The organism is Pedobacter sp. GR22-6, assembly GCF_037402555.1.
In the GTDB taxonomy this organism is placed as follows: Bacteria; Bacteroidota; Bacteroidia; order Sphingobacteriales; family Sphingobacteriaceae; genus Pedobacter.
In genome coordinates this window covers 1-57,671 of the sequence record NZ_JBBEUC010000002.1, presented here as the reverse complement: position 1 = coordinate 57,671, position 57,671 = coordinate 1, and the positions used below count along the sequence as shown (strand labels likewise).

42 protein-coding genes and 1 tRNA gene (1 of these 43 running past the window's edge) are annotated in these 57,671 nt (G+C 44.8%); 17 read left to right on the top strand and 26 right to left on the bottom strand.

What is annotated here, in order from left to right:
* Together leuS and WAE59_RS07845 are read right to left on the bottom strand one after the other, a co-directional pair.
* Positions 1-1,201, bottom strand: the start of a protein-coding gene (gene leuS, locus WAE59_RS07850; protein ID WP_337855402.1) for a leucine--tRNA ligase. Its footprint begins 1,607 nt before the window's first position; 1,201 of the gene's 2,808 nt are visible here — the first part of the coding sequence; it begins with the start codon at positions 1,199-1,201; its stop codon lies off the left edge, out of view.
* 91 nt (positions 1,202-1,292) lie between these two features.
* Positions 1,293-2,552, bottom strand: a complete 1,260-nt coding sequence (locus tag WAE59_RS07845; protein ID WP_337855401.1) for a chloride channel protein — start codon at positions 2,550-2,552, stop codon at positions 1,293-1,295.
* Positions 2,553-2,596: 44 nt separating this feature from the next.
* Here WAE59_RS07845 and WAE59_RS07840 point away from each other — a divergent pair, with 44 nt between their 5' ends.
* Positions 2,597-2,884: a hypothetical protein gene (locus tag WAE59_RS07840; protein WP_337855400.1), complete on the top strand. Its 288-nt coding sequence runs from the start codon at positions 2,597-2,599 to the stop codon at positions 2,882-2,884.
* Positions 2,885-2,925: 41 nt separating this feature from the next.
* Here WAE59_RS07840 and WAE59_RS07835 read toward each other — a convergent pair whose 3' ends face one another.
* Complete coding sequence (locus tag WAE59_RS07835; protein ID WP_337855399.1) at positions 2,926-3,234, bottom strand: winged helix-turn-helix transcriptional regulator; 309 nt, start codon at positions 3,232-3,234, stop codon at positions 2,926-2,928.
* Positions 3,235-3,376: 142 nt separating this feature from the next.
* On the opposite strand from WAE59_RS07835, the gene WAE59_RS07830 reads away from it, so the two are divergent.
* Both WAE59_RS07830 and WAE59_RS07825 read left to right on the top strand, forming a co-directional pair.
* A complete protein-coding gene (locus WAE59_RS07830) occupies positions 3,377-4,120 on the top strand; it encodes an SDR family oxidoreductase (RefSeq protein ID WP_337855398.1) in 744 nt (247 codons plus the stop codon).
* 233 nt (positions 4,121-4,353) lie between these two features.
* Positions 4,354-4,758: a hypothetical protein gene (locus WAE59_RS07825; protein ID WP_337855397.1), complete on the top strand. Its 405-nt coding sequence runs from the start codon at positions 4,354-4,356 to the stop codon at positions 4,756-4,758.
* Between the two features lie 142 nt (positions 4,759-4,900).
* Here the strand turns inward: WAE59_RS07825 and WAE59_RS07820 are convergent, their stop codons facing one another.
* From WAE59_RS07820 to WAE59_RS07795, 6 genes are all read right to left on the bottom strand, one after another.
* Complete coding sequence (locus WAE59_RS07820) at positions 4,901-6,814, bottom strand: TlpA family protein disulfide reductase (protein ID WP_337855396.1); 1,914 nt, start codon at positions 6,812-6,814, stop codon at positions 4,901-4,903.
* Between the two features lies 1 nt (position 6,815).
* On the bottom strand, positions 6,816-8,267 hold the full coding sequence (locus WAE59_RS07815; RefSeq protein WP_337855395.1) for a RagB/SusD family nutrient uptake outer membrane protein: 1,452 nt from the start codon (positions 8,265-8,267) through the stop codon (positions 6,816-6,818).
* A gap of 16 nt (positions 8,268-8,283) precedes the next feature.
* Entirely contained in the window at positions 8,284-11,514 is a 3,231-nt protein-coding gene (locus tag WAE59_RS07810; RefSeq protein ID WP_337855394.1) for a SusC/RagA family TonB-linked outer membrane protein, read from the bottom strand.
* A gap of 231 nt (positions 11,515-11,745) precedes the next feature.
* The gene (locus tag WAE59_RS07805) at positions 11,746-12,774 is read right to left on the bottom strand and encodes a FecR family protein (protein WP_337855393.1); all 1,029 of its coding nucleotides are present in this window, start codon (positions 12,772-12,774) and stop codon (positions 11,746-11,748) included.
* A 66-nt stretch (positions 12,775-12,840) separates the two neighbouring features.
* Entirely contained in the window at positions 12,841-13,422 is a 582-nt protein-coding gene (locus tag WAE59_RS07800; RefSeq protein ID WP_337855392.1) for an RNA polymerase sigma factor, read from the bottom strand.
* Positions 13,423-13,677: 255 nt separating this feature from the next.
* The gene (locus WAE59_RS07795; protein ID WP_337855391.1) at positions 13,678-14,076 is read right to left on the bottom strand and encodes a hypothetical protein; all 399 of its coding nucleotides are present in this window, start codon (positions 14,074-14,076) and stop codon (positions 13,678-13,680) included.
* A gap of 209 nt (positions 14,077-14,285) precedes the next feature.
* Here WAE59_RS07795 and WAE59_RS07790 point away from each other — a divergent pair, with 209 nt between their 5' ends.
* The 8 genes from WAE59_RS07790 (at position 14,286) to WAE59_RS07755 (ending at position 22,099) form a co-directional block, all read left to right on the top strand.
* Positions 14,286-15,164, top strand: coding sequence for a cell division protein FtsX (locus WAE59_RS07790; protein ID WP_337855390.1), 879 nt, complete (start codon positions 14,286-14,288; stop codon positions 15,162-15,164).
* Positions 15,164-15,364 (top strand): DUF3098 domain-containing protein, encoded by a 201-nt coding sequence (locus WAE59_RS07785; protein WP_337855389.1) that lies wholly within the window; start codon positions 15,164-15,166, stop codon positions 15,362-15,364. Before WAE59_RS07790 ends, WAE59_RS07785 begins: the two co-directional genes overlap by 1 nt.
* A 4-nt stretch (positions 15,365-15,368) precedes the next feature.
* Complete coding sequence (locus WAE59_RS07780; RefSeq protein ID WP_337855388.1) at positions 15,369-16,163, top strand: undecaprenyl-diphosphate phosphatase; 795 nt, start codon at positions 15,369-15,371, stop codon at positions 16,161-16,163.
* A gap of 12 nt (positions 16,164-16,175) precedes the next feature.
* On the top strand, positions 16,176-16,910 hold the full coding sequence (gene truB, locus WAE59_RS07775) for a tRNA pseudouridine(55) synthase TruB (protein WP_337855387.1): 735 nt from the start codon (positions 16,176-16,178) through the stop codon (positions 16,908-16,910).
* A 6-nt stretch (positions 16,911-16,916) separates the two neighbouring features.
* Positions 16,917-17,780: a YitT family protein gene (locus WAE59_RS07770; protein ID WP_337855386.1), complete on the top strand. Its 864-nt coding sequence runs from the start codon at positions 16,917-16,919 to the stop codon at positions 17,778-17,780.
* A gap of 12 nt (positions 17,781-17,792) precedes the next feature.
* Positions 17,793-18,728: a bifunctional riboflavin kinase/FAD synthetase gene (locus WAE59_RS07765; RefSeq protein WP_337855385.1), complete on the top strand. Its 936-nt coding sequence runs from the start codon at positions 17,793-17,795 to the stop codon at positions 18,726-18,728.
* A 71-nt stretch (positions 18,729-18,799) separates the two neighbouring features.
* Entirely contained in the window at positions 18,800-21,022 is a 2,223-nt protein-coding gene (locus tag WAE59_RS07760) for a cation:proton antiporter domain-containing protein (RefSeq protein ID WP_337855384.1), read from the top strand.
* A 39-nt stretch (positions 21,023-21,061) separates the two neighbouring features.
* Positions 21,062-22,099: a DUF2157 domain-containing protein gene (locus WAE59_RS07755; RefSeq protein ID WP_337855383.1), complete on the top strand. Its 1,038-nt coding sequence runs from the start codon at positions 21,062-21,064 to the stop codon at positions 22,097-22,099.
* A gap of 2 nt (positions 22,100-22,101) precedes the next feature.
* Here WAE59_RS07755 and WAE59_RS07750 read toward each other — a convergent pair whose 3' ends face one another.
* Together WAE59_RS07750 and uvrA are read right to left on the bottom strand one after the other, a co-directional pair.
* Positions 22,102-22,713, bottom strand: coding sequence for a LysE family transporter (locus WAE59_RS07750; protein ID WP_337855382.1), 612 nt, complete (start codon positions 22,711-22,713; stop codon positions 22,102-22,104).
* Positions 22,714-22,769: 56 nt separating this feature from the next.
* On the bottom strand, positions 22,770-25,571 hold the full coding sequence (gene uvrA / locus WAE59_RS07745) for an excinuclease ABC subunit UvrA (RefSeq protein ID WP_337855381.1): 2,802 nt from the start codon (positions 25,569-25,571) through the stop codon (positions 22,770-22,772).
* A 230-nt stretch (positions 25,572-25,801) separates the two neighbouring features.
* On the opposite strand from uvrA, the gene WAE59_RS07740 reads away from it, so the two are divergent.
* From WAE59_RS07740 to recA, 4 genes are all read left to right on the top strand, one after another.
* On the top strand, positions 25,802-26,377 hold the full coding sequence (locus tag WAE59_RS07740) for an RNA polymerase sigma factor (RefSeq protein WP_337855380.1): 576 nt from the start codon (positions 25,802-25,804) through the stop codon (positions 26,375-26,377).
* Between the two features lie 100 nt (positions 26,378-26,477).
* Positions 26,478-26,669, top strand: coding sequence for a hypothetical protein (locus WAE59_RS07735; RefSeq protein ID WP_337855379.1), 192 nt, complete (start codon positions 26,478-26,480; stop codon positions 26,667-26,669).
* 75 nt (positions 26,670-26,744) lie between these two features.
* Entirely contained in the window at positions 26,745-27,419 is a 675-nt protein-coding gene (gene nth, locus WAE59_RS07730; protein ID WP_337855378.1) for an endonuclease III, read from the top strand.
* Between the two features lie 95 nt (positions 27,420-27,514).
* The gene (gene recA / locus WAE59_RS07725) at positions 27,515-28,525 is read left to right on the top strand and encodes a recombinase RecA (RefSeq protein WP_337855377.1); all 1,011 of its coding nucleotides are present in this window, start codon (positions 27,515-27,517) and stop codon (positions 28,523-28,525) included.
* 73 nt (positions 28,526-28,598) lie between these two features.
* Here the strand turns inward: recA and WAE59_RS07720 are convergent, their stop codons facing one another.
* Entirely contained in the window at positions 28,599-28,820 is a 222-nt protein-coding gene (locus WAE59_RS07720; RefSeq protein ID WP_337855376.1) for a hypothetical protein, read from the bottom strand.
* 19 nt (positions 28,821-28,839) lie between these two features.
* Positions 28,840-29,841, bottom strand: coding sequence for a tRNA (adenosine(37)-N6)-threonylcarbamoyltransferase complex transferase subunit TsaD (gene tsaD / locus WAE59_RS07715; protein ID WP_337855375.1), 1,002 nt, complete (start codon positions 29,839-29,841; stop codon positions 28,840-28,842).
* A gap of 240 nt (positions 29,842-30,081) precedes the next feature.
* Here tsaD and WAE59_RS07710 point away from each other — a divergent pair, with 240 nt between their 5' ends.
* Positions 30,082-34,329, top strand: coding sequence for a translocation/assembly module TamB domain-containing protein (locus WAE59_RS07710; RefSeq protein ID WP_337855374.1), 4,248 nt, complete (start codon positions 30,082-30,084; stop codon positions 34,327-34,329).
* 7 nt (positions 34,330-34,336) lie between these two features.
* Here the strand turns inward: WAE59_RS07710 and WAE59_RS07705 are convergent, their stop codons facing one another.
* From WAE59_RS07705 to WAE59_RS07695, 3 genes are all read right to left on the bottom strand, one after another.
* Positions 34,337-35,548: a bifunctional 3,4-dihydroxy-2-butanone-4-phosphate synthase/GTP cyclohydrolase II gene (locus WAE59_RS07705; protein WP_337855373.1), complete on the bottom strand. Its 1,212-nt coding sequence runs from the start codon at positions 35,546-35,548 to the stop codon at positions 34,337-34,339.
* A gap of 107 nt (positions 35,549-35,655) precedes the next feature.
* On the bottom strand, positions 35,656-37,095 hold the full coding sequence (locus tag WAE59_RS07700) for an LptF/LptG family permease (protein WP_337855372.1): 1,440 nt from the start codon (positions 37,093-37,095) through the stop codon (positions 35,656-35,658).
* Positions 37,096-37,125: 30 nt separating this feature from the next.
* On the bottom strand, positions 37,126-37,506 hold the full coding sequence (locus WAE59_RS07695; protein ID WP_337855371.1) for an START-like domain-containing protein: 381 nt from the start codon (positions 37,504-37,506) through the stop codon (positions 37,126-37,128).
* Between the two features lie 104 nt (positions 37,507-37,610).
* Here WAE59_RS07695 and WAE59_RS07690 point away from each other — a divergent pair.
* A tRNA-Met gene (locus tag WAE59_RS07690) sits at positions 37,611-37,684 on the top strand.
* A gap of 112 nt (positions 37,685-37,796) precedes the next feature.
* Here WAE59_RS07690 and WAE59_RS07685 read toward each other — a convergent pair.
* The 10 genes from WAE59_RS07685 to WAE59_RS07640 all read right to left on the bottom strand — a co-directional run bounded on the left by WAE59_RS07685 (position 37,797) and on the right by WAE59_RS07640 (position 57,377).
* Positions 37,797-41,813, bottom strand: coding sequence for a hybrid sensor histidine kinase/response regulator transcription factor (locus tag WAE59_RS07685; RefSeq protein WP_337855370.1), 4,017 nt, complete (start codon positions 41,811-41,813; stop codon positions 37,797-37,799).
* 82 nt (positions 41,814-41,895) lie between these two features.
* The gene (locus WAE59_RS07680; protein ID WP_337855369.1) at positions 41,896-43,119 is read right to left on the bottom strand and encodes an alpha/beta hydrolase family protein; all 1,224 of its coding nucleotides are present in this window, start codon (positions 43,117-43,119) and stop codon (positions 41,896-41,898) included.
* Entirely contained in the window at positions 43,119-44,678 is a 1,560-nt protein-coding gene (locus WAE59_RS07675; protein ID WP_337855368.1) for a DUF4832 domain-containing protein, read from the bottom strand. The genes WAE59_RS07680 and WAE59_RS07675 overlap by 1 nt, the downstream gene beginning before the upstream one ends.
* A gap of 41 nt (positions 44,679-44,719) precedes the next feature.
* Positions 44,720-45,940 carry a SusE domain-containing protein gene (locus WAE59_RS07670; RefSeq protein WP_337855367.1) on the bottom strand — a complete coding sequence of 407 codons (1,221 nt, stop codon included), beginning with the start codon at positions 45,938-45,940 and terminating at the stop codon, positions 44,720-44,722.
* 24 nt (positions 45,941-45,964) lie between these two features.
* Entirely contained in the window at positions 45,965-47,611 is a 1,647-nt protein-coding gene (locus tag WAE59_RS07665; protein ID WP_337855366.1) for a RagB/SusD family nutrient uptake outer membrane protein, read from the bottom strand.
* A gap of 16 nt (positions 47,612-47,627) precedes the next feature.
* Complete coding sequence (locus tag WAE59_RS07660; RefSeq protein ID WP_337855365.1) at positions 47,628-50,654, bottom strand: SusC/RagA family TonB-linked outer membrane protein; 3,027 nt, start codon at positions 50,652-50,654, stop codon at positions 47,628-47,630.
* 106 nt (positions 50,655-50,760) lie between these two features.
* Positions 50,761-53,883 (bottom strand): glycoside hydrolase family 97 catalytic domain-containing protein, encoded by a 3,123-nt coding sequence (locus WAE59_RS07655; RefSeq protein ID WP_337855364.1) that lies wholly within the window; start codon positions 53,881-53,883, stop codon positions 50,761-50,763.
* Between the two features lie 208 nt (positions 53,884-54,091).
* Positions 54,092-54,673, bottom strand: coding sequence for a TetR/AcrR family transcriptional regulator (locus WAE59_RS07650; RefSeq protein ID WP_337855363.1), 582 nt, complete (start codon positions 54,671-54,673; stop codon positions 54,092-54,094).
* Positions 54,674-54,745: 72 nt separating this feature from the next.
* Entirely contained in the window at positions 54,746-55,495 is a 750-nt protein-coding gene (locus tag WAE59_RS07645; RefSeq protein WP_337855362.1) for an SDR family NAD(P)-dependent oxidoreductase, read from the bottom strand.
* A gap of 109 nt (positions 55,496-55,604) precedes the next feature.
* On the bottom strand, positions 55,605-57,377 hold the full coding sequence (locus WAE59_RS07640; RefSeq protein WP_337855361.1) for a S8 family peptidase: 1,773 nt from the start codon (positions 57,375-57,377) through the stop codon (positions 55,605-55,607).
* Positions 57,378-57,671: the final 294 nt, after the last annotated feature.

Here is a 57,671-nt window from a genome sequence, read left to right as displayed (position 1 = left end):
TTACAGCGCCGGTACCATAACCCGCCAGCACGTAATCTGCTATCCAAAGCTGTACACGCTCGCCACTCACCGGATTGATCACATAGCTTCCGGTAAAAGCACCAGAAACTGTTTTGGTGTCTGCCATACGGTCCAGTTCCGATTTCTTTTTAGTCTGGGCGATATATCCATTTACCGCATCCAGCTGATCAGCAGTGGTTAAAGCCGTCACGAGTTCGTGTTCAGGAGCCAAAACCAGATAAGACACCCCAAAGATCGTATCTACGCGGGTGGTAAATACTTCAATGAAATCGGTGTTCAATCCTGTGATGGCCTCAGCACCTTCAATCTTAAACCTCACGGAGGCACCGACACTCTTGCCAATCCAGTTGCGCTGCATTTCCTTCACTGGTTCAGGCCAGTCTATGGTATTTAAACCTTGTAGCAAACGCTCTGCATAAGCAGAGATGCGCATGCTCCATTGCATCATTTTCTTTTGCTCTACCGGATGACCACCGCGTTCAGAATACCCGTCTTTCACTTCATCATTGGCCAGCACTGTACCCAAAGCCGGGCACCAGTTTACCGTACTTTCCCTTAGATAAGTCAGTCGGTATTTCAAGAGCTCTTCTTGTTTTTCCTCATCGGTCATGGTTGCCCAGTCACTTGGAAGAAATGTCTTTACTTCCTCATCACAGACCGCTTTCACATCGGCGCTGCCTGCAGCATTAAATTTTTCGATCAACGTGCTGATGTCTTCCGCCTTATCGCTTTCCAGGTTGTACCAGGAATTGAACAACTGCATGAAGATCCACTGCGTCCACTTGTAATACGCAGGATCGCTGGTGCGTACCTCCCTGCTCCAGTCGAAAGAGAAACCGATCTGATCCAGTTGCTTGCGGTAAGTATTGATGTTGGTTTCTGTTGTCAGTGCCGGATGCTGCCCGGTTTGTATGGCATATTGCTCCGCAGGCAGACCAAAAGAGTCATACCCCATTGGGTGCAACACATTGAACCCCTTTAGCCTTTTGTATCTTGAAAATATATCGGAAGCAATGTAACCCAGCGGATGCCCTACATGCAATCCTGCACCTGAAGGATATGGAAACATATCCAGTACATAAAATTTAGGCTTTTCGCTATTCTGATCTGCTTTAAAAGTCTGGTGCTGTGCCCAGTGCTTTTGCCACTTTTGTTCTATTTCTTTAAATTGATAGTCCATTGCTAGTATTTTGATTGACGTCTCCGGCGACGTTTGGTAATTGCATTTTGAGAACGCGAAATTAAGGAATTAAAGACTGGTTTGGAAGGGATTAGTAAAAGTGTTTATTCCTAAACAGAAAATGTCGCGGTGCTTTATTCTCCGGGGCATTATAAATACTGTGTTTCCCGGATATCAAATAAGCCACAATGCAAGCGACAGCGACGTAGAGACAGCCAGAAAATCCAAACAACTCTGCAGCCATGATGATACAGGCCAGCGGCGTTTTCGCGGCAGCAGCAAAAACAGCCACAAAGCCCATCCCTGCAAGTAAACCCACCGGCAGAGGCAAGATAAAAGCAAGGGCACTTCCACATGTCGCACCAATGAAGAACAAAGGAGTGACTTCACCACCTTTAAAGCCCATACCTAATGTAATGGCAGTAAACAGAATCTTTAGCATGAAATCTTGTGGGGCAGATACGTCTTGAAAAGCCGCCAGGATGGTCGGTATCCCCAGTCCAATGTATTTGTGCGTATCTAGTAAGAGGATCAGACCGAGAACTGCAAAACCACCGACCAGTGGACGGAGTGGCGGATAGCCGATGCGTTTAGAGAGTTTGGAGATCTGCCCGCTGAGCCTGACAAACAAAATTGCTGCAACACCAAACACACAACCAGCCAGGCCGCTGTAGAAAAGCAGTGTTAAATTTATAACAGGAACCATACCTATAGGATAGTGGGTATGCCCCACTCCCCATAGTGCTGTTACATAGGCCCCAATGTACGCGCTCAGCACTGCAGGCACTAGCGCTTTAAAGGGAAATTTAGCAAGCAGCAAAACTTCTATTCCAAACAAAGCCCCTGCCAGAGGTGTACCAAAAACAGCTGCAAATCCTGCACTTAGCGCGGCAATGAGCAGGATTTTCCTTTCCTCCGCATCAAGCTTAAAAGGTTTGGATAATTGATCGGCCGCAGCAGCCGACATTTGCAAAGCCGTACCTTCCCGCCCTGCAGATCCGCCAAACAAATGCGTCACTACCGTACCGACTAAAACCAATGGAGCCATCCGAAAGGGGATCACATCGTTAGGATTATGGATCGTATCAAAAACCAGGTTATTTCCCCTCAGCACGCTTGCCCCCATGTAATGATAGCTCAGTCCAATTAGCAGTCCGGCAAGTGGCAACAGGTAGATCAGCCAATTGTGCAGCTCCCTGAAATTTGTTGCCCAGTTCAATGCAGTTAAAAATACAGCAGAGAGCGTTCCCGCAGCTATCCCGGTGATCATCAGGAGCAACAGCCACTTACCTGCCGAAAGAAAATAGGGTTTTAGTCCTTGCACAAGGTCAAATATAGAAATAGCTAACATTAAAAATATATGTATATTGCATTATAGATCTAATAACTATCGCTATGAAAAACCCTAAAACGCTGCTATACATCACCATATTCATCGCTGCTTATTTTTTATTCCTTGCGCTCAACGCTTACATTTTCTTGTTCCAAAATACTTTTTTGACTGTCGTTCAGGAGCTGATCACATTGCCTCTGCTCCTTTTGCAATTGGTCATTTGTATCAACGCTGCCTTAAAACTCAATCGGTCGGGATCAGGGTTCGGGTACCATATCGGTATTTTCAGTGTCTCCCTTGCCAATAGCAGTGTGGCACTTGGAAGCATATTTTTAAGTTTTTTTCACTGACGGAAAATTTAGGAGTACTGGTATTTACCTATATCGACTCTTCATTTCCCAATAATTACCTTACGATGTGCTATTCCCCATTCTGCCAGGTTGTTGATGATGGTTTTTAATGTCATGCCGTATTCTGTCAATTGATATTGAACAGATATCGGCTGAGTATCCAAAACAGTTCGCTTTACGAGTTTGTTGATTTCCAGCTCCTTTAGTTCTTTACTCAACATTTTGTTTGAAATTCCTTCTACATCATTCAGAATGTCAGAAAACCTTCTTTTGTTGTAATAGCAAATGGAAGAAATAATGGAGATTTTCCATTTCCCGTTCAAAACATCCATGGCATCGTGGACGGCCATAATCTCTTTTTTGTGCCCTAATTGGCATTCATTTCCAGTCATAAGTTACTTGGTTACCCTAAAGTTACTGTTACTTTTCGTTACAAAGTAACCTAAATAACTTTAGCTACCATAACTTTGTAGCATAAAAATTTAATAAATCATGGACTTTACAAATAAAAACGTTGTCATTACCGGTGGAACTACCGGAATAGGTTTTGCGACAGCAAAAGCATTTATCAGCGCAGGCGCAAACGTATGGATTACAGGGAGAACTGCTGCCAACCTGCAAAAGGCAGCAGCAGAAATAAACAGCCCGAAATTGTTTACAGTAGTATCAGACACTTCAAAATTTGAAGACATTTCGATCCTCGAAAAAGCAATTGCAGAAACTGGAAATAAATTAGACGTGCTGTTCCTGAATGCGGGAATTGCGACATTTGAGCCTATAGAAAAAGTAACTGAAGCAAATTTCGATGCACAATTCAATACCAATGTTAAGGGCCATTTCTTCACATTGCAAAAATTACTTCCATATCTGACAGATGGAGCAGCGGTAATTTTCACTTCTTCGACGGTTGCTACAGCTACTAATTTAGGTGCAAGTGTGTATTCTGCAACCAAAGGAGCACTGAATAAGATCGCTCAAATTGCGGCAAATGAGCTGGCGGGAAGAAGAATACGTGTAAACATTGTTAGTCCAGGCCCTATATTAACTCCGGGCTTGGAAGGTGCAGTAACCGAAGAAGCTAAAGCGTATCTGGCTAGCGCTACAGCACTGCAACGCATTGGTGATCCTGATGAAATTGCCAGGACAGTATTGTTTCTCTCTTCAGGAGATGCAAGTTTTATTACAGGAACAGAGATTGTTGTGGACGGCGGCTACCTTAACTATGCATTGAAATAGACATAGCCATTCCCACAGCATCTTCGCTACATTCCCACTCCATCCGCGCTAAAAGGACTTCTTAGCGAAGATCCTATGCAGATGGAATGGGAATGCAACGCAAATCCGATCTAAAGAATTTGTGAATGGGTAGCAAACAATTTTGCGGTACATTGGTTAGCCAGACATAATGAATCAGAAAAAGCCAAGGCAAGTGTAAATGCTCAGCAGCAGATCAACTCAAAAGAAAGCAAATGAAGACCTGTATCAATTCCCTGATTTGCTTCGCAATTCTGATGACAGCAAATGTAAACATCCGAGCACAGTCCAAAAGGAAGCAAACAGAAAATCGATTTGCAGGAACATGGCTGGATAAAAAAACGAGCAGATGCCTGGAAATATCTTTCCAGGATGGGTACGCGACAATTATAGACTGGACCAGCAAGGTTCAAAAACAGGAAAGCGGTGATGTTTACAAGGCTTATCTGAAAAACGGCAAACTGATAATGCCCGAAGATAAGGAGCATCATGCACCTTACAGCGAAATCATCGCCAATAAAAATACGCTGATTTACCTCACTAAACCTATGACAATCGCAAAAAACCCCCGTTGGGATAAGCAGGTATTTACCCGGTCTCCAAATACCCCACACAATTAAAACAATAACAAGCCTGCTTATTAACTGCTCAATACCTCGCTCGCAGCTTGTTCGTAAAAAGTACCCCTTTTAGGCATCAGGTAATACGGAGGTACGAGCGAGGTATGTCTCAGGACGAAACTTGTCAATAAAAAACTGCCAATTATTTCAACAGCAGATCAATCTCTACCCCCAGTTTTTTCTCCAAAACTGGCCCTTCGAATCCTATGGTGCGGAACTGCATTTTACCCGACTTATCAATCACCGCTATGGTCGGTATCAATGTAAAACCTACTTTTTCCCCTATTTGCTTATCATTGTTATAATAAATAGGAAAACTGTATTGGGGATTCTGCTTAGCCCATTTTCTGGCATCGTCAATGGTGTTATTAGATCCGCTGTTCACCACCATAAACAGCACCTCGGGATGATCTTTATATTTGTCATATACCTTTTGAAAATAAGGCATTTCCTGAATACAAGGCACACACCACGTTGCCCAAAAGTCAAGGACCACCACTTTGTTTTTCATCATTTCAGCAGTAACCGGATTGCCTGCCAGATCTGTCAATCCAGTTAACTCCGGCCCGGCGACATTTAGCATCTTTTTTTTCAAATCAGTCTTCATACGGCCGAGTTCGAGTTGCTCCAGCTCCTTAACTTTCACAGTAAAACCTGAGGGATCATTATTGAACTTCCCATAGGCTTGCTTTGCTGCTGCAAGTGCTACGCGATCTGTAGGGTCAGCGAGTAGCAACTTCCAAAGCACATCGTATGCTGGCTCAGCAAGCCCCAATTGCTGGTATACTTGCGCAATGTTTAAAATCGCCTCCCTGCTCTTTCCAAAGCTGGAAGCTCCGGCTGCTAGTCCCGCTGCTGTACTTTTTTTCCCAAGCTTCAAATAATTCAATGCCTGTAAGGCCAATAGCTCCGACTTGGCATCCGCTACTGCAGCAGCTCTCACTGTATCGGCAACAAATGAAGGAATATGTCCGAATTCAGGGAAATAACGGATAATACCTACCGGCCACTTCGCCACCAGCGCATAAGACTGGTCGGCATAGGCAATTGCTGCAGTGGGCGCTATGCCGTAGTCAGTCAATGTCGCAGCGATGTCTTTCAAGGTCTTCGGTAGCTGCGGACTCTGTTCATCAATTAGTTTTGAGGCATGCCACAATGCTTTTACAGAATCCCGCTTCGCCGCGTAACGCCTGAAAAGCATCGAATGGATATTTGCTGAGCCTTCTTCGCCTTTTGCATCGCCGCTTGCTAGTAATGTCTCCAGCTGGGGAATGATCTGCGTGCTGTCTTTACCTCTGGCAATCCTGTCGGCAAGCAAATCTTTGGCAATGTCAGTGTTTGGATACCGTTCCATAATCACTTGCCTTACTGAATCCAAACGGCTTTTTTCTCCGATCATCAGATAGCCCATAGTTACCTTGTTTACATTCCCGGTAACTGTAGGAGCAGATTCAAATTTCTGCGCGATAATTTTTCTCGCTTCCTGCCGGTACTTCATGCGCGCCGCTTCCGAAGGTGCAGCAGCCATCAGTACACTCAGTCTGGATACTTTTGCTTCATAATTATCAGGATAATTGGCCAGCTCTTTTTTCAGCAACGCAAGTTTCAGCTTGGGCAAGTCAGTAGATTTAGGCTTCTGCGCCGACAAACTATAGGATTCATGAAGATAACTACCTAATACCCTATTCTTACCCTCAAAAACCGGAATCTGGTAATGTCGATCTGCTGCGGGTTGGTCTATGAGAGTTCCACTTTGCAAATAGAAAGTAGCAAAAGTGGCGTAACGCTGGGCGACAAATGAAGCGACCCAATGCTTACCGGACTTCTTCATTGGCAGTTTCCAGGGCAGATCGTAGAAAGTAGAATAGGTAAACACCATAGTTACCTCTTGTGCATTTGCTCCGATCTTCGCTCCCGCAACATCAGTACGGTAGGTAACGGTAACTTCTTGTCCCCGCTGTGGCTGAACTGGACTTACAGACAGTACTTGTCCTTGCACCCACGTAGTGGCGGGTGCAAGGAGGCAGCATATCAATAGAGATTTGATGAATTGCATATTAGTTATATCCAGGGTTGGGAATCAGGTTTGGATTGGTACGGATAGCGGATGTAGGGATCGGAAACAATACTGCAGTGGACTTCCAGGCAGGTTTCGTTAAAGGGAGGATGTCATCTGCCCTGGTCTTACCCAGAGTACCTGTCAGGCTTTTCCAGCGTTTAAGGTCGAACCACCTGTGCCCCCACTCTGCAAACAATTCGATACGCCGCTCCTGTTCTACCTGAACCATCCCCGCTGCTACAGTGGCAGGGTCAGTCAGTTCAGCCAATCCTGCGCGGGAGCGGATTACATTCAGGTCATCCGCAGCGATTGCAAACTTACTTTGCATCATCCTGGCTTCAGCGCGGATCAGGTAGGCCTCGGCAAAACGTAGCACCATGCTGTATTCAGTAGGCGCTACACCCACAGTACCTACCCGCACCTTATACTTAAAGGGATAATAATGTAAAACGGTTGTACTTCCCGCTGCGGAATATTTGCCTACCCAATAGGTAAAACGGGCATCATTAGGCTCGAATGCGGTCACCAATCCCGTATTCGCTTCTTTCGTCATCCTGTATAAGGGTACGCTTACCGGAACAATCGTATTCCCTTCCCAGGTGTTTCTGCCCAGTGCCACATTCACGACCTGAAGTTGCCAGACGCTTTCTTCGCTATTCTTAAGAAAAGTTTTGCTGAGATGCGAGGCGTTAGTGGGATCGGCACTGTCCAGCAATTTATATCCTGGAGTAGCAATTACTGCAGTTGCTTCCTGCTCAGCTAAAGCATATTGCTCAGTATATAAATATGCACGTGCAAGCATTAAGGTCGCCGCGGCTTTATTGGCTCGTGTGCGTTCTTTATTTCCAGGATAATCATTAATCAGCATGGTTTTGGCCTGTATCAGATCGGCAATGATCGCCACATAAACCTCCGCTTTTGGAGTTCTGGCCTTATCACTATTTTGAACCACTCTGGTATCCGTGATCAACGGTACATCACCAAACATATTCACCAGGTAGAAGTGACAGAAAGCCCTGATGAAATAGGCTTCTCCCAGAACCTGGTTTTTTGTAGCCTGACTTAGTGTTGTCGAGGCCGAGGCTCCTTCAATGATCGCATTGGAACGGTAAATAAAATCGTAGGGCTGCGTCCAAAATATAGACACATATTGGTTTCCCGGAGTGATAGCGTTGTTTTTAAACTCGTCGAAATTGGCCAGTGTAGCTCCATAAATGAACTCATCAGCACTCATGGCACCAAGAAAGGTAGTGAGCACATTTGCAAACTGGTAATTGAAGGCATTCATATCACTATAAATCCCCACCACGGCTGAATTTGCGGTAGCGTCATTCAGGAACACACTACCACTGGCCAGCTGATCTTTCGGATCTCCTATTTCAACAAATTTTTTGCATGAAGTAACCGTGCTCAGCAGGGCTACAAATATGATGTAATGAAGTCTTTTCATTGTTCTTCGTATTAAATTAAAATGAAACCTGTAGTCCCACAGTATAAACTGCAAGTGGTGGAAGGGAATAAGCCCTTGTTTCAGGGTCAAAGCCATCGTAGTTGCTGATCGTGAACAAGTTTTGTCCCTGTAAGTAAACGCTGAGGTTTTTCAGCTTAATCTGTTCCAGTGCATTACCGAAATCATAACGCAGGGATATGTTCTTCAACCTAATGAATGAGGCATCAACCCAGTTTGCAGATGACAGCCTGTACTGGTTCTGGTAAGCGTTGTAAATTGGTTTACCAGATGTAGTACTTGCTCCGGGAATGTTTGCCGGGTCGCCGGGACTTCGCCACCTGTCGAGTGCACTCACATCCTTGTTCTTCAAAATCCCGTTAGAATACGACAGGTAGCCATAGTTTAATCCTTGTCCTTCCTGTTTCACAAATTGAATGAAGAAATCGAGACTAAGTTTTTTGTAGGATAGGCTGTTTTTCATACCTGCAAAGAACGTAGGCATGGTATGGCCGAGGGTCACCAGATCAGCAGGATCCGACACGGCATTGTCACCGTTTAAATCCTGGAAGAGCGGCACTCCGGTGTTGGAATCAATCCCAGTGAAACCGAAACCTCTCACAATAGATAAAGGCTGCCCGATCACATAAGTGCTCGCGTATGAGCTATTTTCAAGCCCAGGATATTTTAGCAATTTATTCCTGGAAAAGGTCATGTTCATTGAGGTACTCCATTTGAGGTTTCCTGAATTGACATTGTTCATAAAAAGCTCGAACTCCAGCCCTGTGTTTTGTACCAATGCCGGCAAATTGGCCGTGTAGCCATCGAAACCGGATTGTGGTGATAGGGCGTAATCAATCAATTGGTTGTCGGACCGGTTGCGGTATACATTGGTAGTCAGCAAAAACCTGTCGTCTAAAAAGCCAAGCTCTAAAGCTGCTTCCAATTTCCGGGTAACCTCCCAGCTATAGGATCGGTTTGCAAAACGTGTCGGAGCCAAACCGCTGATCCCACCATACGGATAGGAAGTAGAACTCCAGGTATCCAGATAGTTGTAATTACCGATCTGGTCATTACCCACACTACCAAAACTACCGCGTAGTTTACCAAAACTCAGAAAGCTGAGCTTGTCTTTAATAAAGTCTTCATTACTGAATACCCAGGCTGCACCTATGGCACCAAAATTACCAAATTGCTTATCCGGACCAAACCTGGAGGAACCATCCCGTCTGAATGTACCATTGATGATGTACTTTTCATCCAGGTTGTAAGTAAGACGCCCGAAAACCGAGGTATAGCGATACTTGACATAATTATACGATCTGGCCCTGAAAGTAGTGGCCGCACGGATATTTTCCAGTTGCTCATCACTCGAATAACCGGTTCCTTCCGTAGACTGGCCCTCCCGCAGGCTGTGCTGAAAAGAGGTACCTGCAAGGGCAATCAATTTCCCCCTACCCAATTTTAAATTGTATTCAGCCTGAGGCTCTACGATGAATGAATTCAGATAGGAATCTCCATAAATGCCCATGCTACCCGTATACGTCAGCGGATTGAAACTGGCTTTTGGTAAAGTTTGTACCTGATCCATGGTCATGCGGTTGAACCCTCCGGTCACCCTTAGTTCCAGACCATTGGCTACCTGATAACTGATATTGGCATCACCAATCAGATTCTGAGTTTTGGAACTGCTCTTCCTTTCCAGATAAGCAATTGGATTCTGTTCATTGCTATACCAGTAGTAGGCACCGGTAGCGTCATATACGGGCATGTTAGGCGCCAGATTAAAAAAACTGCTCAGGTCTGTAGGAATCGTATTATTTTCATCTGCAGTATATTTTATCGATCCTGAAATGCGGAATTTCCGGTCCAAAGAATTATGGTTTATCGACATGTTCATAGATCCACGCAAATAATTCAGATCTCCCGGAAGTGTAACCTGCTCATCACGGAAAGTGCCACTCAATAGAAAATTGGTTTGCTCTGATCCACCCCTGATCGATGCATAGATCTCCTTAAGGGGCGCAGAACTGCCTGTTAGCTTTTTTTGCCAGTTTTGATCCAGGTTTTGATCCCATTCCAAAAGATCGGCTGCATTGGTCAGGGTAGGTGTGACTCCATCATTCTGGAAAGCCTCCCTCCGCAATGCGAGGTAATCCTGGGTAGCCAGCATCTTTACGGGATTGTTGACCTTCGAAAAGCCCGTATAGGCTCTGATTGAAACTTCAGGTGCGCCGGGACGCCCTTTCTTTGTGGTGATCAGGATTACCCCATTTGCTCCGCGTGATCCGTAGATGGCAGTAGCATCTGCATCTTTAAGAATATCAATTTGCTCAATATCAGCCGGATTGATGCTACTCAAGGGACTTTGGTTTCCATTAGCGCCGGGAATCTGACTAAGTGACTCAGAGATAAAAGGCACACCATCTACAATATATAAAGGCTCAGTACCTGCACCGATAGAGTTATCACCCCGCAGACGAACATTGTAACCACTACCGGGGTATCCGTTAATGGCGGAGATCTCAAGTCCGGCAACCCGGCCCTGCAAAGCAGCCAAGGGGTCGGTCACTGGCTGCATGCTGATGTCTTTTGAACTGAAAGTAGTTACTGAACCTGTATTGGTACGTTTGGTGGTTGTGCCGTAGCCGACGACAACTACCGCGTCAAGTGTACTTACGTCAGGCGATAATCTAATGGCCAGCGATTTACCCTCCTCTACAGAACGTTCTGAAACTGCATAACCGATATAGGTGAAAACAAGAATATCTTTTGGAACTGCGTTGATTGTAAAGGCTCCTGAGGCATCGGTAACAGCGACCACATCAGTGCCTTTTACCCTGACAGATACTCCGGGCATAGGTAGTCCATTCTCATCCTTAACCGTTCCGCTGATGCCATCGGCTTTGTCAGCCATATGGAGCACATTGCTTTTCTTCCGGATGATGATACTGTTGTTTACCTGGCGGTACTCCAGGGAGGTGCCTTCAAGCAATTTTTTTAACACTTCTTCCATGCTCAGTCCTGAAGCATTGATGGCCTGATGTGTGATCCCGGCAATCATTTCTTTACGGTAAGCAAACCTGAAATCTGTCTGCTGTTCAATCCTGCTAAAACTGGCCTGAAGGGATGCAGCCGGAAAACTTGTTTTTAGCACAACTTCAGAAAGAGATTGGGCATTTCCCGTGGAAGCACTCATCGTGGAGGCAGCGGTGAGGAAAATAACCAAAATGAGCATGTTCACCTTCATAAAAAAACTTATTTTTTTGAGAAAATTTGGGTAATAAACCGGAATGACCCGGTTTGCAAATCGAGTAGAATTGTAATACATTGCATTGGTTTTAGTTGTTCAATCAATTAATAAGACCGTATGGTAAGCCCCGGTTGCCGCCGGGAGCTTACTTTTTTCGTCAGTGCTATCGTGGTGGTGGTTTGAAAATTCTCATGTATTTTATTGGGTTTAGGTTTGTGATATTTGATGTTAAAGCGGCGTACATCCCGGACCGTCTATATAAAGAACGTGCTGTTCTATGTGAAAAATGGCCCCTGTAATGTCTCCCACCACACTAAGCACCTGGCTTAACTCATTCCTGTTGAGGAAAGCTGCAGTAAAACGACAACGCTTAACTGCGTCATTTTTAAACTTTACTTCCAGGTTATAGCGTTGGGCAATCATTGCCGCTGCGGCCTCAAGCGTGATGTCGTCCATAATCAGCTCATCTGCTTTCCAGGATAGGACTTCATCAACATTAACTTTCGCTCTGGATACATTTCCTTTTCCAGGTTCCACCCACCGCAATTGCTGAGCGGGCGTTAAAACCGCCAAAGTCTGCATGGCATCCTGAACCATCACTTTACCCCGCGCCACCGTCACAGTCACCGAATCTGAATTGGGCCACGCCTTAATGTTGAATGCCGTGCCGAGCACAGTGGTGGTCAGTTTACCGGTATGAATGATAAATGCTCTTGAAGCGTCGTGGTTAACGTCGAAAAAGGCTTCTCCGGTCAGTGTCACTTCCCGCTTGCCATTCTTGCCAAAATCTTCCGCATAGTCCAGTAAGCTACCCGAATTCAGTATCACCGAAGTCCCGTCTGGCAATTTTAACCATTTGTGTGCTGTGTCATTTCCGGGAGGCCTATGAACCATAGACTGTTCCATTGTTACTGCTTCTTTCGGAAGGGGGGCCTGGAACCAGAAAAAATAACCTGCAATAATTAACAAAACTGCAGCAGCTGGAAAGGCAAACCACATTTTCTTAGCTGCTGGCTTCGCCAAGCCGGATTCCCTTTTGATCTGTTGCCAGAGTTCGGGCTTATTCAGTGGCGACTGGAGCCTGTAAATGTCTTTTATGCTTTGTTCATCAAGATGCGATTCTGCAGCTTTCATTGCCGCGACCCATTCCTCCTCATAACCACCGTCACGCAACTTTTGCAAAACGGTCTCCACTTGCGCTGCTGTACAACGGTTTAAAATATAATCAGTAAAAAGCTGCCTGGTTACCTGTTCCAAAATATCAGTATTTATAGCAATACACCTGGACCCGGGGGGTACATTGACTCCAGGAGAAAAAAAAGATTAAAATTTTGTAAACAGTAAGAGTAGCAGCGCACCATTTCTGACCATGAACTCTCTAATGGTCCGGATGGCTTTTACCATCTGGCTATTCACCGTGGCATAACTTAGTCCTAGTTTCTCTGCGGCCTGTTTGTAGGAATACCCATCCTGATGGCAAAGTTCATAGATTTCTTTGCGTTTATTAGGCAGGTGTTGCACTGCCTTGTCAAGAAGCTGCTCCGTCTGACGACGCTCCGTATATTCCATACCTGTTTCAGCTGAATCGAGCGCAAACTTCGAAATCTGCTCCGTAATGTGTTCTTCTTTCGAAGCACGCCGGATTACGTTGAGGGCTTTATTCCTGACAATCGTCAATAGGTACGGAGCGGCAGGCCGATTGCTGTCGAGCAGTTCCGCCTGTTCCCAAAGCTTCACAAAGCTATCCTGCACAACATCTTGGGCCAATTCAGGCGACTTAAGGATCATCAAAGCATACGCATAGGTACGGTCGACATGATTGGCATAAAACTGAGCAAAGGCCTGCGCATCCTTAGCTTTCAGTTTTTCCAATAATTCCTGTTCCCCCTTGTAAATTATATGCATATCCTTACAAATGTCATGACTTTTTATCCCTGGAGCATAATAAGCTTAAATCTAGCAATATTTTTAGCTTAAAAACACCTTTCCCCAAAAAACGCCCGATGATTTTCAGCGTAGCGCCATTAATCAAACCGATCTGGGGACAAAGATAGTTAAATGTTAAAGACTACAAAATCAGTAGTCTTTAACATCCCATCAATGACAGCAAAAAATTGCTTATGTAAAAGTGGGTATAAGAATCTATCCGAAGCCGAAACTTTAACGCTTTAAAAACACTTTCGTCGTGGTATTTCCTTCTTTTGCAGTAAACTCAAATTTACTGGCATCTAAGGCGGTGGGACTACAGCTGTAGAGCTTCCCATCGATCGTAATATTGAACTGGTCGCCAACGACAAACACATAGTTGCCATATTGGGTATTACCGTTCATCTTACGCTCAAGAATATCCTCTTCACCAGCTTTAAAATCGTAATAATCGGCAGAAGTGTAGTTGACCACGACAGGAACCGTACCTGCCAGCGTGGTCTCGGTCTTCACAAGTTCCCACCTTCCCAGGGCCTTTTCCCTTAGTGGCTTGTTTGCTTCAGTTTCTTTCTTACAACTGCTGATTCCGATGGTGAAAAATAAGGCGAGCGCAAAGAATAGTTGTTTTTTCATAGGGTTTAATTTCATTGGCCTGATGAGGGCCTTTATAGGTTTATGATTATTTAACATTAATTAACGTAAAAAATAGCCGGTTATTTTTGAACCAAACTAAATACGAACTAAATTCGTTATTAGATTTTTGTATATTAAATGGGTTTAGAACCAGATAATTTAAATTAGTTGCTTATATTTTTTAATTTCGCAGAACATAAATAAGAAACATGGAAGAATTTGAAGTGAGCGATGCTTCTAAGAAGACAAAAACCATTTACATTTCTACAATATTCAGTATTGCCCTGGTTTTACTCATGCTGGGTATGCTGGGACTCATCCTGGTCCATGCAAAGAACCTGTCCAATTACGTCAAGGAAAATATTGTGCTGAACATCATTGTAGATGAGGGCGCAAAGGAAACGGATGTACTGGCTTTTCAAAAAGAACTGAATGCCAATCCTGCGGTAAAAAACACCCAATACGTCAATAAGGAAATGGCAGCAAGAAACCTGACCAATGATCTCGGTGAGGACTTTGTTAATTTCCTGGGCTATAACCCCCTGCTGTCAACCGTAGATGTTTACCTGAAGGCTGATTATGCCAACAACAAAAGTATCGATGCACTGAAAGCGAGCATCGGCAAAAATCCAGTGGTCAAAGAAGTGATCTATCAAAGCTCGTTGATCGATATGGTCAACAAGAACATCAATACCATCGGGCTCATCATCCTGGGTTTTGCCGTTATTCTTTTAGTGATTTCTATTGCGCTGATCAACAACACCATTCGCCTGGCCATTTATTCTCAGCGTTTCCTGATCAAAAGTATGCAACTGGTGGGTGCTACCAGAAACTTCATCCGCAAGCCATTCATTTTACTGGCGGCATTGCATGGATTGATTGCAGCCTTTATTGCGATACTCATTCTGCTGGGCATTTTATACTACGTGCAAAGGGAAATCCCTGAAGTCGTGCTGCTCAGAAATTATACAGAATTTGGAATCGTGCTGCTTGGGCTGGTTGGCATCGGCATTTTCATCACCGGCATCAGTACCTCCTTTGCGGTCAGCAAATATTTACGTTTAAAAATTTACGATCTTTATAGATAATGACAGAAAAAAAGAAAGAAGAACTCGTCTTCACCAAAAAGAATTACCAATTGCTGCTGATCAGCATCGCAATCGTTGTGGTAGGTTTTGTACTGATGATCGGGACTACCGACATCTATGATTTCAGGAAAACACTGCTAGCCCCTATGGTGGTATTGACTGGCTTTGGTTTTGGAGTTTATGCCATCCTAAAGAAATAAATTCATGGATTACCTACAAGCCATAATCCTTGCTGTAATAGAAGGGTTAACGGAGTTTTTGCCTATATCTTCTACCGGCCACATGATTATCGCCAGCTCATTTATGGGCATCGCTAGCGATCCTTTCGTGAAATTATTTACCATCATCATCCAGCTGGGCGCTATCCTTTCAGTCATTGTGCTGTATTTCAAACGCTTTTTTCAAAGCATCAATTTCTACATAAAACTGATCATCGCATTCATCCCCGCAGCAGTTTTCGGTTTTTTGCTGAGTGACCGCATTGATCAGATGCTGGAAAGCCCACTTACTGTAGCAATTTCATTGGTTATTGGCGGTGTGATCCTCCTCTTTGTAGACAAATGGTTCAGCAACCCTACCATCCATGAAGAGAAAGACATCAATTACCTGACTGCTTTAAAAATCGGCTTTTTTCAATGTCTGGCGATGATACCCGGTACATCCAGGTCCGGAGCGAGCATCGTAGGCGGCATGTCTCTGAACCTGAGCAGGAAAGTAGCTGCAGAGTTTTCATTCTTCCTGGCAGTGCCGACTATGTTCGCTGCAACGGCAAAGAAACTCCTTGATTTCTATAAGGAAGGGCATACCATCAGCACAGAACAGGTACAAATACTTGCTGTAGGCAATGTGGTGGCTTTTATTGTGGCACTGCTTGCCATCAAAAGCTTTATCGGATTCCTGAATAAAAACGGGTTTAAATTATTTGGCTGGTACCGCATTATTGCAGGGATCATCATCATTATATTGCTGCAAAGCGGGCATAACCTGCAAATTATATAACCATACTACATTTTGAGTAAAGAGAAATTAGAGGAAAGAACGTTCAACTTTGCTGATGGTGAGCTGCTGCTGATCAACAAGCCTTATAAATGGACAAGCTTCGATGTTGTGGGTAAGATCAGAAATTCTCTGAAACCTCAAAAGCTGAAGGTGGGCCATGCCGGCACTTTAGATCCTCTGGCAACCGGTCTGCTGATCATCTGTACAGGAAAATTGACCAAACAGATCGATACATTCCAGGCAGAGGAAAAAGAATATACCGGCACAATGGTCCTGGGCGCCACGACTCCCTCCTTCGACATGGAAACGGTTGTAGATCAGGAATTTCCTATTACAGGTATCACCGGAGAACAAATCTATGCCGCGACGGCTCCATTTAAAGGAAATATCCAACAATATCCACCCGCACATTCTGCAGTAAAAGTGAATGGCGAACGTTTATATGTGAAAGCCAGACGGGGTGAAGAAACAGAACTGCGCCTGCGCGATGTGACTGTATCTGAATTTGAGATTACCCGCATCGATTTACCGGAAGTCGATTTCCGGATCGTCTGCAGTAAAGGGACCTACATCCGCTCCCTGGTCTCTGATTTTGGCAAACAACTGAATAATGGAGCTTACCTATCCAAGCTGACACGTACCCGCAGCGGTAGTTTTTTACTGGAAAATGCATTTGAGGTAGCCGATCTGGTTAGCTATCTTAGGCAAAAAAGAGAAGAACCACCAATTCCGGAGCCCTCAATTTAACCTACTATGCAGAGCCACTTTAAAAGCAAAAACACTCGGTTCATCAAGGACCTCCTGCTCATCACCTGTGGTATTGTATCTGCTTGTTTCGGACTGAAGAGTTTCCTCATGCCAAATGAATTTATTGACGGGGGTGTAACGGGAATTTCCCTTATCATCAGGACCCTTACTGGCTACAATTTGTCTTACCTGATCATCCTGATCAATATCCCTTTCGTGATCCTGGGTTTCAAACAGATTGGAAAGGGTTTTGCCATAAAGACTTCTGTGGCCATCGTGGCCCTGGCCTTGTTGCTGAGCATTCTGCCATTTGAACCCATCACCCATGAAAAACTACTGATCGCCGTATTCGGTGGTCTCTTCCTGGGTGGCGGTATCGGCCTGGCGATGCGCGGGGGCTGCGTGATCGACGGGACAGAAGTACTGGCTTTGTACATCAGCCGAAACAGCATGCTTACGGTCGGTAACACCATTTTGATCCTCAACATCATCATTTTCGCATTCGCTGCAATATTCCTTGGCATAGAAACAGCGATGTATTCTATCCTCACTTATTTGTCGGCCTCCAAAACGGTAGACTTTGTGGTGAACGGACTGGAACAATATACCGGAGTAACGATCATATCAGATAAGAATGAGGAGATTAAAGCGTTTATCATTGACAAAATGAAGCGTGGCGTTACCATCTACAAAGGCGAAGGGGGCTATGGGATTAAAAAAGAAATCGATATTTTATATACTGTAGTAACCAAACTGGAAATGAGCAAGCTACAGGGAGAGATCAGGCAGATTGATCAGGATGCCTTTGTGGTGCAGCAGCAGATTGCGGACATCAAAGGTGGTGTAGTGAAACGCCAGACTTTACATTAATTTGAATTGACCTTGAAGATATACCATCATTTTTCAGAATTTAAAAAACTCGATAAGGCCGTAGCTACTATAGGAACTTTCGACGGTGTACATTTTGGCCACCAGAAGATCATCAGACGCTTATGCGAACGGGCCAGCGCCACCGGTGGCGAAAGCGTGATCCTTACTTTTTTCCCTCATCCCAGGCTGATCATAGATCCGGAGAACCAGGACCTGAAAATGATCAATACCATCACCGAAAAAGCGAAAATACTGGAAGAACTGGGTGTAGATCACCTCATTATTACTCCTTTCACGCGGGACTTTTCCAATCTAAGTGCAGAGGAATACATCAGGGATATCCTGGTTGGCACCATCGGGATCAAACACCTGATCGTAGGCTATGACCACCGTTTTGGTAAAGACCGGAAAGGTGGGCTCAAGGAACTGGAGGAACTCTCAGCAGTATACGATTACAGGATCGAAGAAATTCCTGAACAGGACATCAACGATGTGGCGGTAAGTTCTACGAAGATCAGGACAGCCCTGCTCAACGGAGAAGTTGCACTGGCAGCAGAATACCTTGGCTACCACTTCTCCATTTCGGGAAGGGTGATCAAAGGCGACAAAATCGGCCGCACAATCGGCTATCCTACGGCTAATCTTTTCGTAGAAGAAACTTATAAACTGATCCCATCTGATGGCATCTATGCAGTCAGGGTAGCGATGCAGGAAGGGGAATTTAAAGGAATGGCTTACATTGGTCAGCGCCCTACCATCAATGGCATGACCAGAAACATTGAAGTGAACATTTTTGACTTCAATAAAGAAATTTACGGTCAGGACATCACCATGACTTTCCTTGAATTCCTGAGGCATGATGTGAAATTTACTGGCCTGGAAGCTCTGAAAGAACAACTGAAAATAGATAAGGAAAATACGCTAAATTACTTTAAAAATAGCTTGTAACTAAAATATAGCGCCCAGTTTTGGGCAAAAAAGGGCATTTTTATGTATCTTACGGCAAACCCGTTTTTTATATGATACATCTGCCAGTCTTAATCACTGATCTGGGCCTGATTCTTGCCGCTGCCGGGGTAACTACACTCCTTTTTAAAAGAATAAAACAACCGCTGGTACTTGGCTATATTCTTGCCGGCCTTTTGGTTGGCCCGCACATCAAATTTATCCCTACAGTAACCGATAATGAGAGTATCCACATCTGGGCTGAAATTGGGGTGATCTTCCTGCTCTTCAGTCTTGGACTGGAGTTCAGTTTCAAGAAACTGGTCAAAGTCGGGGGCTCTGCATCCATCACCGCCATCGTAGAGGTGGCATTTATGCTCATTACAGGTTTTGTTGCCGGTATGGCCATGGGATGGTCTACCATGGACAGCATATTTCTGGGCGGAATCCTCTCTGTATCTTCCACAACAATCATCATACGGGCCTTCGAGGAACTCGGGGTAAAGCATAAGAAATTCGCCGGACTCGTATTTGGTGTCCTCATAGTAGAAGATCTGGTAGCCATTTTACTCCTGGTTCTGTTATCGACCCTGGCCGTAAGTCAGCAATTTGCTGGTTCTGAAATGCTGATCTCCATACTGAAACTTTGTTTCTTCCTGGTACTCTGGTTTATTGGCGGAATTTTCCTGGTTCCTACTTTCTTAAAGGCCACACGCAAACTCATGAACGACGAAACCATGCTGGTGGTTTCTATTGCACTTTGCCTGATCATGGTACTGCTTGCGGTAAAAGTAGGCTTCTCCCCAGCGCTAGGCGCATTCATCATGGGTTCTATATTGGCGGAGACCACGCAGGCGGAACGTATTGAACACCTGACTAAATCTGTAAAAGACCTTTTTGCTGCGATTTTCTTCGTTTCAGTGGGAATGCTGATCGATCCAAGCATCCTGATCGATTATGCCGTTCCGATCCTCATCATCACACTGGCAACCGTGCTGGGTAAATTCCTGAGTTCCGGGATGGGTGCATTGGTGTCGGGCCAGCCGCTCAAAACATCCGTACAAACCGGAATGAGCCTGGCACAGATCGGGGAGTTCTCCTTCATCATCGCCACATTGGGCCTGACCCTTAAAGTAACGAGCGATTTCCTCTACCCTATTGCTGTAGCAGTATCGGCCATCACCACCTTCACTACCCCCTACCTGATCAAATTTTCGGAACCTTTCTACCGCTTCCTGGAACGTAAACTGCCTCAGAAATGGGTAGAAGGCATCAACAGGTACAGTTCAAGTACTGCCGGTATCACTACGCTGAGCGACTGGAAAATATTGCTCAAATCCTATAGCTTCAATACAATCATTCACGCTGTAATCCTGATCGCACTGGTCTTTTTGGGCTCCAGATACCTGCAGCCCTTCATCACCAAAAACATCATCAATGGCAACAATGGCATCATCATTAGTCTGGTGCTCAGCTTGGTGATCATGACCCCATTTCTCTGGGCGCTGGCCATCCGCAGGATCGAACGAAAAGCCTATACCAACCTATGGCTCAATAAAAAATACACCAGGGGGCCACTCGTCGCCCTGGAGGTACTCCGGATTGCACTGGCTATCTTTTTCGTCGGCTTTCTAATCTACCAGTTCTACAGTACCATATTGGCACTGGGTATTGCACTGGTGCTGATCATATCGGGGATGATCATTTTTTCCCGAAAGCTACAAGGCTTTTACAACCGATTGGAAAGCCGGTTCCTGCTCAATCTCAACGCGAGAGAGGCACAAAAGGCACAACCGGAAATTCTGCCCTGGGATACCCACCTGGCCGAACTGACCGTAGCTCCGGAATCACGTCTGGTGGGCCAGACGCTGGTAGACCTGTCTGTAAGGGAAAAATACGGGATCAACATTGCCCTGATCGAAAGGGGCAAGATCATGATCCCTACGCCTGGCAGGGACGAACGTTTGTACCCTAACGACAAAGTACTGGTCATCGGAACTGATGATCAACTGGCATCGGTAAAGGAACTTTTTGAGGGCAGTATAGAAGAAAATAACGAATCCAGCTTCCCTAAGAAAGACATGACCCTGCAAAAGATCGTGATCAACAGCAGTTCACCAGTCTATGGACAAAGTATCCGTAATTCCGGGATCCGGGAAACCACGCAGGGTCTGGTGGTAGGTATCGAACGAAAAGGCGAGCGGATTCTGAACCCTGATTCCAATATGGTATTTGAGAATGAAGACATCGTCTGGATTGTGGGCAACAACAAAAAGGTTCCCGATTTGTTAAAATAGAAATTGTTCAGTTGACCAATAGACTGTACCTAGCAGCCAATGAAAATAGACCAGGAAAAGAGTGATTTTTTAGATGAGATGCTCAACCATTGGCGGGAGGAGCAATTGCTGTCCGAGGCCGATGTACAAAGGTTACGCGCAAGTTACGAGGCCAAAAGTTTCGACTGGCGCCGCCTGGCCCAATACTCTTTTTGGATTGCCATGGCCTGCGGAGTGATTTCCCTGGGTGCTTTGCTGATTGATAAAAAGGTACTTGATTACATGGAGCGGTTCTTCGATGCTTCCGACCTCATGATCAGCTTACTTTCAGCCCTCGCTGCCGGATTTCTATATTATTTTGCCTTTAAGAGGAAAACCACCAAATCACATAAGGTATTCAGCAATGAAGCCATGGTATTTTCAGGAGTAATGCTCACAGCCAATGCCATCGCTTACCTGGGAAAGGCTATTGATAAAGGAAGCGGACATTTTTCCCTGCTGATCCTCGCCTCTGTATTTATCTATGGGGTACTGGCCTATATCTTCAAGTCCCGACTAATCTGGGCATTTGTACTAATCTCCCTCGGCGCCTGGTTCGGAACCGAAACCGGCTACCTCTCGCGCTGGAACTGGTATTTCCTGGGTATGAATTACCCGCTGCGGTTCGTATTTTTCGGTCTCCTGATCACAGGCAGCTCTTTCTTCATCTCAAGGCACAAACAGCTGGGCATCTTCTTCCAGACCAATTATATCTGCGGAATGATCTATTTATTTGTCTCGCTTTGGCTCCTCTCTATTTTCGGAAATTTTGCTTCACTTGAGGAATGGTATAATGTCCGGCAGTTGAACCTCTTTTACTGGGCTTTACTTTCGGCGGGCATTTGTATCCTAAGCATTTACATCGGGCTGAAGAGGCGCGACGATATCGCAAGGGAGTTTGGCCTAACCTTCTTGTTCATCAACCTCTACACACGGTATTTTGAATACTTCTGGGACAGTTGGCATAAAGCAGTCTTCTTTTGCGTGCTGGCCGCCTCTTTCTGGCTCATTGGCCGCAGGGCAGAAAAGATCTGGAACCTGGAGTTTCTGAAGAAATAAAATTATTTGAGGAAGATCACGATCTGTTTAATGACCAGATATGAGGCCAGGCTCCAAAGAAATATAGCAATGGACTTATTGATCAAATAGCTGCTTAAGGCAAATTTTTCCTGGATATAACGCGCAAAGTGCGCATAGCCATAAAGTGCCAGGGCTGAACCGATACCTGAGCCCAGACTGAAAATCACCAGGGACAGATAATCTGTCTCAATCCATTCATGAAGGATCACATAATTGCCAAAAAACAGCCAAAATGGAATTTGTACCGGGTTTAAAATTCCCAATAACATCCCGTAAAATACACTGCCTTTTTTACTTTTATTGTCGTCCTTGGCTTTGGGTATTTTATTCCGGTGCTTCCAGGTAATGGTACCCATGACGATAAACAGTACCACCATAAAAGCATCAATATAGGTACTGATCCTTACTTCGTTGATATTGGCATCGAGGTTTACGTCACTGGATAACCAACGGGCAAAGCGCATCATCCCGAAGGTAAAACAAACCTCTACGCAGGAAAAAGAAAGAATAAAGGACCAGGCCTGGCGCATACCTTTATTAATGGTCAGCTGCGCAACTGTCAGGTTGATATTTCCAGGGGGTATATATCCCATGGCATTTAAAACGATCCCAAGAAAGAGTGTTAAAAAAAGCATTCGCGAAGATACAATTATTTCATATGTGCCTGTAAATACTTACCGGTATAGGACGATTTTACCTTAACCAAATCTTCAGGGATTCCTTCAAACACCACATTACCCCCTTTATCACCACCTTCAGGGCCAATATCGATCAACCAGTCAGCCGACTTGATCATATCCATATTGTGCTCAATCACCAGGATCGTATTGCCTTGCTCTATTAATGTATTTAAAGCAATCAACAACTTCTTAATGTCATGAAAGTGCAGACCTGTAGTAGGTTCATCAAAGATAAAGAGCGTTTTATTGGCATTATTTCCCTTAATCAGAAAGGAAGCGAGTTTGATCCGTTGCGCTTCTCCTCCGGACAAGGTATTGGAAGACTGCCCCAGATGTACATAGCCCAACCCTACATCTACCAAAGGCTGAAGTTTATTCAGGATTTTTGGTTCGTCCTTAAAGAAAGCTACTGCCTCATCTATCGTCAGATCCAGGATATCTGCCACATTTTTATCCTGATAGGTCACGTCAAGCACCTGCTGCTTGAATCTGCGCCCACCGCATGCCTCACAAGGCAGGTAAATATCTGCCATAAACTGCATCTCGATCTTCACTTCACCTTCGCCCTGACAAACATCACAACGGCCTCCCTCTACATTGAAAGAAAAGGCAGCTGGTTTTAATCCTCCTGCTCTGGAAGCCGGCAATGCCGCAAACAGCGCACGGACATCGTCCCAGGCTTTTACATAGGTTACCGGATTGGACCTCGAGGAACGGCCAATAGGGTTCTGGTCTACCATCTCCACCTGGCTCACCAGCTCATAATTGCCGAATATGCCATCATAAGATCCGGTCTGCTCGCCCGCATAATTGCCAATGGCTTTTTGCAGGGCCGGGTACAGGATCTTCTTGACCAGACTGGTTTTACCGGAACCGGAAACACCACTGACCACCGTAAATACGCCCAAAGGGAACTTCACGTCGATATTTTTCAGGTTATTTTCTCTTGCGCCCTTGATCAGGATGTGATCTTTCCAGGCCCTCCGTTTTCCGGGCACAGCGATTTGCTCTTTACCCGATAGGTATTTCCCCGTAAGGCTTTTTTTATCTTTAATGATCTGATCGTAAGTACCGCTGAAGACCAGGTTTCCACCATGTGTACCGGCTTCAGGACCAATGTCTATGATGTGATCTGCAGCACGCATCATTTCTTCTTCATGCTCCACTACCAGCACCGTATTCCCTACGTTCCGGAGCGACACCAATACTTCAATGAGTTTATTGGTATCCCTCGGATGCAAACCAATACTTGGCTCATCCAACACATAAACAGAGCCCACTAGACTGCTGCCCAGCGAGGTAGCCAGGTTGATCCGCTGGGACTCCCCGCCGGAAAGGGTGTTGGAAAGTCGGTTCAAAGTCAGATAGCCCAGACCGACATTATTTAAATACAGAACCCTGCTCGAAACTTCCGCGAGCAGACGTTTTGCGATCTTTTCATCATTGGCAGACAAGCTCAGGTTATCGAAGAAATCGAGGATGGTCGACAAGGGCATCAATACAATGTCGATGATCGACTTATCGTTGATCCTGACATAAGATGCATCCTTACGAAGCCTGGAACCTTTGCAGTCCGGGCAATTGGTTTTACCGCGATAACGGGAAAGCATGACGCGGTACTGGATTTTATAGGTTTGCTCCTCCAGCTCTTTGAAAAATGCATCAAGCCCGGCGAAGTATTTATTACCGGTCCAAAGCAGCTGTTGCTGCGCTGTGCTCAGTTCACTGAAAGGGCGGTGAATCGGAAAATCAAATTTACCGGCAGTAGCGATCAGCTTATCCAGCCAAACCCGCATTTTCTCTCCGCGCCAGGGTGCAATCGCATTGTCATACACGCTTTTACTTTTATCAGGGATGACCAGGTCTTCGTCAATACCGATCACATTTCCGTAACCTTCACAGCGTTTACAAGCACCGTATGGATTGTTGAAACTGAAGAAATTGGGAGTCGGCTCTTCAAAACGGATACCATCCAGTTCGAAACGGTCGCAGAAATGCTGCTGCCCAGCCTCATGCTCTACATAGCAGTCGCCCTTACCTTCAAAAAAAGCAGTCTGCACAGAATCTGCGATGCGGCTCAGTGTCTCTTCATCGTCGTTTACCACGATACGGTCGATCAGGATCCGGATGGTATGTTCATCGCTCAGTTCGAAATCTTTAAAAGATCCATCTTCCAGGATATTTTCGATCTTTTCTACTTTACCCAAATAGGATACCCTTAAAAAACCCTTTTGCAAAAGCACTGCAAGCTCTTCTTTTACAGAACGGTTGTTGTGCGGAAAAAGGGGGCAAAAGATCGTCACCACACTTTCATTTCCCAATCCCGAAATAAAATCCACGACCGTACTTACCGTATCTTTTTTAACCATTTCACCGGAAACAGGAGAATAGGTTTTACCGATCCTGGAGAACAGCAGTTTCAGGTAATCGTAGATTTCCGTAGAGGTGCCCACAGTAGAGCGTGGATTGGAAGTGATCACCTTTTGCTCTATGGCAATTGCGGGTGCAATACCCTTTATATAGTCTACATCAGGCTTATTCATCCTTCCCATAAACTGTCGGGCATAGGATGACAAACTCTCGACATAACGTCGCTGACCTTCAGCATACAAGGTATCAAATGCCAGTGACGACTTACCCGAGCCGGACATTCCGGTGATGACCACCAGTTTGTTTTTAGGGATCGCAACATCAATGTTCTTCAGATTGTGAACTCTGGCACCTTTTATGATTATATGTTTGTGTGGATCTTTGTCGATTTCCTTATTCATTGATTTCTGGATAGAATGTGCAAATATAACGCAAAAATAAGCCTGAAGATTTAATTGATTTTTTTTAACACTTTTTATATTGATTTGTAATAAAAAAATGCTTCTTTTGAATTGTTAACTAACGGATTATACCACCACATCAAAACGAATAGGAGAAAAGATATCGAAACAAACATCTACTAAGTATTTTTTAGCAAACGCAGAAAAGGGAATTTAGTAAGGATACTCCTATGAAATTACAACAGAACAGTGATCAGGAATTGGTAAAATTATACCTGGCGGGCGACGAGTCCGTCCTGGAGGAACTTTTACGTAGACATAAGTCAAAGATTTACACCTCCATTTATTTATTGGTGAAAGACCAGTACCTGGCAGAAGACATCTTTCAGGATGCCTTTATCAAAGTGATCAATACTTTAAGGTCTGGCAGGTACAATGAAGAAGGAAAATTCTTACCATGGGTAATGCGCATTGCCCACAACCTCGTGATTGATTATTTCAGGCGCGAAAAGCGCGGTCCTGTAATCACCAGTGCCGATGGTACAGATGTATTCAACCTCCTGCAGTTCCAGGAAGAAAGCGCGGAAGACAGAATGTTGCGGGAGCAGACCCACTATGATCTCCGTACGATGATCAGACTTCTGCCCGATGACCAGAAAGAAGTATTGATCATGAGGCACTATGCCGACCTCAGTTTTAAAGAGATCGCAGAACTCACCGATGTGAGCATCAATACGGCTCTGGGAAGGATGAGGTATGCCCTCAGCAACCTTCGTAAGATGATGAAGGTGAAGGAAATATCTTAATTTAGCTTGTAAAAAAGAAATTACAAATAATTATAGTAAGGGTTAAAATAAATTAAGAACTAAGTCGTTTATTAGTAAAACAAATACGCGACAATTGCTTATGATAAAAACCTCTACTTCAGTTAACAAATTAAATTACCCACAGCAAAAGCAGGAAATATTACCTGCTCAGGACCTGGAAGCGAATGACCTGGTGTTTTATGAAAGCATCAGAGCTCAATTGGATAGTTTAACCAAAAGCCCTTCAGATGAAATCATCTCGAAGATTTTGGCCCACTCCAAAGCTTTGTAATTTAATTCCGGAATTTAAGCCGCCAAAAATTTGGCGGCTTTTTTTATTTTCCTGCTTTTATCTCTAAGTTTGTCCATGCTGAAAAAAGAACGTTACCAGCTTTTTGTATCCCATTTTTCTGTCAAGCAACCCGATGCAGAAACAGAATTGCATTACAACAATCCCTTCCAGCTTCTGGTCGCAGTTATTCTATCTGCTCAATGCACAGATAAGCGCATCAACCAGGTGACGCCTGCCCTCTTCCAACGTTTTCCGGATGCCAAAGCTTTGGCAGAGGTGACTCCGGATATCGTATTCGACTACATTAGGAGCGTAAGCTATCCAAACAATAAAGCAAAGCACCTGGTCGGAATGGCCAATATGCTGCTGAACGATTTCAATAATGAAGTGCCCTCAGATATAGATCAATTGCAGAAAATGCCGGGTGTAGGCAGAAAAACGGCAAATGTGATCGCATCTGTCATCTATAACGCACCCGCCATGGCTGTCGACACCCACGTCTTTAGGGTAGCCAATAGAATTGGCCTGTCGTCAGGAAAAACACCGCTCGCCGTTGAGAAAGACCTGGTAAAGCACCTGCCGCAAGAAGTGATTCACGTAGCCCACCATTGGCTGATCCTGCATGGACGCTATGTGTGCGTAGCCAGATCACCAAAATGCAGCATCTGTGAGATTACAGATTTTTGTAAATATTTTCAAACTTCTAAGAAAACAACTAAAAAATTTAGTGAAATCCCGCAGGAAAAATAAAATATTTTGATAAAAATTTGTTTTTTAGGATTAAATATCAATACATTTGCTAACATAATTAGCACAAACAATACGATTTCAATATAGCACAACATATGAGTACAAGCGCAGATAAATTAAAAGCACTACAACTTACACTGGATAAGTTAGAAAAATCATACGGTAAAGGTACGGTAATGAAACTGGGCGATAATGCTGTAGAGCCTATTGAATCCATTTCTACGGGATCCATCAGTTTGGATATTGCCCTCGGCATTGGCGGCGTTCCAAAGGGAAGGATCATCGAGATCTACGGTCCTGAATCTTCCGGTAAAACAACACTGGCCACACACATCATTGCAGAAGCTCAGAAAAAGGGTGGTATTGCTGCAATTGTGGATGCGGAGCATGCTTTCGACAAGGGTTATGCAAAGAAATTAGGTGTTGATGTAGACAATCTCCTGATCTCTCAACCGGATAACGGTGAGCAGGCACTGGAGATTGCAGACAACCTGATCAGATCGGGTGCAATTGATGTCATTGTAATTGACTCTGTTGCAGCACTGGTTCCTAAAGCAGAGATCGAAGGTGAGATGGGAGACTCTAAGATGGGTCTTCATGCACGTTTAATGTCTCAGGCATTGCGTAAACTTACAGGTACCATTTCCAAGACCGGATGCTGCTGTATCTTCATCAACCAGTTGCGTGAAAAGATCGGCGTTATGTTTGGAAATCCTGAAACTACCACCGGTGGTAATGCCTTAAAATTCTATGCTTCTGTGCGTTTAGATATCCGCAGAACTTCCCAGATCAAAGATTCTGATGAAGTTTCAGGTAACAGGGTTAAAGTAAAGATCGTAAAAAATAAAGTGGCACCTCCTTTCCGTATTGCGGAATTTGACATCATGTTCGGAGAAGGTATTTCCAAGATCGGTGAAATCATCGACCTTGGCGTAGATTTCAACGTCATTAAAAAAGCAGGTTCATGGTTCTCTTATGGAGATACCAAACTTGGACAGGGAAGAGATGCAGTAAAACAACTGCTTTTAGACAATCCAGAACTTGCTGATGAAATGGAAGCAAAGATCCGTGCCGAAGTAACCGGTGAGAAACTGGAAGAAGCATAAGCAATCGGTTTACACCATAAAAAAAGGGCTTGTCCGGCAAATGCTGAACAAGCCCTTTTTTTTAAAGCTCAGCTTATCTGTAACTCGGTGCAGCCGCGTTATTCGGCACACCTGTCTGCGACTGCAAAAACTTCGCATCAAACTTCACGATGGTCACAAGGGCGACAATAGCCATGACCACCAGGATAACCAGGCCCAGATAATTCTTATTCTTATCCTTTCTGATGATCCAAACCAGAAAAATGACCAAAGGGATCAACATCAAACCAAAAAACACAAAACTCATCGTTGTCATAATTACTTATTTTATCTGATTAAAATTCCATTCTTGATAAAGGAGCTACGTCCTGACCGACAAAATCTCCCTTTAAATATTTATGGTAGCCTGCTATAGCAATCATGGCCGCATTGTCCGTGCAGTATTCGAATGCCGGAATATAAACTGACCAACCCTGCTCAAGGGCCATCGTTTGCAAAGCCAAACGGAGTCCGCTGTTTGCCGACACCCCTCCCGCTATGGCAATTTGTTTGACGCTGAATTGCTTCGCTGCTTTCTTTACCTTGTTAAGTAAGATCGTCACAATGCTGTGCTGCACCGAGGCACAGATGTCGTTCAGGTGTGTGGCTATAAAATCCGGATTTTGCTTTTCCTTATCCCGGATGAAATACAATATAGAAGTCTTTAAACCACTAAAGCTGTAGTTCAGGTCCTTGATCTGCGGCTCTCCAAATTTATAGGCTAAAGGATTTCCTTCTTTAGCATGTTTGTCAATGAGCGGTCCACCCGGATAAGGCAGATTCAATAGCTTTGCTGTCTTATCAAAAGCCTCACCCGCAGCATCATCCAGTGTTTCTCCCACAATCTCCATATCAAAATAATCTTTCACCAACACAATCTGCGTATGTCCGCCTGAAACCGTAAGACAAAGAAAAGGAAATTCCGGTCGGGGCTCATCAATAAAATGGGCAAGGATATGTGCATGCATATGGTTTACCGCGATCAAGGGCAAGTCCAAGGCAAGCGCAAAAGATTTTGCGAATGAAACACCTACCAGTAAAGAACCTAAAAGACCAGGTCCCCGGGTAAAAGCCACAGCATTCAATTCCTTTTTCGTAACTTTAGCATCATTAAGCGCCTGCTGAATTACTGGAACTATATTTTGTTGGTGCACCCTCGAAGCCAATTCGGGAATAACACCCCCATAATTTTGATGAATTGTTTGGTTTGCAATAACATTGGCAGTAATTTTGCCGTTGTTACATATGGCAACAGAGGTTTCATCACAAGAAGATTCTATAGCAAGTATTACTGACACGTTGATAATTATTTAAGCTACAAAACTATTAAAAAACTATTAAAAATACTTCTTTGGACTGTTGCATCGATTTTATTACTCTTTGCTGTCATTCTGTTTTCAATCCAGTTCAAACCAGTACAAACATTTGTAGCAAAAAAAGCCGCGGCTTACTTATCAAAGGAACTCAACACCACCATTTCCCTGACCGGCTTATACATCAAACCTTTTAAATCTGTAGTACTGGAAAACCTGCTGGTTTTGGACCTCCAAAAAGATACCCTGCTCAACACGCCAAAATTCATTGTAGACATCAACCTGCTCTCCCTGGACCAGCGGATCGTAGACATCAATACCGTACAGATCAATAACGGCTCCTTTTACCTGAAATCCTATAAAGACGAATCAACGAACATCGACTTCATCATTGATTATTTCGATTCCGGTGCACCGACGGTCAAGAAAAAAAAGAAGCCCTATAAAGTTTCTTTCGACCGGGTAATCCTGAACAACTTTGCTTTCAGGTACAAAAACTTTAAAGTGGATACGGTAATCAAAGGAGTAAATTTTGAAGATGTACACCTGACCAGTCTGAATGGTATTTTTGAAAAATTGAATACCACCGACCACATCATCCAGACAGACATCAAAAACCTTACATTCAGAGAAAAAAGTGGCTTCTACCTCAAAAACCTGAGTGCATTTACTACAGTAGACACCAACCAGATCGAACTGAAGAACTTAATGCTGGTCACCAACAAAAGCCGTCTGTCGAATTACTTCCAGATGCGCTTTAATAAGTTTAAGGATTTCAACGACTATGTCAATAAGGTACGGATGAAGGCTGTGTTTGAAAATAGCTTCATTTCATCAAAAGACGTCTCCTATTTCACATCTGAACTGGATCAAATGAACCTGAACCTTGATATAGATGGTCAGATCACCGGCCTGGTGAATAACCTTAAAGCTAAAAAACTATCGCTGAAAGCAGGAAAAGCCACCTACATCAAAGGCGATTTTAGCCTCAAAGGTCTACCCTATATCAAAGAGACTTTTATGGACCTCAAGATCGAGATGGCTGGCACCAACAAAAAAGACCTCGATGCCCTGCTCACTGACGTGACGGGCAGAAAAAAGAAAATGGTTCCCGGCATCATTGACAAATTCGGGAACATCAATTTCAACGGTTCTTTTACAGGTTTTCAGAATGACTTTATCGCCTACGGAGAGTTTAAAACCAAACTTGGCCGACTGGTTTCTGATGTCAACATGAAAATCGACAAGCAGGGAACGCCTTCCTATAGTGGAAATGTCAAGACTTATGATTTCAACCTTGGAACCCTAATCAATGAAAAAAGCCTGGGCCGCCTTAGTGCCTCGCTTTATGTAAAAGGAAGGGGAACTGAATTGAAAAATCTTTCTGAAGACCTCAACGGGGACATTACTTATATAGATTTTAATAAGTACCGTTATCGAAATGTTAAAATTGCCGGAACCTTTGAAAAGAAATACTTTGACGGCAACCTGAAGATCAACGACAAAAACGTACAACTTGTCTTCGATGGTGGCGTAAACCTCAATCCGGAACTTCCCGTTTTCAATTTCAAAGCGACCATTGCCAATGCAAAACTAAAAGCACTTAACCTTTATAAAGACTCACTAAAGGTCGATGCCCGTTTCAGCACGAATTTTTCAGGCAATAACCTCAACAACATACAGGGTAGCCTGCTGATACAACAGATTCGGCTGGACAATGTTAAAGGCATCTACAATATAGATTCAGTACACCTGAAAGCAAATGGATTGGGAAAAGAACGAAGTCTGACCATCAACTCAGATATCCTGGATGCAAGCATCACCGGACAGTATGATTTAAATACCATTCCTTCCTATTATAAAGCCCTGGCAAAACGGTATATTCCATCACTAAAAATGGACATGGTACCTTTCGGCGACCAGATCTTTCAGTTCGACCTCAGGATCAAACGGTTTGAACCCATTGCAGAATTAGTGGTGCCTGGACTGGAAATAGAAGATCAGGCTGTGTTCATTGGAAATTTCGACTCACCAAACAATATTGCTACTGTCAACGGCTTTGTGAAAAAGCTGAAATACAAGGGCATTATCGTCAACAATATCATCGTCGATGAAAACACCTCTACCAACCAGCTGCAGGCAATTGTAACTTCCGACAGGGTGGATCTGAACGACTCCCTATACATGAAGAATGTCAACATTTCAAACATTCTGCGAAATGACAGCCTCTCGCTCAACGTCAAGCTTTCCAACGCCGACGACGCCAACCAACTGGATTTAAACGGCCTGGTAGAATTTGCGAATGACACCACTGCGAGAGTCAGCATACTTCCTTCCATATTGAAGATCAATAGTGAAGACTGGAAAATCCAGGAGAAGGTTCGGATTAACTTTCACCAGGGCAAAACAGAAATCAGCAATTTCGACCTGAGCAATGGGGAGCAGTTGCTCACCATCGACGGAACACTTTCTGATGACCCTAAGGACCTCCTGGCTGTAGGCTTCAAAAAGTTCAACCTCAAGACGATAAACCCTTTTGTAAAAACACTGGGCGTGCAGCTGTCGGGAGAAGCGAATGGAAAAACCAAGCTGTACAATGTATTGAAATCGCCCCGCATTTCTGATAGTTTACGAATAGATTCCCTGGGCTTTAACAAAATCTACATCGGTACGCTGACAGACACCTCTTCCTATGACCGAAACAGCAATCTGGCCAACATTTACACCAACATTATGGCAGGAGACAAGGAAACCTTGAAGCTCACCGGTAATCTGAATATGGAACAAAAGGAGATCGATCTGAATGTAAAACTGGATGACAGTGAACTGGCCGTTCTGGAACCTTTTGTAAATGAACTGGTATCGGACCTCAAAGGCAAAATTTCCACAGACCTTACCGTGAAAGGGCCCTTTAGTCAGCCACTGATCAATGGGGACCTCTCCTTCGATCAGGGAAAAATGACGATCAATTACCTGAAGACGACCTATACCTTAAATGATGAAGTCACCGTAAACAACAGCGTCATCAACATCGCTGACCTCAAACTACTGGATACAGAAGGAAATGAAGCCATAGCCAATGGAACTGTAGACCTGAACAACATCAACACGCCTACGCTTGATGTCATCGTGGAAGCAAAGGATTTCATGGCGCTAAATACCACAGAAAAAGACAATCCCATCTACTTCGGCAGGGCGTATGGAACCGGGACATTCAAATTCAAAGGGCCTACCAACAAGATGTCTATCGATATTGATGCCAAGACCGAAAAGGGTACTGTATTTAACCTTCCCTTAAACAGCTCAGAAACAGTATCCAGTAAAGATTTCATCAATTTTGTAAGTAAGGATACGGCTGTAGTCGTCGACCGAAAAACCAGTTTCGACGGATTGACCATGAGCCTGAAATTAAATGTGGACGCCAATAGTACGGCCAACATCTATACCAGCCTGGGTAAATTGAGCGGACGCGGATACTCTAAAAACCTCGACCTGAACATCAATAGTCTTGGCGATTTCGAGATGTCGGGAGATTACATCATTGAATCCGGAAGTTTCGACTTCACTGCTCAGGAGGTGATCAATAAGAAATTCAACATCAGGCAGGGCGGAACCATCCGGTGGACTGGAAATCCCACAGCTGCTCAGATCAACCTGAAAGCCATATATTCACTAAGGGCCAGCCTTAGCGATCTGTACACTGCGGCCAATAGGGACGGTTCTAATGCAGATGAAAGGGTACTGACGGAGGTGGAAATGAGCCTGACGGGGTCCCTAATGAAACCAGATCCGAGACTGGACATTTTCTTTCCCTCAAACCCGGCGATCAAAGAAGAGATGCAGTCTTATTTCAATGATGAGAACAACCGGAATCTGCAGGCGCTAAGTTTGATCCTCAGGAGAAGTTTTGCACCTGGCACTGGAAAAGAAGCCCTTGGAAAACAGCTTACCTCGGGTGTCGCCGCAACGGCTACGGAACTTCTGTTCAACCAGTTCAACAACGTATTGTCTACACTGAACCTCAACTTTGTTGACATCAATATCCGCTCGCTCAGCGAAGCCAATGCATCCTTCAGGTTCTTCAACGAACGCGTGATCTTAAATGCAGGTATTGTGGACAGACGCAGTACCAATGACCTATCGCCCATTGGTTTTACGAGGAATAATGTGGGTAGTGAAGTAGAGGTACTGACGCTCATTAAAAAAGACGGTACTTTAGTAGGTAAGCTGGCCAACAAGCCGCCTACTCAGCAAAATATTTTCAATACAGGCTTCAGTCAGAATACCAATGTAACTTCCCTTGGATTGATCTACACTCAGCAGTTTGACAGTTTCAGTGAGTTTCTGAAGCGGATTACCGGCGAATACAAAAGGGCTCAAAAAAAGAAAGCGGATGAGGAAAAATCCAAATCCGCTAAACCAGTTCCTGTGAAAGAAGCTATCCTTTCCGATAAAAAAACAAAAAGGAGATAAATCCCGGCTATCCTTTCATGATCTGATGGCCCATCTTATCCCTTTTGGTCTTCAGATAGGTCTCATTATGTACATTACTTTCAATTTCAATAGGCAGGTTCTCCACAATCTCCAATCCGTATCCGATCAAACCAGCACGTTTAGTAGGATTATTGGACAATAACCTCATTTTAGTGATTCCCTGTGCCCTCAGGATCTGGGCACCTACACCGTAGTCACGCTCATCCCCTTTAAAACCCAGTTTAATGTTAGCCTCTACAGTATCGAATCCTGCATCCTGAAGGTTGTAAGAGCGAAGTTTATTGACCAGGCCAATACCACGCCCCTCCTGATTCATGTAAACAATGACACCTTTACCTTCTTTGTCGATCATCTCCATTGCTTTATGCAATTGCGGTCCGCAATCACATCTGCAGGAACCGAAAATATCCCCGGTTACACAAGAGCTATGAACCCTGGTGAGTACCGGCTCATCTGCAGTCCATTCGCCTTTGCTGATTGCCAGGTGTGTCGCACCGGTGTCCAGCTGCGTATAAGCAGTCATTTTGAAATCGCCCCATTCAGTAGGCAGGTTAACCGTAACCTCTTCTTTGATGAGACTCTCTATGCTCAATCTGTAAGCGATCAGATCTTTAATTGAAATGATCTTTAGCTGATGCTGTGCTGCAATTTTGATCAGGTCCGGCAACCTCGCCATTTCCCCGTCGTCCTTTAAAATCTCCACCAGTACACCTGCAGGCTCCATTCCCGCCAGTCTGGCCAGGTCAACCGCCGCTTCTGTATGTCCGGCACGGCGGATTACGCCACCATCTTTTGCCCTCAGCGGGAAAATGTGCCCCGGACGCCCCAGTTCAGCTGGGTCTATATTGGGATTGATCAGCGCCAGAATGGTTTTAGAACGGTCTGAAGCAGAAATACCCGTTGTACAACCGTAGCCCTGAAGATCTACCGAAACGGTAAAGTTGGTCTCATAGACTGCTGTGTTTTTTCCAACCATTGACTCCAGGCCAAGTTCATCGCAACGCTCTTCGGTCAGCGGAGCACAGATCAGCCCTCTGCCATAAGTGGCCATGAAATTAATTACCTCGGGAGTAGCGTTGGCAGCTGCAGTCAAGAAATCACCTTCATTTTCACGGTCTTCATCATCTACAACAATGATGACCTTTCCAGCTTTTATATCCGCAATAGCATCTTCTATTGCATCGAGTTTAATTTCCATTTTATGAATATATCAGTAAGACAAAGTTACAACCTTCGTGAGCAATATCTGCCTACAAATATCATAAATAAGTAAGGAATATGCTTTTGCAACAATAGACAAAAGTACTACTTCTGCGGCACTACGGATTTCTTTTTCTTCTTGAAGAAGCCCAGGATCAGCTGCTTGAAATAGTCGATATCAAAGAGTGCCGAATCTACCGTAGCCTTATAAGTCAGGAAAGCGCCAAGGGGCGACAGGATAAAGATAGCCAGCCACATCCCAAAAAACGGCCTGAGGGAGCCCGTCGTAGCGGATTTCTCAGATACAGTGGCGATGATGTGGTACAACAAAAAGAATACAATGGCCATGACTACAGGAAGCCCCAAACCACCCTTTCTAATGATCGCTCCCAAAGGTGCACCAATAAAAAACAGTAAAAGGCAGGAGGCAGCCAAGGTAAACTTACGCTGGTATTCAATCTGTACTTTGATGATGCTTTTTATTCTATCTTCAAAATCAGGCAGGCGGCTCAGGGTACTCTGCTTCACGGATCCAGCCTGGTCGAGGGCTGCCTGCACAACAGACAGACGCTGCATCGGCTCTATGGTTTTCAACACATCGCCTTTGATCTCCTTAACAGGCGCATTAATCTTTGTATAGCCTTTTGTGACGTTGTTTTGCTTATAGTAACTGGCCATGTTCACTACCGCAAATCGATTGACGCTATCCAGTTCTTTATGCAGGGAATCTTCCTTTTTAGTAAGACCTTTCAGGTTCAACATCTGTGTGTTACCCTTGAAGAGCTGTTCATTGGTCCTGTTCATTTTGAAACTGGAGATGTCAAATTTCTGGTCTGTCTCTTCAAAGCGCATCCTGGTCAGCTCCTGCCTGGGGTTATTGTAGGTATTGCGCCCATTTGATTCCTCATAGCGCACCCCATTTTTAAGCTTGAGCAACAGGTACTGGTCATCGCTGGACATCTTACCTTCCTTCGCCAGGATGATTTTTGGACTACCGCTGGAATTGGTATGGTCATAGATCATCACATCATATAAAGAAACGCCATCTTCACCCTTCTCATTTACCCTGATGGAGTAACCGGGGATACTGTTATTGAACACGCCCGGCTTGATCAGGAAGGAAAGTTTTTTATTGGTAATGTCCCATAATAAGGAACCGTATTTCAGGTTGGCCTTGGGAAGCATATAATCAGAAAAAATAAAGGAACTGATGGCCAGGAATACAATGAGCACCAATAAAGGCATCATGGCCTTTTGCAGGGATACGCCTGCGGATTTGATGGCCACAAGCTCGTAATTCTCTCCCAGCGTCCCGAAGGTCATAATAGAAGAAAGCAGGATGGAAAGTGGCAGCGCCATAGAAACATTTGCCGCCGAGGCATAATACATCAATTCCAAAATGATGTACCATTCAAAGCCCTTCCCGATCAAATCATCAACATATTTGAACAGGAACAGCATCAACAGGATAAACATCACAATAAAGAATGTGACGAAAAATGGCCTTATGAATGCTTTGAGCAGAAGTAAATGGATCTTTTTCAATATGCAAATGTAGGCAAAGCTCCCGAAAAACTATGCACCAATTACGCTGTGCAGGTAGTTTATCTGATTATCCCAGATCAGCGTACGCTCAGCTTTGGTTTCATCCGTAGCGAAATCAGTAATTGACAATGCCACGTCATTGGTCAGTTCATCCTGAACGATCTCCATTTCAAAATAGCAATGTGGATCATCATCCACCCATTTGAACTTGACTGATTTGTTTTCTTTTACACTCAGCAGTTTTGCTTTTTGCACTTCATCGTCCCATGTGAAAGTGTAAACCTGATCCCGGAAAACAACATCATCGGCAAACCACTGAGACAGGCCATTGGGCTCACTAATAAAACTAAACAAAATACGTGGAGAAGACCTCAACTCATATTCCAGCGTAAATTTTTTCTTCTCTGACATCGTTAGACACTTATTTCTTCAATTATTAGACAATTTTTTAATATTTGTTTCTAAAGAAAAGTAAATTATTCTATATTTGCAACTCTTTAGAAAAAAGACCACCCGGCGGGGTAGCTCAGATGGTTAGAGCGCAGGATTCATAACCCTGAGGTCGGCAGTTCGATCCTGCTCCCCGCTACTAAAAAAGCCTTTAGATTACTCTAGAGGCTTTTTTTATGCAACAAACTGAACTTCAATTACATATTATTAAAACCCGATCAAATATTTAACAACAAGTCTGTTAACCGTTCTTAGCCGCCACCTGCACTAAATCTTTTCTTAAACTCGGAAGGACTGATCTCCAGCTGCTTTTTGAAACATACACTGAAATACTTGGCATTGTTAAATCCGGTCTGGTAAGCCACTTCTGCTACCGTAAGATCAGAATGCTCCAATAAATCAGCACTGCGTTTCAACCTGATATTCAAAATAAACTCCTTGATGGACATACCCACTATATCGTTAATCTTCTGATATAAGATTGTACGCCCTATATTCATATCAGAAACAAAAGCATCCACCGAATAATTCGGGTTTGAGATATTAAGCTCGATAAACTTCATGGCCTTTATCAGCAGTTCTTCATCCATAGAGGTGATCGTCACCTTTGCAGGATCTACGACCAGGCGCTTGCTGTAAAGTTCCCTCATTTCCTGCTGGTTCTTGAGAATGGTGTCAATCTGTTGCATCAGGTATTCCACTTCAAAGGGCTTGTCGATGAAAACGGTAGCACCATATTCCAGTGCCTTTATTTTATTTTGATCCTCATCTCCCATGCCTGAGATCATGACAATCGGAATATGACTGGTCTTGAAATTCTGGCGCAGCCTGCTGCAGACCTCAAAGCCATTGCTATTTGGCATCATGAGATCAGTGATGATCAGTTGTGGATAGATCTTTTCTGCCTTAATAACCCCTTCTATCCCATCACTGGCTGTATAGACATTGTATTTTTCCGAAAGACGGCGTTCTAAATAGCCTCGTAAATTCGGATCATCTTCAATCAGCAAAAGACTGTTCGATTTGCGTGCATTCTTAATCGCGCCATCTGTCTCAGCAGGTTCCAGCATGATGTCGTCGATTTCCGAGATGGTATAATCATAAACATTCCACTGCATGTCACCGGAAACTGCCTCCTTTTTGAAAGGTAGCATAATCGTAAAAGAAATTTTATCGGTCTTATTGACCATCCAGATTTTCCCTTTCAGTACTTCCACCAGTTCCTTCACAATGGCAAGGCCAAGCCCTGAACTTTCTTCAAAAGTTGGTCTGGCGGAAGACAAACGGTTAAAAGAACTGAAAAGATTGGCGGTCTGCTGCTCGGAAAATCCATTACCCGTGTTGAGCACTTCTATAGAGATGTAACTGCTCTCCGGATCGTAGCTCAGCTTTTCCCTTTCCGCTACTGTCGACTCATAAATGCGTACCCCCACATAACCTTTATTTGAGGTATACTTCAATGCATTGGAAAAAAGGTTGGTCAGGATCTTCTCAATGCTATCGTAATCAAAGGCAAGGTATAAATGATCTTTATGGGCTGTAATGTTCGTTTCTATCTCCTGCTTGTTTGCGTACAGTTCAAACAGGCCAAACACATCGCGCACAAAGCCGATGAAATCACCCACCTGGGGGTTCAAAGTGATTTTCTGACTCTCTATTTCCCTGAAGCGAAGCAACTGGCTGATCATACGCTGTATGCGGACGACATTTTTTTCAATCAGTTGCATGTAACCGATAGCCTCTTCCTTAGGCCCTAAAGCTTCTTTGAGCTGTTTCAATGGCTCCAATACCAGTGTGAGGGGTGTTTTCAGGTCATGGGAAATGTGGGTAAAAAAATCTGTCCGTGCCTGGTTCAGATCCCGCATGTTCTGCTCCTTTTGAACTTCCAATGCCAATCTTTCTTTAAATACCTTTTTATTGGTGTAATAACGCGTGATGAAAAACAACAATGCCAGTCCTGCTGAGCCATAAAAAAGATAAGCCCACCAGGAAAGAAAAAATGGGGGATCTACGTGGAAGTAAAGTCTCGAGACCTCCTCTCCCCACAATCCATCATTATTGGCGGACTTCATTTCAAAGGTATAGTCGCCACTGGGAAGATTAAAAAAGGCGATAGATTTCTGTTTGGCGCTGACCGTCAACCATTGATTGTTCAAGCCCAGCATCCTGTAAACAAACTGATTTTTATCTGCCGAGAGATAACTGTTGGATGAAAACCGGATCTCTATATTGGATTGTTTATTCGAAAGCCGTATCCTTTCCTCCTTCCGGTTCTTTAGGCTGGAGATGTCCTTTGATAAAGGCGAGTCCTTGCTCTGAACCGTCGCAGAAGTATTGTTGACCAGCAATCCGGTAAAAAACACACGGGGTTTCTGCGGATTCCTGTTCAGATATCCGGGATCGAAAAGAACGAAGCCATTCGTTCCGCCAAAAAGCAGCTCTCCCTTTTTTGTTTTATAAGCAGCGCGCAGGTAAAAAGACCCGCAACTGTTGTCCTTGTAAAATCTTGCCTTCTCGAATTTCTGTAATCGATAGTCGTAATAATAGATCCCTTCACTGGTACTCATCCAAATATTACCAGAAGCCTCATCTTCCAAAATGCCAAACACCATTTTGGGAGGAAAGCCATTACTGCTGCTAAAGTTCAGATACCTGCCGTCTTTCTTCAATACATTGACTCCCCTGCCGGAAGTCCCTAACCATAGATCTCCGTTGGAAGCCTCGTAATAACACCCCAGGTGGTTGACTGCATAAGGCCCGTCTTTAATGTAATGATGCTTCAATACCTGATGCGTATTTCGATCTACCACAAATAAGCCCTGATGGGTGACCAGGCGGAGATTGCTTTGCCGGTCGATATAGAGGTCTTCTACCTCTGTATTGATCGGCTGATGATTGGCCCCAACGGCCCTGACCACCGATGTACCTAAACCCTGCTTTCTTTTGTAGAAATAGTTTTGATCAGGGTCCGACATCCACAGGGTACCGTCCTCATCTCTTACAAATTCGTAAATACTCATGGGCTGGCCGGCAAGGGATTTATGAATCCCCAGATCCTGAAAGGCTTTTTTAGCCAGGTCATAAGCGACAATTCCCCCGTTGAAAGCGGAGATCAGCAAATGCTTCCGTTCCGGATCAAAGCGCAGCCGCTTGATCAAATTTGAGTTTAGCGCATGGGTCTTGGATTTCAGAAAATGGCTGAACGCATCGCTTTCCCTATTCCAATAATTGAGTCCCCCACCCTCTGTTCCGATCCACATATTGCCCAGGTCATCTTCCTGGAAACAACTCACCACCGGGTTATTCAGACCGCCAGGACTGGGATAGAAATAACGCACGCGGGCATCATACAAAGAACAATAAGCGATCTTACCACCAAAGGTTCCGATCCAGGCACCCTGATCGGGATCAGGGTAGATGGTCCAAATGGAATTAGCGGGTAAGGAAAAGGCATCGTTCAGATTCATTTTCAGCAAATTGCTGCTTCCCGTAACAGGATCATACTGAAAAAGACCCGATTGCGTAGCCACCCAGATAATACCCTCCGGATCCAGATACATTTTTTTTGCCATCACAGACTGACCATTAGCCGATACGGGGATTCGTTGCTGAACATTACCACTGGCATCGGTTTGGTATATTCCGGAGTGCTGACTGAGGTAATAATAAGCTCCTCTGTACTCCAGCACATCGTTGATCAGGTTTCCTGCGCCGCCTAAATTGGCAAAAAGAACCAGTTGCCGCTTTTGCTGCGCTACTTTGTATACGAAGCCTTGCTGAAAAACGTAAAGCGCTCCTTTTAAACTGATGATCTTGCTGAAGAACTTTTCTTTAGGCAAGGAAAATCCACGCAACTTCCCGGTTTGCTGATCGTAACACAAGAAACGCTCTGCCGATAACATATAGAGTTTTCCATCATCATGAACACTTAAGGAGCGGATTCCCCCGGGGACGATCAATTCAAAAGAAAAACGTTCATAATTGAATTTCAACAGGCCATGGTTGGTGGCCAAAAACAATCTGCCGGCCTTATCGGTAATGATGGTGCCATAACCCCACTTTAATTTGGGCTGACTCGCAGATACCAGCTCGTTCAATTGATAAGAATTATTGCCATCATACATAAAGATGGCATCAGGACCTGTATACCAGATCCGCCCTAACTTATCTTTTGTAATACTCTGTATGCCACCATAGTAGTAAGTGTCGGACATCACATGAAAGCGGTACCGCGAGATGTCTATTGCAAAAGCACCTTGAAAAGCCAAAATACAACAGCAAAAAAGCAAGAAGTTGAATTTGCATTTCCCCATATTTCCTTCTCAATTTACGATTATTATTCGTTTTTCATCATTTCAACCGGTAATGGTAATCTGCAAAACGGACAAAATTCTCCCAATCGTAAACGTTCAGGTCGTGAATGCCTTTACGAAAATGATATCCAATCGGCGGGTTTAAAATTGGAACATTCAATGCCGGTGGCTCTGCTGCCAGCACTGTCCCCGGATGGTACAAACGGTATACCGGCAGGGCATTCAACAGCGAAAGGTAAGATCCCCGGGGATCCGCCCAACGGTCTTCAGCCGCATTAGTGGTGTATACCGGCCTTGGCGCCATCAGGGCGATCAGCATGTGCTGATCAACAGGCAGATCATTGACCCGATTGCTATATTGCTTGTAATTGCCAGCAAACCAATAGCCAAACTGTTTGTTGATGAGGCTTACCGTTTCTCCATATTGCCTTCGGGCCAGTGAAGCTCCCGTACTGCCGGAGCAACTGCTAAATACCATTGCAAAGCGCTGATCCAGGGCTCCCGCCCAGAGCGATGTTTTCCCGCCGCGGGAATGACCTACGAGCGCAACTTTCTTCGCGTCAATCGCCTGATCTGTTTCGAAGTAATCCATCATCCGGCTGGCCGCCCATGCCCAGGCACCTATGGCTTTCATGCCATCCTCATTATCCAGCATTTCCGGATAAAGCTGATCCAGTACGCCATGTTGATAGCTGTCTTTCTTGTCCGGTGCTGCATCGCCCACATGGAAACTGGCAATCGCATAACCTTTCTCTATGAGCATCTCCGCCGGCCAAAAGGTACTTTTCATCGCCCTGTCCGGATCGGTATTTCGCTTGCTGCGGTTGTTGATCAACAGAAAAACAGGGGCAGGCTGCTTAGCCGAATTAGGGATGAACAACACTAGGGGAATACCCAACTGCTTTCCTTTGTTCCAGATGTGCACCGTAACTTCTTTTAAACGGGCACGCCCTTCCATGGCATTAGCTACTTCCCTGTTGAGTTCAAAGCGTATACTGTCAAACTTTCCTGGCATTTGCCCGTAAACATGTTGTTTAAATAAGGAGATGATTTCGGGTCTTCTGTCCTTTTCCCATCTGGTTTTTGTTTTTACGGTCCGGCCATTGGTTGTCCTCAGTACATCCGGTAAGATGTACTGAGGAACCTTTGTTTCGTCATAATTCACAAGCTCTCCCATAAAGACATCCGTCTTCTGTGCATGGGCTGCCCCGCAGAAACTGAGGAAACATAAGACTGCAATATATTTGTTAAAAACGTTCATTACTGTACCTGCAAATCTAAGAGTTTCAGCCAGCCCTCGCTCGTGATGTCTCCATTTACAGCGAGCTTGATATCCGGCTTGTTTTCATTTTTGGTATCCACTATCGCGACAGCCCAGGAATAGCTGCCCGCTGGCAGGTCTAGCTTGGTTTTCAATTCGTAAGATACCGGTTTATTCTTCAGCCAGTTTGACGGTTCACTGTTCGAATCTACAAAAACTTTCTTCACCTGATTGGAGGCGTCCAGCAATGCAAAAGCGACCTTATATTTATAATTCCATTGCGGCAGGTTGTTTGGAAAATAACCCCAGCCCATATTTCTCCAGCGATGGGTAATAATCGCCTCGGCACCACTATTGATTTTCTCTGGCAGATAGACCTGATCCGGGTATAGGCGGTAACCACCTTCAGACACAAAACGCTGCACCAATCCGAAGGATTTGGCAAACCAGGATTCGATATCTCCGGCCCGGAAGTCCATCGTATTTACACAGGCTTCTGCAGAGGCATCAAACTCTCCCTGGCGTACGTCTTCAGGATGCCCTTCCCTGTATTTCCCACTTGGGTCCGTCCAGTAACGGTGTGTACCGGTAGTGATCCAGCCTCCTTCCATGAGGATCGGCCGCTTGAAATTCCAGGTTTTGGCAAAAGTCTTTTCCCAGCTTTGGTAGTAATCGGTCATGCCGAAAGCATCCTGCCTGAGGCTATATCCTTTATTGATCGCTTTAACCAGCAGTTTATCACTGTTTACATTGGCTGCGCCCCAACTAAGCGGGTGTCCGATCAGACGATGATAGTTGATCACCAGGGGCACCTTGGTAAACTGTTGGGTGTAGAGATCTGTCACCCAGTCAAAAACTTCTTCCTTCAGCTTTTCCGTGTTTGCACCGGTAGAGGTGTTTGGATCTTCATAAATGACATTGTGGGCCTCTCCCCATTTACCCAGTCCATAAGCATCAATGAAAGCAGTACGTTTTGGGTCATTGAAATCCTTGGCCAGTTCTTCAATAAATTTGGCATAGTGTTGTTTAAATACGGGATCCTGGGGATAAGGGGTCCTGCGGGTAGGGAAAGAGCTGTTCTCCAGGTAATATTTTGCTCCCGCATCAAACACGAACTGTGGGGTATTCAAACCCTGGTCGCGTCCGTCTACTACGATACGAAAGGCGATGGGCAGGCCGCGTGCTTCCACGCCTTTGATCAATTTACCGAGTGCCGAATTGGGGTCTCTCCAGGCATACACCCCGGCGGAAGGGTTCAGCTTTGCCCAGCTGGTACGGATGTAACATGAAGAGGCATAATCTATCGCCTTTACCCGTGTACCCAGGTCCGGAACATAATATTCCGTATCCCAATAGCTTGGGTTATCGGCTCCGGCGTACATGACCCAACCGTTTAATGGATTCCGGAATACCGAACTTCTGTTGTATTTGGGCTTTACCAGGGTTCCCTCAGCTTTTTTTGTGGCTTCGGTATCATTCTTTTTGCAGGCAAAAGCCATGACACATAAAAATGCCATCAACACCTGTGAAATCATTATTTTACAGTTCAATTTTTTCATCTGTTTGGATTTTAAATTCATCATTTTATAGATGCATCTGGTTAGCGTTTCTCGGCCAGGACCGTCATGTTCCGCAGATCGATCACCAGCACATTGGTTCCGCCCGGAATGGTATAATAGGAATTCCGTTGCGCACTGGATGTCCCCCCCGACAAATCTGCTACTTTACCGAGTGTAAGCGTAAGTTCCTGTAGTGCCCCTGCAGCGGTAGGCGGGCAACTAAATGCGTATGCAAGATCTTTATTGGTAATCGCCCCGCCAAAAAGTATAAATTTACTTTTACCCGTCCTGCCACCTGTGTAGACGAGTACCTGAGGATCGGCTAAGCTGACGGTACAGTTCATTTTAATCGGTGTTCCATAACCATTGACGGCTCCATGTAACCACAAATCTGTAATTTCTGAGGTAGTCAGCACACCGCTATTGGTCCAGACCACACTTTTGGCTGTCAGGTCCTGCGCAGCAGAATAGATCGTAGCAGTAGCTTTCTGCATATTAACGACTATACGATACCTCCCGGCTGTTTCGATCTTCCAGGCAAAAGCGCTTTCACGCGTTTTTATCGGCACCGGTGCTCCATCCTTCAATGCACTATTGGCATCCGAGGCGGCGATGTAATTGGTTGCGCCCTCAAATTCCACCGGAATCTGCAATTCACCCGGTTCCAGGTTAAGTACAAATGCATACTGATTGAGGTTTTCCAAAGTTTTAGGCATTTCTACTTTAGTGATTCCCGGTACAGCGCTACCATCCAGGAAAACCTTATCTGCATCAAAAACCACAGTTTTGATCGGTTGTACGTTGATCCTCACTGTCCGGACTTCCGGTGCCTCGAAGGTAGCTCCGCCCTCCCACTGTGCCACAACCCGGTATTCCAGGGTAAAGGCCTTATTGGCAGGGATGCCCCATTTTTGATTGGCCCAATTTTGCAATTGCTCAGAGGTGAAGCTCCTGCTCAATACCCCATCGTCTTCATAGTTCATGATTGCTGTAGAGGAACCAAAATTATTACCTACCAAATCAAGCTTAGTGGTATAGGAAACCATGTGATCGTCCGACTGCGGCCTTGCCGGCGCCCAGCTGAACGTGACGATAGCTTTGCTGAGGTTGTTTTCATCCAATACAATATTCGGTGCCGATGCCTGGAGTTCCAATTGTTCCTGAACCTTTTCAATGTCGCTTACCTCCCTTTTACAGGCACAGACACAAAGGATGAAGCACAATGACAACAGCGTTTGATATAAATATGCTAGTCTTTTCATAATGTTGTTTTAGATTACCATCAATTATTTAATATACCCTGGGTTTTGAGGGAAGGGCGCATCCCGGTTGGCATCTATGATGGCCTGCGGGATCGGCCACAGGAGATGGTTGTCATTCACCTTGTCCTTGATGGCTGTGTTATAGGCTTTCACACGCTCTACCAGTTTATGGGTACGCACCAGCGTAAAGCGACGGCTTTCTTCACCTACTAATTCCCGGATCCGCTCATCCAGCAGAAAATCCATGGTCATCTGTGCAGCACTTATACTTTGTGCTCCGGAGCGTCTGCGTACCTCGTTGACCGCCTCAGCGGCCTTCGATGGGTTATTTTGTCCAAGGTAGGCCTCGGCGAGCAACAGATAGGTCTCGGCCAAACGGAATTTCATACGATCCTTATAACTTCCTGTCAAGCTCAGGTTCTCCGCACGTCCATAGAAAAACTTGGTAATTGCCGGAAAAAGGCTCTTGGTAGAAAACCAGGTTTGTTCAGTCACATTCGCTTTCTTACCATATAAAGATGCGTCTCCTGCATTGTTATAATACCAGTTGCGCTTGATGTTGTAATTGGAATTGCGGATATCCGTTGCATCAAAAATCCCAGTCACATTTCCTGACGCATTGGTTCCTGCTGTTCCTACCCACCACTTCATCGGCACCAGTTGGGCGAGCCCCCTTCCGCCTAGGGTATCGGCCAGCACGAAACCGGAGATATCGGTATATTTAGGAATCCATGCACGGCGTGTCCAGTCATCAGAATTGGTACCCCCGCCGATTGTATTGAATTCAAACTGCAGTACCCAGATGCTTTCTTTATTGCCATTTTTCAACCTGTTTTGGTTGTTTTCTACAAACAGATCACTAAATACATCGCCGGCTTTATCCTTACTGACGCCAAAACGTGTTTTCATCAACTGGTAATATCCGCTATTGATGACCGCCAGTGCCGATTGCTCTGCCAGCGTATAATCGCCCTGTGCCAGGCTCATCTCGCTGAGCAAATGATATGCAGCCCATTTTGTGAGTTTTCCGTCCTTTACCTGATCGGGATTTACAGGCAGGTGCTGCGTCGCAAACTTCAGGTCATCCACAATATGGCCCAATACTTTGGCCTTTGGTGTCCGCGTAAAATTAAGTTTAAAATCATACAGGATGGTCTCCACATAGGGCACGTCTCCATACAGGTAAACGAGTGTGCGGTAAGCATAAGCGCGGAAAAAACGGGCCTCGGCCTGGAATCGTTCTTTATCTGCAGGTGAATCCCAATTGGTATTTTTCTCAGAATACACCAGCATCAGATTGGCAGAGGAAATCAGGCTGTATGCCCAGTTCCAATAGGAGCCTACAAAACGTTCCGAAGATGTCAGGGTGAGGTTGGCAAATGCAGTCAGCGATGCATCACTGTTGATGACATCTGCAATATCAGTGGCAGCCTGCAGGGCTTCGTATGGACATGCCGCATTGTGGATATAGGCTCCACCCTCGCCAAAGGTATTGTATTCAGAACGGGTCAGTGCATAAAGTCCTGCACTGCCCACTTCGAAACCATAGGTACTGGTAAAGGTATTGGTGGGTGCCAGCTCTGTTTTCAGCTCTTCCTGGAGAAACTTTTTACATCCTCCTAAGGAGATCAATAGGATCAGCGCCACGCTTATTTTGATGAGATTTTTCATTTCGTGTCGTATTTATTTAGAAGTTTACGTTTAACCCAAACATGTAAGAACGCGCAGTGGGATAGGATGCCATCCAGCCGTTGTCGTAGTTGAGTACCTGCCTGATGTTGGAAAATGTATAGGCATTGTTCACACTCAGGTTGACATCGACCGCCCCTACACCAAGTTTTTTGACCAGATTCTGGGTAATCCTGTAACCAAAGGTGATGTTCTTGACCTGTACATAGGATGTCTTTTTGTAATAACCATGACCAAGGCTATTGATGTAACCCGGAGAAACGATCTCCGCATTTTGATTTTCGGGAGTCCAATAGTTTGCGCCATGTACATAATTCGTGATTCCGAATGTCCAGGAGCCAATATTGGCCAGATTGTCTTCACGCCATACACCAAATGTTCCGGTCAGCAATGCCGATAAGTAAAAATCCTTATAGCTAAGTCTGTTTGCCAAGGATGCGTTATAACGTGGCATTCGGGAGCCGATAATGGTCCTGTCGCTGGCATTGATGAAACCATTGCCGTCTACATCCTGCAGTTTTGCCGATCCCGGAGCGGCGCCGGTTTGGATTTCGCGTTGCGCCCCATTGGCATCAGTGGTAAAGAATTGTTCGCCGGTTTTCCAGATGCCCAGCATATCGTAGTCGTAGAAAACACGCAATGGCTTGCCGATAAACCAGTTGTTACTGATGTCATCCAGACCATCGCCCCTCAGCTCCACGATCTTGTCCCGGTCCAGCGAAAACACTGCGGTTGAATTCCATTTGAAATCTTTAGCAGCTACGTTAAGTGAGTTCAGCGTAATTTCTATGCCTTTATTTTCGGTTTCGCCAATGTTGTCCCAGATCCGGTTATAGCCGTTCATGATGGGCACGGTACGAGTCATCAGCAGGTCTTTTGTCCTGGAACGGTACATATCCACCGTTCCGCTTAAGCGGTTTTTAAACAGCTGGAAATCGAAGGCAATATTTGCAGAATAGGTCGTTTCCCATTTCAGATTGGGATTGCCTATGCCATCGCCGGCCAGGTAAGCGGTATTTGCAGCTATACCTGCATCTCCCCAAATGTATTTCACATTGGAATACAGACGGTCAAGTGTTCGATAAGGTGTAATGGCCTGGTTTCCATTGGCACCATAGGACACCCTAAGTTTCAACATGTCCACCCAGCTGACATTGTCCTTTAAAAAACTTTCTTCCCCGATCTGCCAGGCCACTGCCGCAGATGGGAAAAATGCATATTTATTATTTACGCCAAAAACTGAAGCGCCGTCTGTACGTCCCGTCAATGTCAGCATGTATTTCCCTTTGTAAGCATAGTTTACACGCCCCATATAGGACAGCAATGCGGTTTCTGATAAACTGGAATTGTTTACGATGTTACGCGCTGCGGTGTTCATCATGAAATAGCTGGTATTGTCCGTCACAAATCCCTCTCCGCTTTGCGAAGAGCCTACGCTTCTGGTCTTCTGCATACTGAATAGGCCGGTTGCATCTAAGCGATGATCGCCAAATGCACGTTCATACCTCAGCACATTTTCCCAGGTGTAGTCGTTGTAATGCCCATTGCTGATGCTCGCTTTTCCGCCCACAAGTCCGGCTTGCTCCCGGCCGTCAAAAGTATTCCGGCCATAGTAGGTACCTGTAAAATTACTCCGGTAGTTGTAGCCATAATTGGAGCGCAGGGACAAGCCCTTGACAGGCAAGAGGATATTTGCGTAACCGGAAAGAAAAAAGTTGCGGTTTATCCTGTCCTGATCGGCATTCACATTTCGCATTGGATTGGCAATCAATGAGTACTCCATTGGCTCGGCGACGTAATAACCTGCTGCGTCTTTGTACTTTCCGTATGGACTCTGTTTGATGGCATGCTCAATGTTGGGCGTCACTCCACCATCACCCCTTTGGGTAAACTGGCTGCCTATGCCTATGGTCAGCCAGTTGTTGAAGGTCTGATCAATATTTGCTGTGACGTTGATGCGTGACAGCCTGGAATTATAAACTACACCTTCCTGATCCAGGGCAGCCACTGCAGCCATATATTTCGTGTTTGCAGTACCTCCTGAAATGCTCAATTGGTGGTCCATTGTGATTCCTTTTCTAAAAATATAATCCTGCCAGTCGTTTGTGATTCCCTTAGCGAAGTTTTCACGTTCAGTTACACTGATGATATTTCCTGCGATAGGATCCAGCAGATCACCGGTATAGCCTTCTTTCAAACGGCCGATGTCCTGTTGGAACCGAATGTATTCATTAGGTCCCATCACATCGATCCACTGCATGGGTTCGGCCACACCCAGCTGCCCTTTATAGGCAACCTGTGCTTTGCCCAGCATACCTCTTTTCGTTTGGATCAGTATGACGCCATTGGAACCCCGCGATCCATAAATGGCAACGGCAGAGGCATCTTTCAATATGGTCAGGTTTTCTACGTTATTGGGATCTATATCGGTTAGAGATCCGCTGTATGGAATACCGTCCAGCACAATCAGCGGGGAGTTGTTCGCAGACAGGGAGTTTTCGCCACGGATCAGCAACGACTGATCCTGGCCAGGGGCAGCATTGGAGGTCGTGATACTGAAACCCGCAACTTGTCCCACCAAACGGTCCATCAGGTTGGGCGTAGAAACCATGTTCAATTGTTCCTTGCCCACAACTGCCAGACCTCCGGTCACATCCTTTTTCTTAGCTGTACCGTAACCCACCACCACAACCTCATCCAGCGCTTTATCATCTTTCAAGGTCACGTTCATCAGCCCGGAAGGGTCTGCATTGAGCTCCTGCTTCGCAAAACCGATATAGGAAAATACCAATATCGAGCCTCGTGGCACCTGCAAGGTATAGTTTCCGTCTTTATCGGTCGCCGTTCCTGTTGTGCTGCCTTTGACAAGGACAGACACGCCTATGAGGGTTTCCCCTTTCTCATCGGTCACCTTTCCCTTCACTTGGATGAGCTCTTGTTGTGCGTAAATAGGGCTTGTCGCCATCAGGAGCAGCGCGACAAGCATTAAACAGCTTTTCAGCCTGTAGTGTATTTCTTTTATCATCTAGATTTATATATGGTTATTAGTAAAATATTTGCGTTTCGTGTTCTCATACCGCATGGGAATGAAAAGATCCCGGGCTCGTGTCGTCATTTTTCAATAGGCATCACTATTTTGGAGTTAAACTTTTTTTCAAACGGGTCAGGGCTTCGAGGTAATAATAATCTGCATAGCTGAGTGGCACGTCGACCTCTGATTTTAAAGGGAAAGCCCCTGTGCTGTGTTTCAAAATGAAATTACCATTATCTCCCAGAGTCGCTGTATACGCCGGCGAGGCCAATGTACGCAGCTGAATTTCCGCCACTTTCATGTATTCTTTAGCTAAGCCTGCATCTACAAAACCACTCAGTTCTATTAAAGCTGAAGCGATAATGCTTGCCGCAGAGGCATCTCGTGGTGTACTGCTGGTCTTTGGCGCATCAAAATCCCAATAGGGAATAAAATCCTTTGGCATCTGTGGATGATGTATGATAAAATTGGCAATGTGTATCGCCTGGTCCAGGTAACGTTTATCGCCTGTTTCCCGGTACAAATAGGTATACCCGTATAGTCCCCAGCCTTGTCCCCTGCTCCAGGCAGATTCATTGGAATAGCCCTGGTGGGTTTGTTTCAAATGTGGCACTGCAGTCAGGGTATCGTAGGATACAACATGGTAAGAGGAATAGTCTTTCCGAAAATGGTTTTGCATGGTTTTATCGGCATGCGACAATGCCATCTTCATGAATTTTTCATCTCCTGAGTTTTTCGCGGCCCAGAGCAACAGTTCCAGGTTCATGATGTTGTCTATGATTACAGGATACTGCCATACTTTCTGATTGTGGTCCCAGGAGCGGATCAGTCCGACCTCCGGGCGGTAACGGGTAGCCAGCGACCGGGCGCCGGTCAGCAAAACATCTTTGTAACGCGGATCACCAGTAAGCCTCAATCCATTGCCAAAACTGCAATACAGCATGAAACCCACATCATGGTTATCGATCGTATATTTCTCACGTTCCACGCGGTCTGTATACATTTTTGCATAGTTCAGCAGCTCCGGATTTTTGTTATTTTCATAGAGATACCATAACGCTCCCGGAAAAAACCCACTGCACCACCAACGGGAATCAGAAGAAATATCCTTTCCTTTTTCAAAAGAACGGGGCAATTGGCCTTCCTGATCTGCATATTTTTTGGCCAACAGTAAGTACTGCTGTGCAGAAAACTGCAACGCCCTGTCCACAACAGCTTTCAGGTTTTCAGCGGAAGACTTATAAATTCTCATGGCAAATCCACCTCCCTGCGCCATCGACAAGCTCAATTTTTTACTGGCCGGAAGGGTAATGATTTCTTTTTTATAATCTGATGCAATGCGGTCTGCATTTATACCGTCCTTAAAAATCTCAGCTTCAAAACTTCCTGCTCCTAAAAATGACAAATCCAGCTCCAGCGTACGTTTATCCCAGTTACTGAGTCCTCCTACATACCAGATATCGCCTTTTTGTCTGGCCATCACCACGAATTTACCCATCTGCCCATCTACCGCTACTGTATTGTCCCATACCGTTGGCACCTGTGCTATGAAATCCGTACATTCCTGTTCTTTTGCATAATTTACAGGATTGTCGCAAAGCATGTTCAGTGGCGACTCAAACACAATGTATTCACCCAACTGACGGCATCTGGTACCCTGGCTCATCGGCTCATCGTTGATGCCACGGTGAGTTCTTTTGGTTGCATTCCGCATGGCACCCTGTGTATAGTCAATCGGGCCTGCAACCATCCGGATAAAGGGCATGGTCACATCATAAGTTACCATATCCATTTCCGGTCCGGTCCATTTCATCTGCTCCATGCCATTCACTGCTTCATAATTGATCACATTGGGATAGGTTCGGTTGAGGCCGGTAGGTTTATAGGTACCATGAAAGTCGACCATCAGTTTGTATTTCGCTGCGATCTCGGCTGCCCGGTAGTGAAACGCAACCATCTGCTGATCATCACGGTCCATAAAGTCGATCTTGAAGCCCTTCACCCCCAGCTCAGCATAGTGCTTACACACACGCTCCAGATCACGGTCGAAAGCATAATATCCTGCCCAGAGGATGATCCCCACATTTTTCGATTTGCCATAGGCGATTAATTTTTTCAGGTCAATCTCCGGCACTACCTGGAACAGGTCGGCTTGTAAATTGACTGCCCAGCCCTCATCAAGAATGATGTACTCAATCCCATTTTTTGAAGCAAAATCAATGTAAGCCATATAAGTTTCATTGTTTACTCCTGCAACGAAGTCTACCCCCGACAAGCCCCAATGGTTCCACCATTCCCAGGCCACTTTACCCGGCTTGATCCAGGAGTTATCTTTAATTCTTGAAGGAGCGGCCAGTTTATACACGAGGTCGTTGTCCGACAACTGCTTGTCTTCGGTGGAAACGATCACAATGCGCCAGGGAAATTTCATCCCCGCCCGGCCTTTTGCAATGTAAGGGGCACGACTGGTTACCAACTGCTGCAGTTTATTGTGTCCGCCCTGCTCAGTAGACACAGGATAGGGGGCAAACTGCGATTTCAGGGAAGTCTTACCTTCCTTATTGATGAGGTACATACCCGGGTAATTTTCCAGGTCCGATTCAGCAATACAAACCTTCTTACCCTGCCCCAGGTCTACCACCAATGGACTAAAAGCCAGCTTATCCTTACTGAGCTGACTCAGTGAACCATGGGTATAAGTATTTTCAAATGAATTGAAGTACTGAGCTTCAAAATCCGTAGTCTTACTTTTTACATAAGGAACGTAAGACAGATGGTCGTTTTGAAAATTAAAGGATGCCTCTTCATGCTGAACGACAAAATCCTTGCTCCCGGTAGATACGAAGCGGTAGGCCATCCCCTCATTGTAGACGCGAAAAATCAGGTTGAAACCCTCCTTAAACTCCATGGTCAGTTCACGGTAATGGTCTCTAATCTGCTTTCTTTTGTAAAAAGGGGATGCTATAATTTGATCCACCAGCTGAGTGCTTGCTTTTTTCAAAGTGGAGTTGAGTCCAAAATCCTTGCCATCCAAAATATCTACATAAAGAGAAGAAGGGGCCAAAACCACTTCGTTTTGATGCGACAGGCTATAGCTGATATTTTTGTCGAGGGACACCGACACCGTCAGTTTTCCATCGGGAGAGCTAATGCTATAGTTCTTTTTCGCATACGAACAAACACTGGTCAGGAAAAATAGCAGGACTATAAAGAGGTATCTCATGGGTTCAGTTTTACATTTGGTGTTCCCAAAACTAAATACCAATCGCCCTTATTAGGGTTCGTTTTTGTACGGAAATGGTTTGCTTTTGTACAGCAGCAAGAAAATTCGCCTGCGGCAAACAAAAAAGCGTGTACCGCTCCATGCAGCACACGCTTTTTGTTTAACTATCTATTGAAGATCACCTGGCTCTAAGGTCCAGTTATTACAATTAATCTAAGACGGACATTGCCAATTTGATGATGTCATCGAAAACGGAACGATCCTTAGTAGTCTTTGCCGTTACGCGTATTCCTTTTACCGTATTGAAAGTAAACCGGGCAAGTGCACGTGCATCCTGTTTGTTGCCGATCTCTCCACGCTCCTGCCCTTTTTTGATTACCAGATAAAAAGCATCCTCAATCTGCTGGTCATTCTCACAAATCATCTGGCTTACCTGCTGGTCATGCGGCGCTACCTCCACTTCTGCATTCACCATAAAGCAACCTTTATGATTTTGATCATTCAGCAATTCGCTGGTAATAAATTCCAATATCTGACGGATCGATGCTTTCGCTGAAGATTTCCCATTGATGATCTCACAGACCTTAACCGAGGCGGTCCCTTGATAACGCTCCAGTGCCTTGATAAAAAGACTGTGTTTGTCACCATAAGTATCATACAAACTGGAACGGCTAATGCCCAATCCTTCTACCAGATCCTGCATAGATGTTCCATTGTAACCCTTTAACCAAAAAAGATCCACTGCCTTATTCAGCACTTCCTGCTCATCAAAATCTTTTGTTCTTGCCATAATTGCGAATAGCTTTACCGCTCAGCGGCAAAGCTATTCAATTTAACGAATTTTTTCCGATAAGACAAAGGCTTATCTTACCCCACCGCCTGCAAGCAATGTTTCCCCGGTCAACCAGCGTGAGTCTTCCGAAGCCAGGAATACAGCCACCAAGGCAATGTCTTCAGGTTGACCGATACGTCCAAGCGGTGTGCTGCGCTCAGCCTCTGCATGAAAGTCGCTGCCTATTAACCCTGCGGTATGGGTTCCCTCTGTTTCTACCATTCCCGGATTGATGGAATTCACCCTGATTTTCTTAGGACCCAGTTCTTTAGACAATACATGTGTAATGGAATCTACTGCCGCTTTTGTAGCCGTATACACGGAACTGCCTACCGGCGCTATGCTGCTCACTACAGAACCAATGTTGATGATACTGCCGCCCTCTTCATTAAAGTGTTTTAAAGCACCCTGGGTGGTCAGCAATAAGCCCAATACATTTGTATCAAACTGACTGTGAAAATCTTCTTCAGTAATCTCATCGATAGCGCCAAACTTGTAAACGCCGGCGTTATTTACTAAAATGTCCACCGCACCGAAAGAAGTCTGAGCGGTCTCAAATAACCGGCTGATGTCGGCCGTCTTACGAACACTGCCCTGTACAGCAATGGCCTTTCCTCCTGCCGCAATGATCTCTTCTACTACCTGATCTGCTCCAGCTTTTGCTGAGGCATAATTGACCACGACTGAGGCACCTGCCGCTGCCAAACTTTTGGCTATACCTGCGCCTATTCCTTTTGATGCTCCTGTAACTACCGCTACTTTATTTGCTAATTTTTCCATGTTCAGAACGATTATTTTTATTTTGGAATAATCGTTCCGCAAATATAAAGCGGATAACGGAACAATCGTTCCGAATAGAGATAATTATAGTTTAGGATGACAAATTGAACTATTTCGTATAGGTCGCGGCAAGTTTTATGGCCTGGAAGGCGTTTACGATACCACCACTCCTGCAGAGTTCAGAAAAAGGAACTTTGACGGTCTCACCGCGTTCATTTTTATATTTTACTTTCTGAACAACTTTTACAACTGACTTCATAATGATCTCTCTGACTTCATTTGGCTTCAAATCCGGATAATAACTCAGGATCATAGCAGCTAAACCAGACACCACAGGTGCAGCCATACTCGTACCGTCAAATTCTTTGTACTTGGATCCCGGTATGGTGGAATTGATCATAAATCCGGGCGCATATACATCTACAGTATACTTTCCATAATTAGAAAAAGAGGCCTTAAGGTCCCCGTCATTTTTATAAGCACTGGCACCAACTTCAATCCAGTTTGTTGCATGCGGAAAACTAAACTTGGTAGTATCTATCGGTTTAGGTTTTATTGTTGAACTCATCGGTCCCCTACCCATCGATCCGTACATGGAATTGTTGTTGCGCTGCTGAGCTTCTTTCGCCTTATCAAGTAAGGCCTTTAGATCACTTGCCTTTTTTTGCTTTTCGTAAGCTATTGCTTCAGGCGTCTCGTAATATTTATTTGGAAAATTGTCCTTCACATCATTGTTCTCGTTGTCATTCCCTGCCGCATGAACAAGCAAAACACCTTTTTGCTCTGCATACTTTACTGATTCGTCTACGATCTTCTTATCCCATTTGAAGCCTTTCCCAAAACTCATGTTGATTACCTTCGCGCCATTATCAACAGCATACCTGATGCCGTTAGCCACATCCTTATCGCGCTCATCACCCTCAGGAACCACTCTTATCGCCATAATGCTCACATTATCGGCTATGCCATTGATTCCTATCCCATTGTCTCTTTTTGCGGCAATGATACCCGAAACGTGTGAACCATGATCCGCATTAGGTCCTGTTACATCTGAATTTCCATAAATCCTTTCTTTAGAATCTGCATAGTTATCCCCCACCAACTTAGCCCTTGGATCATAATCCATATTGAGATTATAGTTCAGCATCACATCGTACTGCTTATAGGCATCTTTCATCTCTTCATAAAACTTATCCATCCCATCTTTCTTTGCACCCTTTGTAATGTATTTCACATAATACTCTTCTTCTTCACCATTCGGGCTATACTTATCCATATCTGTTAAAGCTGGAATTTTCTTGCCGACAATGAGTGCTACAGAATCCAATATTTTGTTGATCGTGCTGATCGCAGCAAACGATGCGTGTGCATCGTTATACTTTTCGCCAAATTCTTTGGTTACCTTTTGATAGAGTGCAAATTCTTCCTTATCTGCACTATCTAAAACAGTCATTCTGGTCGTTGAGATGAATTTAGGCATCAAGGTCCTTCTGATCCTGGTCAATTCCAGGTTATCATAAGCCACATCACCTGCTTTCGAACCGATGAAGTTCCAGCCATGAATGTCATCAACATAACCGTTGCCATCATCGTCGATCCCGTTTCCGGCGATCTCTTTTTGATTTACCCACAGTACATCCTTCAGATCTTCATGCTTGGTGTCCACACCGCCGTCAATTACGGCAACGATGACCTTTTGCTTGGCCTGCTTGCCATTGAGCAATTCTTTATACGCCTTCTCTGTACTGATACCAAAATATCCATCCTTCAACAAATCCAGATTGTACCAATTGGGCGGTAACTTTACGTCCTTATTCTGCGCAGAGGCGGAAAAACTTACAAGCAGAGAAAATAAAAAAGGTAATATATACTTGAATCTCATCACTATTTCTTTTTATAGAATAACGTAAAATACAATTATACGGTTTTATTGCCTTTAGACTCAAGTTTTAGCATTTTTTAACAGTTGCTTATTCCGGTGAGATTAAAGGCAAGCCCCGATCCGATCATTGCTAAAAAAGAACCATTACACGTGAATAAAAGCAGAAGTCATTCCGGCTTTAGCTTTAGGTCCCGGGAACCGGGAGGTAGGGCCTGGCTTTAGGTTTGTTGAATTGTTATAAACGTTTTGAGCCTTGCTTTAGGTTTATTGAATTGTTATAAACAAGAAAAGCCC

What these genes read in the sequence shown, in the direction of transcription:
- uvrA (WP_337855381.1), bottom strand. Translation starts at nt 25,571, where the DNA reads ATGAATAAGGAAATCGACAAAGATCCACACAAACATATAATCATAAAA.
- WAE59_RS07780 (WP_337855388.1), top strand. Translation starts at nt 15,369, where the DNA reads ATGGATTACCTACAAGCCATAATCCTTGCTGTAATAGAAGGGTTAACG.
- WAE59_RS07835 (WP_337855399.1), bottom strand. Translation starts at nt 3,234, where the DNA reads ATGGCCGTCCACGATGCCATGGATGTTTTGAACGGGAAATGGAAAATC.
- WAE59_RS07655 (WP_337855364.1), bottom strand. Translation starts at nt 53,883, where the DNA reads ATGAGATACCTCTTTATAGTCCTGCTATTTTTCCTGACCAGTGTTTGT.
- nth (WP_337855378.1), top strand. Translation starts at nt 26,745, where the DNA reads ATGCTGAAAAAAGAACGTTACCAGCTTTTTGTATCCCATTTTTCTGTC.
- WAE59_RS07670 (WP_337855367.1), bottom strand. Translation starts at nt 45,940, where the DNA reads ATGAAAAGACTAGCATATTTATATCAAACGCTGTTGTCATTGTGCTTC.
- WAE59_RS07645 (WP_337855362.1), bottom strand. Translation starts at nt 55,495, where the DNA reads ATGGAAAAATTAGCAAATAAAGTAGCGGTAGTTACAGGAGCATCAAAA.
- WAE59_RS07810 (WP_337855394.1), bottom strand. Translation starts at nt 11,514, where the DNA reads ATGAAGGTGAACATGCTCATTTTGGTTATTTTCCTCACCGCTGCCTCC.
- WAE59_RS07660 (WP_337855365.1), bottom strand. Translation starts at nt 50,654, where the DNA reads ATGATAAAAGAAATACACTACAGGCTGAAAAGCTGTTTAATGCTTGTC.
- WAE59_RS07665 (WP_337855366.1), bottom strand. Translation starts at nt 47,611, where the DNA reads ATGAAAAATCTCATCAAAATAAGCGTGGCGCTGATCCTATTGATCTCC.
- WAE59_RS07815 (WP_337855395.1), bottom strand. Translation starts at nt 8,267, where the DNA reads ATGAAAAGACTTCATTACATCATATTTGTAGCCCTGCTGAGCACGGTT.
- WAE59_RS07840 (WP_337855400.1), top strand. Translation starts at nt 2,597, where the DNA reads ATGAAAAACCCTAAAACGCTGCTATACATCACCATATTCATCGCTGCT.
- WAE59_RS07760 (WP_337855384.1), top strand. Translation starts at nt 18,800, where the DNA reads ATGATACATCTGCCAGTCTTAATCACTGATCTGGGCCTGATTCTTGCC.
- WAE59_RS07785 (WP_337855389.1), top strand. Translation starts at nt 15,164, where the DNA reads ATGACAGAAAAAAAGAAAGAAGAACTCGTCTTCACCAAAAAGAATTAC.
- WAE59_RS07640 (WP_337855361.1), bottom strand. Translation starts at nt 57,377, where the DNA reads ATGAGATTCAAGTATATATTACCTTTTTTATTTTCTCTGCTTGTAAGT.
- WAE59_RS07650 (WP_337855363.1), bottom strand. Translation starts at nt 54,673, where the DNA reads ATGGCAAGAACAAAAGATTTTGATGAGCAGGAAGTGCTGAATAAGGCA.
- WAE59_RS07680 (WP_337855369.1), bottom strand. Translation starts at nt 43,119, where the DNA reads ATGAACGTTTTTAACAAATATATTGCAGTCTTATGTTTCCTCAGTTTC.
- WAE59_RS07755 (WP_337855383.1), top strand. Translation starts at nt 21,062, where the DNA reads ATGAAAATAGACCAGGAAAAGAGTGATTTTTTAGATGAGATGCTCAAC.
- WAE59_RS07720 (WP_337855376.1), bottom strand. Translation starts at nt 28,820, where the DNA reads ATGACAACGATGAGTTTTGTGTTTTTTGGTTTGATGTTGATCCCTTTG.
- WAE59_RS07790 (WP_337855390.1), top strand. Translation starts at nt 14,286, where the DNA reads ATGGAAGAATTTGAAGTGAGCGATGCTTCTAAGAAGACAAAAACCATT.
- WAE59_RS07675 (WP_337855368.1), bottom strand. Translation starts at nt 44,678, where the DNA reads ATGAAAAAATTGAACTGTAAAATAATGATTTCACAGGTGTTGATGGCA.
- WAE59_RS07795 (WP_337855391.1), bottom strand. Translation starts at nt 14,076, where the DNA reads ATGAAAAAACAACTATTCTTTGCGCTCGCCTTATTTTTCACCATCGGA.
- WAE59_RS07750 (WP_337855382.1), bottom strand. Translation starts at nt 22,713, where the DNA reads ATGGGATATATACCCCCTGGAAATATCAACCTGACAGTTGCGCAGCTG.
- WAE59_RS07825 (WP_337855397.1), top strand. Translation starts at nt 4,354, where the DNA reads ATGAAGACCTGTATCAATTCCCTGATTTGCTTCGCAATTCTGATGACA.
- WAE59_RS07830 (WP_337855398.1), top strand. Translation starts at nt 3,377, where the DNA reads ATGGACTTTACAAATAAAAACGTTGTCATTACCGGTGGAACTACCGGA.
- WAE59_RS07820 (WP_337855396.1), bottom strand. Translation starts at nt 6,814, where the DNA reads ATGCAATTCATCAAATCTCTATTGATATGCTGCCTCCTTGCACCCGCC.
- WAE59_RS07735 (WP_337855379.1), top strand. Translation starts at nt 26,478, where the DNA reads ATGATAAAAACCTCTACTTCAGTTAACAAATTAAATTACCCACAGCAA.
- WAE59_RS07705 (WP_337855373.1), bottom strand. Translation starts at nt 35,548, where the DNA reads ATGGAAATTAAACTCGATGCAATAGAAGATGCTATTGCGGATATAAAA.
- recA (WP_337855377.1), top strand. Translation starts at nt 27,515, where the DNA reads ATGAGTACAAGCGCAGATAAATTAAAAGCACTACAACTTACACTGGAT.
- WAE59_RS07770 (WP_337855386.1), top strand. Translation starts at nt 16,917, where the DNA reads ATGCAGAGCCACTTTAAAAGCAAAAACACTCGGTTCATCAAGGACCTC.
- WAE59_RS07845 (WP_337855401.1), bottom strand. Translation starts at nt 2,552, where the DNA reads ATGTTAGCTATTTCTATATTTGACCTTGTGCAAGGACTAAAACCCTAT.
- WAE59_RS07800 (WP_337855392.1), bottom strand. Translation starts at nt 13,422, where the DNA reads ATGCATATAATTTACAAGGGGGAACAGGAATTATTGGAAAAACTGAAA.
- WAE59_RS07740 (WP_337855380.1), top strand. Translation starts at nt 25,802, where the DNA reads ATGAAATTACAACAGAACAGTGATCAGGAATTGGTAAAATTATACCTG.
- WAE59_RS07695 (WP_337855371.1), bottom strand. Translation starts at nt 37,506, where the DNA reads ATGTCAGAGAAGAAAAAATTTACGCTGGAATATGAGTTGAGGTCTTCT.